Below are 57,671 nucleotides of genomic sequence, written 5' to 3'. Positions count from 1 at the left end.
CTGTTACTGAAAAGGTCGTAGAAAAACCGAAGCCAGTAGTACAAGAAGCGCCTAAAGCTCAACCTGCTCCAGACCCATCACCAAAACGAGTTTCAATTGGTGGTTCGGGGGTACAATGGAGTCGTTCACCACGTTTAACAGTTTCTCCAAAAGATTTACAAGGCGAAGCACGTTCTGTTGTTGTACTCATTGAAGCCGATGAAAAAGGCAAAATTATTAATGTACGAGTGACTAGAAGTAGTGGTATTTCAAGTCTAGACGACAAAGTTGTCCGTGCTGTTCGCGGTGCGAAATTTAAACCTTATATGGAAAACGGAGTTGCTTATCCAATTAGAGCAGAGCAACCCTTTGATTTAACCCCTTAAATGAATTTGAGTCCCAACGGCTAACCTTAATCAGGAGTTCAATATGAACTTTTCAATCTATTGGCAACATGCAGATGCAGTGAGTAAAACCCTGTATTTCATCTTATTGGCAATGTCGATTGCTACCTGGACAGTTTTCATCTTACGTTTGATGGGGACTCGCCAGCTAAAACAACAAGCTTATGCTCAACTCTCTCAGGCTATTACTTCGCTAAAAGCAAAGTTACAACCTTTGAGTTTTGAACAGCGTAAAGCGGTTGCAGAGCAGGCATTACTTCGTCAGATTTCTGCTGAAAAAGCCAATGCTGATAAAGGTATTTCGGTTTTAGGAACGATTGCTTCAATTGCACCATTCGTGGGTTTGTTTGGTACAGTATGGGGTATTTTCCATGCACTTGTTGCGGTAGGTAAAAGCGGACAAGCAGGTTTGGCTCAAGTGGCTACACCAGTAGGTGAAGCCCTTATTATGACGGGTCTTGGTCTAGCAGTTGCGATTCCAGCGGTATTGGCCTATAACATTTGTGTACGTGCAAACCGTGGTCTTGCTCATGACTTACAAGATCAAGCGCATAGCTTGTTAATTGACACGATGTTGCAGCAAGATTCAACTGTAAAGTCTGATGTTAAAACTGCACAGCAAAGTTATGTTGGAGGTCAAGCTTAATGGCTTTTCAATTGGGTGAAGACCACGATAGTGGCATGAATGAGATGAACCTCATTCCGCTAATCGACATTATGTTGGTGTTAATGATCATCTTTTTGGTCACAGCAACAGTTGCCAACCCATCGATTCCATTAACGCTTCCTAAAACAACTGCTGAAATTATTGATCCACCACCAAAAGCAATTACGATTAGTATCAATGCAAATGGTGAAGTGGCTTGGGATACTCAAGTAATTAGCCTAGATGAGCTTCAAAAACGTTTTCAAGAAGCAGGTCAAGGTGATGTTAAACCAACAGTTCAACTTCGTGCTGATAAAGAGTCGAAGTACGATACTGTTGCTCAGGTAATGTCTCGCGCCAGTGAAGCCGGACTGAGCGATATTGCCTTTGTAAGTGAAAACTAAAATTTAGTTTACTCAATAAAAAAGCAACCAAATTGGTTGCTTTTTTATTGCTCTGATTTATTGATCTTTCATCAGATGCTGGAATTTACTATATAGCTTAAGCAGCTTAGGTGGAATCGCAAAGTTGCAATAACCTTGTGAAGGATTCTTTGCATAGTAGTTCTGATGATATTCTTCGGCCGGATAGAACGTCGGAACAGGAGAAAGCTCAGTCACAATATCAAGATCGTCATTTTTTAGAGTCTGAATCGTGTGTTCCGCTGCCTGCTTTTGCTCTTCATTATAATAGTAAATAACAGAGCGGTATTGTGTACCGATATCATTACCTTGGCGATTTAAAGTCGTTGGATCGTGAGTCGCAAAGAACACGTCGAGTAACTGGGAGTAAGTTACTTGCTCTTCATCAAAGTCGACTAAGATCACCTCAGCGTGCTGGGTGTCTCCTTGACATACTTGCTCGTAAGTAGGGTTAATCGTGTGCCCACCTGCATAACCACTAGTTACTTTTTCTACACCACGTATTTGTAAAAATACAGCTTCGACGCACCAAAAACAGCCGCCGCCAAATAATGCCTGTTGCATTGTTTTTCCCTCTATTTCCTGCCTATTACAATAGGGTTTATGTATTTAAAATACAAAGTAAAGCATGTATAAAAAAGTAAAGAAAAGTGCATTACTTATTTCATTTAGCTTTAGGTAAACCTTGTCGAACGATTTGAGAGAAGTGTTGACTACTCTGATCTGAAAGCTGTTCAAAATTTTCAGTTCTTGGGTTGATATGCGCAATTTGATACCACTGTTTTAAACTGATATTTTGATTAAGTGCTTTAAGGTCATATAAATAATTAGGTAAGTAACCTGAAGCGATTAAACGATAATCTTTAGGAAGTTCATAGGGGTTAATCGCTTGAACCATATCAAAAATTAAAGTTGTACAGTTACTCGTAAGGGTGTTGTACCACTTCGGTTCTGCACGTAGCTCATCCGATTTCTTAAGATATTCTAAAAATAGCGCTTTTTGCTCGCTACGTGGCATATTGACTGGGAAATTATAAACCTGCTCTTTACGGATGTTGCTACGCGTATAGACAATATCTTTTTCATCAGAAGCAATTAAGCTAAGTTCATATTTTCTAAAAAAGCCACCAATGGCTGAAAACTCTTCAGTTTTTTCTTTGCGAATCTCGATTGAGAAGACTAAAGGTTGCTGATTCTTAAATTCGAAGCTTACCAGTGTATGAGCAATTTGTGGTCCCATCCAGTAAGAGGCAATGATGTTTATGCCATTTAATTGCTTAAGATCAAATGTTCGGGTTTCCCATCGCACATCATAAGTTCCATCAGGATGCCAGTTGAAGTTACGAACATTGTGTAAAATGATTACATCGCCGTGCTTTTCATAGCTCAGCATATTGGCAACTTCTGGATTCCAGTCGCGATCTTGACGTGCAGTAATGGAAAAATACCAAACAAGAGAGCAGGCAAATGCTAAAAGATAAATCAGGAGATCGGTACGGCGGCTAATAATATGACCTTCAACATATAAGCCCGCCATACTCAGTGCAAAAGCAATCCAGATACCGATGAGTATGCGGCTGCCTAACCATCCAAAAGGTTGTTGAACCCAGAGTGCTACACATATCCAAATACTAGAGAACACAATAAACAGCGTGAATAGACTATGTAGGAGCCCAAAAAGTAGAGCAATAATAAATTCACGTGTTCCGATATTGTGCATAGGCATCCATAAAATTATTTTTTATAAGTTGCAAACTCGAATGAAGTTCCTGATTTTTCATCAACTTGTTGTTCACTCGCAGTTTTATGAAATTCACTCTGTATTGTTGGATAATGTGCATCACCTTGCACATCTAAGTCAACATGAGTGAGTTCAAGGCGGTCTGCAATTGACAAGGTTTGCTTAAATATCTCACCGCCACCAATGATGAACAATGCTTGTTTTTCGGTATTTTTTACATCTTCTAAAGCTGCGTTTAAAGCATCTTCAATTGAATATGCAACTTTAACACCGTCAAATTGCCAGTTAATGTCACGGGTAATTACCCAGTTCACACGGTTTGGTAGAGCACGGCCCATAGACTCAAGTGTTTTACGGCCCATTACGACCACACCGCCTTGGGTGATTTCTTTAAAGTGTTTTAAGTCGGCAGAAATATGCCATGGCAACGCATTGCCTTTACCAATACAGTGATTCTTGTCCATTGCCACAACGTGGACAACTTCTACATTTTGCCATGCCATAATCTTTATTCTCTAAACCGTAACCTAATGAAATTTAAGCCTTTGTTATACTGCAACTGGTGCTTTAATTGCAGGATGTGATTCATAACCTACAATTTCAATATCTTCAAATTTGAAATCAAACAAATCAGTTATTTCTGGGTTTAGTTTCAATTGGCACAGCGGTAAAGGCTCACGGGTCAATTGAAGTTTAGCTTGTTCAAAATGGTTGGCATAAAGATGTGTATCACCACCAGTCCAGACAAAATCACCGACACCTAAACCACATACTTGAGCAATCATATGGGTGAGTAGAGCATAACTCGCGATGTTAAAAGGTACGCCTAAGAACACATCAGCACTACGTTGATAAAGCTGGCATGACAACTTGTTGTCTTGTACAAAAAATTGGAAGAGCGTATGGCAAGGTGGTAATGCAACTTGTCCAGCTTCATTTGGGTTCCAGCCAGAAACAATTAAACGGCGTGAATTTGGGTTGGTTTTAATTTCATTAATTAACCATTTAATCTGGTCAAAACCATCTTGGTTATAAGTACCATCTGCCTTTTTTGTTGCACCGAAATTACGCCATTGATGGCCATAAACTGGTCCAAGTTCATGCTCTGGACGGCCAAAACGAGCAGTTTGTTCTGCTGTTGCCCATTCGTCCCAAATTGAAACTTTATTGTCTTTTAGATATTGGACGTTGGTGTCGCCTTTTAAAAACCAAAGTAATTCAATCACGATAGAACGGAAATGAACTTTTTTTGTGGTGAGTAAAGGAAAACCTTTAGAGAGATCAAAACGCATTTGATGACCAAATACAGAACGGGTTCCTGTGCCTGTACGGTCGCCTTTGTCACCGCCATTATCAAGGATATGTTGTAGAAGGTCTAAATATGCACGCATAACACTCTCGAGTTCGGATTAATTCCATTAAATAAAAGGGGGAGATAGCTCAATGATACTCAAATACTCAAATACTCAAATACTCAAATACTCAAATACTCAAATATTCAAAGATGATACCCTTTGTAGCTCAAGATGAAAATCTAAAAATGGTTCTATAACATTTCGATGGACGCAATTACTCAAAACGTTTAGCACGATTTTGATAAATCGAGACAAGGAAAAAGCCAATCAGTACAAAGCCTAAAGCTTGTATTGTTGCAGTCCAATTGTGTTGAGGTGGTTGCACCCACATCACAATAGCAACAATAATGAGAGGATAAATTTTAAGTAGAAACTGAAAGTTAGATTTATGTGAGCTACGAACTGAAATTTTTGTTTTTAAATATTGTCCGAAGTGAAGTCCAAAACCTAACACAAGACTAAGAATAGTGTAGGTCGGCGATAAGGGCTGAACTTGATTAGCAGCATAAACTGCAACACAAACAACAATAATGAAGATAAGTTTGATATGACGTGGTGCGTTGTACCAATAAGCCAGCATGAAAACTAAACCTATTTATTAAAAAGTGATTGAGGTGAAAAGATAAAAGCTGCAAGTGCCATAAAAGCGATTCCTTGAACACCCCAGACCAGCAAGTTTGGCATTGTTTTAACAAAAATAAGTGCAGATAACAGTGCGATAGGTATCCAAGTCAGCAGGCGGTAAAGTAGGCCAGTTGGATTTTTCTGAGCAAAATGTAATTTAAAATAGCGGCAGATTAAAAAAATAACCCCAGTTCCAGTAAACATGAGAATCGTATCTAAGGGCAAAGGCTGGTATTGATATAGCCCAACACAAAGAGCCAAAGTAATAATTAAAATCACTAATTTTTTAAATGTCGGGACTTGTGTGTCAAACCAGAATTCCAGCATGGCATATCTTCATTTTTGGGAGAGTAAAACTGTAGCATAAAAAAGAAAAGAGGAGCCGAAACTCCTCTGATTTATCATATTAACTATTCTTTTGTGGACCCCAGTCATAAATTTTCTTTTGATAGGCATACCACATCATCCAAAGGCCAATCAGCAACATTGGAACGGTGAGGATTTGTCCTTTAGTCATCCAGCCAAATAGAATAAAACCTTGGTCGGCATCTGGTTGACGGAAGAATTCCATCACAAAGCGTGCAACGCCATAACCCATTAAGAATAGAGCAGAAACTGCCATACGTGGACGTGGTTTTGAACTAAACCACCACAAGATAATAAATAGGATTAAGCCTTCACAAATTGCTTGATAAATTTGTGATGGATGGCGTACCAGTTGTAATGGATCAGTTGGGAAGATCATACCAAATGGATAGTTTGGGTCGGTTACCGCACGACCGTATAACTCTCCGCCAATGAAGTTACCAAAGCGCCCAAACATTAAGCCAGTCGGTACACATGGGGCGATAAAGTCGAGGGTTTGGAACCATGTTTTTTGGTATTTTTTACACCAAAATAGCATAGCTACCATAACACCAAGAAAGCCGCCGTGAAAACTCATGCCACCTGTCCAGACTTGGAATAACCAAATCGGATTTTCAAGGAATTTATCAAACTCATAGAAAAGGACATAGCCGACACGACCGCCCAGAACGACACCTAGGGCACCGTAAAACACCAGATCGGAAACCATTTCTGATGTCCAGCCATCACGTTGTTTGGCACGGTAGGACGCAAGCCCCCAAGCACATAAAAATGCCAATAAATACATGAGTCCATACCAATGGACTTGAAGAGGTCCTAGATGTATTGCGACCGGATCGATATTAGGATAGGTCAGCATTGCTGCTCCTTGATCTTACGTTTTGACAGATTGTAGCGGAATGATGTGAAAAATGTTGTACATTCAATGTGTAAAGATAGGGAATAAGAAAAGATGTGTATTGTGGCTTTAGCATGGCATGTTCTTGATGATGTGCCCTTATGTCTTATGTCAAATCGGGATGAGTTCTATCATCGACCAACAGCATTGTTACATCAGTGGCAACATACACCGATTATTGCTGGGCAAGATTTACAGTCGGGTGGGACTTGGATGGGCGTTACACCTCAAGGCCGATGGGCTGTCTTGACCAATTTTCGTGATGGACGAGATCAGAAATCATATGAAACCTCTCGGGGGCACTTAGTTCAGGCTTTTTTAGAGTCTGATTTATTGCCGATTCGATTTGCTCAACAATTAGAACAGCAGCAACAGAACTTTGCTGGCTTTAACTTGTTTATGGGAAATGCGGATCAAGCGGTTTATATGAGTAACCGTGGTGAAGCGCCGCAAGTCTTGGCTAACGGTGTTTACGTGGTTTCGAATGGCTTGATGTCTGAACATTGGGAGAAAACTAAACATTTACGAACACGCTTTACGCAAGAGTTTTTGCCTATGCTTCAGCACCAAACGGAAGAGTTAACTTTACAGCACGCGGCGTGGGATATTCTTGAAGATGAGCGTAAAGTTACGACCGCATTACTACCCAATACAGGCATCCAGCCAGAAATGGAAGAGTTATTGTCCTCAACTTTTATTCAAAGTCCTGTGTATGGCACACGTTGCTCAAACTTTCTAAGAATGACCAATAACGAATGGCTTTGGTTGGAAAAGACTCAACAAGGCGAACATAGTGAGCAAATTGTTCAGCAGCAGATCCTTTTAAATCGATGATAATAAAAATGCCGATCAATGAATCGGCATTTTAAATCATCTAAGACTTAACCCGCGATCACACCGCCATCTTTACGGGTAATCACAACAGTTGCTGAACGTGGACGTGCAGTTTTATTGCTTGGATCTTTTTGAGTTGCAGGCCAATTACTATCTGGTGTCGAGTAACTTTTCGAGTCTTCACCAGGGTGTTGAACATTAATGAAAATTGCTTTGTAGTCAGGTGTCATCGCAATACCTGTAATTTCACATTGCTTTGGTCCAACCAAGAAACGGCGTAATGTTGAGTCTGTCACTTTAGCGCCGACTAGCGTTTGTTGGCCGTTTGAAGTAGTGGCGGCAGCGCCGTCACCAATTTGGCCTGGTAACGCAGCAAGCATCATACAGTTAGTCACATCGGTATAGGCGCCATCATCTGTCTGAATCCAAAGTACACCACGTGGGTCGAACCACATCCCGTCAGGAGATGACAAATCATTGTTGTCTGTCAAACCAGATAAATTGATGTTTGAAGCCATAGATGCTTCTGCACCAAATAGGTAGATATCCCACTTGAAGGTTTCAGCAGTTGTTTTGTCATCGGTTTCTTTAAAACGGATGATATGACCGTTCACATTACCCTTTTGAGTGGTTTTTCCATCTTTAAGGTCAGTATAGTTACGCGGGTTCGCAGCATCGGTCGCGTAATCTTTACCACGATTTGAGTTGTTGGTTAGGGTGACATAAACTTCACCGTTCACTGGGTTGATTGTACACCATTCTGGGCGGTCCATTTTTGTCGCACCGACGGCGTCACCCGCTAAACGTGCAAATGTCACAACATCTGCTTGAGATTTAAATGGATAAGTGGTGTTGCTTTCATTTAAGCCATTTTTGCCATAAGCAAGTTCAATCCATTGACCTGAACCATCGTTATTAAATTTGGCAACATACAATTTACCTGCGTTCATGTATTTGTCGCCAACTGCATAACCGCCATTTATATCTTTAGCATCCCACACTGCGGTAGAGACGAATTTATAGATGTACTCACCGCGAGAATCATCGCCCATATAAAATGCTAATGGTTGACCTACAACGGCACGGCAAGCACTGTCTTCATGTGCAAAACGACCGAGTGAAGTACGTTTAACTGGGTTTTGACGTCTATCAAATGGATCAATCTCGACCATCCAGCCGAATGTATTTGGACCGTTGCGGTAGTCTTGGGTAGCTTGTGCAGCTTTTACGTCGGCATTCCAGCGGTCATATAAGTCTTGTGACTCTACTTGACCAATCGCAGTTTCCCAACCGTAACGAGAACTTGCACCTAAATAAATTTGTCGCCCTTGTTCATCAACGTTAGGGATTAACTCACCATTTTTATCTTTTTCATAAATGATTTTGCCCTCGGTATCTTTTTTAGGGGCACCTTTCTCATCTTTCTCATAACGATAGAGCTCATCTTTTTTAACACCTAACCCATAACGCTTTAATGCAATTTTTTCTGCATCTGTACGTGCATATTCATCGCTACCTGAACGTTGGAAATAACCAATAAAGTTTTCTTCCGTGGTTAAGTATGTGCCCCAAGGTGTATAACCATTACCGCAGTTATTATGGGTACCGCGTGTTTGACGTCCTGCAGGTGAGAAGCGAGTTGCGAGCAGGCTTGAACCCGCTGCAGCACCTTCAAAATCCATCTCTGTTGATGCTGTAATACGACGGTTAAAAGCAGAACTTTTATCAATTGTTACTTGTTGAGTTGTTGGGTCTTTTTTAATGTGAACAATAGAAACGCCATGCGCATTGGTTTCACGAATAACTTCATCTTCAGGACGACGTCCATCAACTCTTGTTGGACCTTTTGGGTGAAGGAAGGTCTGGTTGATATATTCGTGATTCATGACTAACAAACCTTCAGCTGAAACACTTTCGTCAAAGCGGTTTGTTGAAGTATTTAAGCCAAAATAATGCATACCATCATGGCAGTCGCCAGAGCGAAACTGGAAGCTTGGACCAGATGGAATATTATTGTCGTCCCAATCTCCAACTTTTGGATTGATTGAGTCACCTAAAGCATAAATGACATTCGCTTCATAACCTTCAGGTACAGTCACAATATCGTTATGGTTTTTCGCAACTGCGGTAAAAGTTAATTTTTCTGGTTTTTTATTTGGATCTACAGGTGTGGTTCCACCGTTGTTTGAACCTGAGTCATCATCACTATCATTACAACCTGTTAAGGTAGAGGCTAAAGTTAACGCTACTGCACCACTTGCTGCTTTAGTAATTAAACTACGACGACTAATGTGTTGTTCTAAAATGTCGCGGAAGTGGATATTGTCAGAAGTATTATTATCCAATTCTTGGTCTTCATGATATGGCGTCAGCTCTGTCATGGGAAATTCCTAAGTAAATAAAGAGATTGTTCTAAAATTCTTCATGAGCTTAGTTTGTGAATGTGACGAGGCGTTGACGTTTTGATGATAAGTTAATGAAAAGTCCTGTAATTTTTCATTTAATTTTCATAAAAAGTAAAAACTGAATGTAAAAATATTAAAGCTGACCTTAGCCAGCTTTAATATTTAGAGCAGTTATGAAAAATTATTTAGTTGTGACTGAAGGGGCAATTGGGTCTGCTGTAATATAGCCGACGTTAGCACTATAACCATTGTTGTAATTTTGGTTAATTAATGCCTTAACATCCTCAGGTACACTGCTGCTATCGCCTGGGTGCTGGAAGTTGCTCATGATGTAAGTCCAACCATTAATTGAATCTACTGCATGTAAGCCTGTTGACTCTGCACCTGCTGGTGTAGAAAGCAGTCGTGTTAACTCTTTAGTATCTACATTGTATGCCCACAAGAAATTGTTTACGTGGTTACCCGAGTCTTCACCAATAAATAATGTACGTAAAGTTTCAGAGAACTTCAGATTGTCTGGGCTAGCAACTTTGTCTGGGTGAGCTGTATTACCTAAGCTATCTTTCTCAGGAAGATCTTCACCCATTAACAACATATATGAGTAAAGAGGAACCCACTCACTATTGATTGCGCTGCCTTCATTATCTGTAAAGCTATTACCTAATTTGTGTGCAAGAACGCCACCAGCAGTAATCTTTTTAGAGAACCCTACATTATGTTCCGCAACATAACCTTTACCACCAACAACCATTGAATCTTGAATATTAGCTAAAGCAGAGTACGCAATTTTATCTTTAATATTTACGTTAGTACCTTCCATCTTGGTGAACGCCATACTTGCGCCTTTTAGCGCTGCATAACGATGTGTTTCCAAGAAAGCGGCCGCTTTTTCCATGCCTGGTTTAAGTTTTACCCAAAGCTGTTTCTTTGCCAAAGTGATTTCAGTGTAACTAGCATCATTTGGATTGGTTGTTAAACTTTCCATGATGTCAGTTGATTTAATTCCACCAGCAACTAAATCTTCAATTTCTTTACTGGTCGCGTGTCCAAGTTTGATCCATTGAATGCTGGCTTGTGATGTTTCAGTTAGCGTATTGATGTATTTAGCAACATAGAGCGTACCTGCCGATAAATCTTTTTCTTTATCAGCAACGAACATGAAGAAACCACCATTTGTATAGTCATCACCCATGAGCGCTGTACGGTTGTCTGGCATAACATGAATAAGTTCATGAGAAATACGGCCTAAACAATAATGCTTTTTAATACTACCAGTACCATCTAGGTTAACCGTTACTTCTGGCAAATGACCGTAGTTATAAGGGTTTGCTTTAGTTTCATCACCAAAGAAGTATTTACCAAGATATTTTGGATCTGTACCACCAATGCCTTGATTGAATGCATCAGGCTCATATTCTTCACTGGATAAGTGAGTGTTCCAAGGCGATAAGCTCGCACCACAAGTGATCCATAAGCCATGAACAGGAGCAGTATCAACATTGAAGTATTTTTTAAGCTCTAAGTGACCTGTTTTCGGGTCTTGATCTAAAGTCAAAATTGCGATTGGAGAAGGTAGTTGACCGTAAGTATCGCCGCCTGCTTGGTCTTTAGAGTTATATTCAAATTGAACAACGTGGAACACAGGGTTTGCTACGCCTTCAACTTTCGCACCTTCTAATTGAATTAGAGATGAACCATCTGGACAGTCTGAAAAGAATTGACGTTCTTTACCAGCAACTGACTTATCCATAATTGGATTGCCATTAACATCAAAATAACCACCCGCGATAATAGTTCCACCACCGTGCTTTGGTACGCTATCGCCTGTTTTAAAGAAAGGTTTATAAGCAAGTTGATATTCAGTACTGGTTGAGTTTTCCCAGTCAATTTTTAATTTAGAATTCACTAAAGTTGTTGCGCGATCTGCTGCAGTCGTAGGCGCAGACATTGCTGTGAATTTTGCGTTTTTTAATTTGCTTGGCTGTGGTGTTGGCGTGACTACAGAACTATCATCACTATCATTACAACCTGCTAACGTTGCTGCCGTAGCCATCGCACCTAATGGAAGGAAAGGAATCCCCGAAAACCATTTTAAAATTTCACGACGTGTTGGGTGGTTAGAAGCAGTTGTCATAATAAATCCGTAAATTTTGTGGGTATATTTGTTGAGTTGATTTTATGGACTGTAAATGACACTTTTCTTACATTTTTAAGTCACTTTGAAGACAGTTTATTGCTTTGTAGATTAAAAAGTGTTCTACATAAAAAAGCCTGAACTTCGAGGTTCAGGCTTTTTCTTAAAACTATTTTATTCAGCAGAATGGACTTTTCTTTTCTCAAGAATTTTACCAAAGAGTAGACCAAGTTCGAAAAGTAACCACATCGGGATGGCTAACATCACCATTGAAATTGCATCTGGTGGGGTAATAAACATCGCTACAAAAAAGCATCCAACAATAATAAAACGTCGCTTTTCAGCAAGACTTTTTGTATTTACGACACCAATTAAAATAAGTAAGAGAGTCGCGATTGGAATCTCAAAAGTCAGTCCAAACACTAAAAATAGCTTTAAGCAAAAGCTTAGATAGCTATTAATATCGGTCATCGGTGCAACGGTTTCAGGCGATACACTAATAAAGAAATGCAAAATTGCCGGAAGGGTAATGTAATATGCAAAAGCAACGCCCGCATAAAACAAGACAATACTACCGATGAGTAATGGCAGGGCTAAATGGCGTTCTTTTTGATATAGCGCCGGACGAACAAATGACCATATTTCATAAAGAATAAATGGCATTGCTAGTACAAGCGCGACAAATAAATTGAGTTTAAAAGGTGCCATAAATGTTGCAGTGACATCGGTTGCAATCATTGAGGAGGAGGTCGGGAGTTGCAGCCTCAAAGGTTCGGATAATAATTGGTAAGTATTATTTCTAAAGGGTAATAAGCAAAAGAATAAAAATAAGGTTACCCCGACAATTCTAAATAAATGGCGTCTTAAAACAACCAAATGGCTCATGATTGGCATTTGGTCTAAATTTTCCTGACTATTTACAGTGGTTGAAGGCAGTTGGTTCATACGGCAATCTTCAATTTAACAGGTGATGTCTCTGAAATATCAGTTGATGATGTGAAAGGCACAAATTTTTCCACATATGGAACTTTATAATGGCCCGATATAGGAAGACATATCCGAATAGGTTGAGGCACAGATTTGGTTGCCTCAGTCTTATCTATATTTTCAGAAATATTTTGTTTTTGGATTTCTTCAAGTTGTTGTTGAAATTTTCGTTCTAGTGCTTCAATGCGGTTGAGCTCTTCTTGCATTTCTTTTCGAAACTCAGAAAGACGCAACTCTTGATCAATCTCATTTTGCAAATTGGTAATATAACGTTTGAGGCGAACATACCATCGGCCAGCAAAACGTGCAGCTTCCGGTAGTTTATCTGGACCTAAAACTAAAATTGCAATAATTGCAAAGCAGAGTAGCTCTGTCATTCCTACATCAAGCATGGTCGAAAACCTTTAGCTTTTTACTGATGTGCTGTCAGGAGTTTTGACTTGGGCATCAATTGTACGTGGCGTATTAAGAGCAGTAGTCTCATCTTCTTCACGAACTGATTTTTTAAAGTCTTTTACTGCACCGCCTACGTCTTTACCGATATTTTTTAATTTAGATGTACCGAATAATAAAATAACGACAATCGCAAAAATAACGACATGCCAAATAGATAAACCAGCCATGATCTTATACCTCTTTTCAGTTTGCTTTATATCAACAGGTTGCCATGACAGGAATGTGACACTTATGTGTCATTTTTAAGACAGTGAATAAGGGTTAAAGTCTAAAAATTTAATTTTCATAGAAATAGTATCTAATTTTTTTAATTTATAAGTAGGCTGATATCGGGCGCTTAAATTACTTGAAATGGAAAGTACATTTCACTTTGAAAAGGTGTAGCATAACAAGCTGTTTTTAATGAGCAAGAGGTGAGAGCGTGGCGCTACTACTGCCTGTATTGGCATTTATCACAGGACTTTTACTTGCTCAGACTTCCCTTGCAGAAACTATAAAACCTATTCTTTCAGCTTGGCTTGCTCGCTTACTGATTCCTGTTGTGATTATTTACAACATGGTATTTTATCAGTCAGGTAGTTTGAGTTTAATGCTGTTTAGCTTTGGTTCAGCATTTCTTATTTTCTTTGCCTATTTAGCTCTATTTAAAGACAGATTATTAGCGCTATGCGTAAGTTATACCAACATGGGCTGGCTAGGCTTTCCTTTTGCCATGGCCTTATTTGGTCCTGATGCTACGGCTCCAATTGTTGCGCTATATATTGGAATGTCTCTTTTTGGAAATGCTTGGGCTGTCACGGCAGTCACCACCGCACCACAAAGTAAACTCAGCATATTAAAAAAGGTTCTGTCATCTCCACCGTGTATTTCAATATTTTGTGCACTTTTGCTCAGGTTATTAGGGGCTCAACATCTCGAGCATCCCGCCATACATTGGGTATATGAGGTTGCCAAGTTTGCAATGACTTTTGCTGGCATGTGTGTATTGGGAATGTGGTTGCGTCGTACTCGAGTACATTTAAAAGACTTAATTTATAGTACGAAAGCTCAAGCATTTAAAGTTGCCTGTGGGGTTGTACTTTGCGGCTTAACTTATAGATTTTTACCGATTCCAAATATTTCTCAGCAAATTGGAGTGATGTTTTTAATGTTCTGTCTGCCACCAGCAGCCAATATTGTAGCGCTAGAAACACATTATCAAGGAACGGGAAGATCTGCGGCTTATATCGCTTCAGGGACGATTGTGAGTTGTGTGTGTATTGCGATTTATGCAGTGTTTTTACACATGTTCGTCTAATTAATTATTTAATTCTAACCCTACACTTGCTTGTGCGAAGGCGGCATGGATGCCTCCAGTTAGACTGTGGCACAAGGAAGTGCCATCAGTCTAACAAAAGATTTTTGCTTACTTTTCATCTTTGAAAAGTAAGGGTTGCCTATACAAAGTTTAATATATTCTAACGCTGCATATTGTGGCCATGTGATCAGCTTACTTCTGTAAGCTCTCTTTAAATAACTGCATCGCTTGCCCACGATGACTAATCTTATTCTTTTCTTCTTTAGACAACTCAGCGCTAGAAACTTGTAGCTCAGGCAACCAGAACAGTGGGTCATAGCCAAAGCCATTTTCGCCACGTGGCGCTTCTAAAATTTCGCCGTGCCAGATGCCTTGGAAAATTTGTGGTAAAGGATCTTCAGCATGCGTCACTAAAGCAAGTACACATACAAACATACCTTCAATCACTTCACCATTTTTACGGTAGGGCAAAAGGTCATTTAATAATTTTGCATTATTCGCTGCATCGTCACCATGTTCTCCAGCATAGCGTGCTGAATAAATGCCAGGTGCGCCGCCTAAGACTGGTACACAAATGCCTGAGTCATCAGCCATAGCAGGTTTACCTGAAATTTTAGAAGCATGACGCGCTTTAATAATGGCATTTTCAATAAAGCTTAAACCATCTTCATTTGCATCAGGAATATTAAGGCGACCTTGAGGAATAATTTCTACTGGTAACTTAAGCTGTTCAAAAAGTTTTTCAAACTCAGCGACTTTACCTTTGTTATTGCTGGCAAGAACTAAACTGCCCTGATCAAACCAATGTGGGGTAGACATAATAAAACCAAACTTTATAGCTAATATCGAACATCAGTTATGTTACGTGTTTTTTGGAAGGGGATATAGAGGGAAGCAAATAGAATATAAATGAGAATATCCTAATAAACTAAAACCACCTTGTAGAGCATACAAAGTGGTTTTAGTCGAGTAAGGTTTTTTTACGGATGAATCGTTATTATTGTGCCTGAATCCATTTGTCCGCACGGTCACGTGCTGTACGGATTTGTTCTTGAGTCAAGTTCGCTGCAAGAGCAGTTTTCTTACCTTCAGATAGGCTAATCACTTTATTGTCGAGCATGCCATCACGAGTTGAAAGCTCATACCACTGGTAAGCACCCACGTAGTTTTTCTTTTGCTCTTCCATCATCGCGAGGTTATAGCTTGCACGGTTATCGCCATTGCTTGCTGCTTTTTCAAAGTATTTACGAGCCATAGACTCATCTTTTTTAACACCAATACCGTCGGCATACATACGGCCCACGTTGAGTTGTGCTGGTGATAAACCTTGGTCAGCTGCTGCTTTAAACCATGCGAAAGCTTGCTTCTCGTCTTTTGCTACATCTTTACCATATTGGTAGTGTGTACCAAGGTAAAATTGAGCGCCTGCTTGACCCGCTTTTGCTGCTTTTTGAAGATCATTAATCCCCATTGTTGAAAAACGTGCAGCCTGACTCGCAACCGATTGTGGCTGGGCGATATAATCTGCATGAGCCTGCATACTTAGCAGTCCTGCAAATAGTGTGCTAAATAATGTCTTTTTCATAGTGCACTCACTCGATAAATAGCGACTTCACCAAACAAATTCGGAACATGTTTGCTTAACAGGCTTCCCTGCTGATTTCCATTGACGGCGAGTCGATTAATAATTTGTATCTGATTTTCAGCACATAGTGCTTCAAAATCTTTAAATGTACATAAATGAATGTTGGGGGTGTTATACCACATATATGGTAGAGCATCCGATACAGGCATCATTCCTTTTAATGCAAGAAAAGAGCGAGTCTTCCAATGCGCAAAGTTTGGAAAAGTAATAATTGCCTGTTTACCCACACGCACCATGTCTCTTAATAAAACATCGGGTGCATCTACGGCTTGCAAAGCTTGTGCCATAACCACATAGTCAAATGACTGGTCAGCAAAGCGGCTTAAGCCGAGATTCAAATCTTGTTGAATAATATTTAACCCGCGACTGACGGCAATTGCAATCTTTTCTTGATCAATTTCTAAACCATAAGCACGAATTTGATGCTTTTGGCTCATATGAGCGAGTAATTCACCGTCACCACACCCTAAATCGAGTACGCTTGAGCCGGGTTTAATCCACTTTTCTGCCAGTTGTTGATCAATACGCATTAGCTTGCCTCCAGTGATGTCGATTTTAAGTGTTCTTCACCGCCTAAGAAAGCGCGCATGGTTTTGACATACAGTGGAATAGGGAATAAGAACGAGTCATGACCTTGTTCAGCATCAATGTCGAGATAGCTTACAGGCTTATGATTGGTAATAAGCGCATCTACAATTTCTTGTGAACGACTTGGTGCAAAACGCCAGTCAGTTGTAAACGACACAATCAGGAACTGACATTTAGTTTTCCCCATTGCTTCAGTTAATGAGTGACCGTACTCACGTGATGGATCAAAATAATCTAAAGCTTTAGTCATGATGAGATAAGTATTGGCATCAAAGTTACGGCTGAACTGTTCACCTTGATAACGTAGATAGCTTTCGACCTGAAACTCGACATCAAAACCGTACATAAATTTGCCAGATTTTAAATCACGGCCAAATTTTTGTTTCATGGCTTCTTCTGAAAGATAGGTGATATGACCTACCATGCGAGCCAAAATTAGTCCGCGTTTCGGGTAACTATCATTTTCTAAATAACGGCCATGATGGAAATCTGGATCAGACAAGATTGACTGACGAGCAACCTCATTGAATGCAATATTCTGTGCTGAAAGCTTTGGTGCACTGGCAATAATCACACATTTTTGTAGGCGGTCAGGGTAGTCTACGGACCATTGTAGTGCTTGCATGCCTCCTAATGATCCACCGACTACTGCATACCAGACATCTACACCCAAACGGTCAGAAAGCATGGCCTGAGTTTTAACCCAGTCGCGTACTGTTACTAATGGAAAATCAGGCCCATAAGGGCGATTGTCATTTTCAGGGTTTGGTGAAGTCGGGCCAGTTGAGCCATTACAGCCACCAATATTATTTAGCGAAACTACAAAAAACTTATTCGTATCAATTGCTTTACCCGGGCCAATACAACTATCCCACCATCCAGCTTTTTTATCATCTTCGTGGTGATAACCCGCTGCATGATGATGTCCGGAAAGAGCATGACAGATTAAAATTGCATTTGATTTATCAGCATTTAAAGTGCCGTAAGTTTCGACCATTAGTTCAAAACGTGGCAAAACACGATCACATTCAAGGTGTAATGGTTCTTCAAATTGGAACTTTTGCGGAGTGACTAACCCCACTGAATCAGCTGGAAAAGACACGGGAACATTTCGCCTTTTAAATCTTTCAGGAATAAAAAGAAAGGATACCAAGCTAGGTATCCTTTCCAAAGTCTTTTTTTTAATTAAACAGCGGCGGCAACCACCTGATCTGTACTTAAAACACCTTGATCAATCAAACGGTTGGTACAAGCGATAATTGCTTCAATGGATGAGGTGACTGTATTGTCATGAACACCGGCACCAAATGAACCTTTACCTGTACCTTTTACTTGAAGCTCAATTAAGGTTAATGCTTTCGCATTTGCACCTGAACTAATACTACGTTCTTCATAGTTCAATACGTCAATTGGTAATTGAAGTGCATTTAAGAACGCAGAGATTGGGCCGTTACCTTCACCACGAAGTTGTTGTGTTTCACCTTCGACATCCACATCAAGTTCGATAATCTGAGTACCGTTAATATCAGATAACTTGTAGTGTTTAACTGTGTAATGATGGTTTTTCACATCAACATAAGTGTCTTTAAATAATGTCCAGATTTCTTTGGCATTAATTTCAGTACCGTTCTCATCAGCATATTGTTGAACAACTTGGCTGAATTCGATTTGTAAACGACGCGGCAACACAACGTTGTAGTTCGATTCTAATAAGTATGCAATACCACCTTTACCAGATTGGCTGTTTACACGAATTACAGCATCATAGTCGCGGCCCAAATCTTTCGGGTCGATTGGTAAGTAAGGCATATCCCAGACTTCTTCGTTTTTCTGATACTCGAAGCCTTTTTTGATTGCATCCTGATGTGAACCAGAGAATGCAGTAAATACCAAGTCACCTGCATATGGATGACGAGGGTGTACCGGTAAGCCAGTACATTCTTCAACCGTTGCAATCACTTCATTAATATTAGAAAAATCTAACTCAGGCGCTACACCTTGGGTGTACATGTTCAATGCAATTGCTGCAACGTCAACGTTACCTGTACGTTCACCATTACCAAACACACAACCTTCAACACGGTCAGCACCTGCCATAATGGCAAGTTCTGAGGCAGCAATACCACAGCCGCGGTCATTGTGGCAGTGAACAGAAATGATCACACCATCACGACGTGCCAAATTACGATGCATCCATTCAATTTGGTCTGCATAAACATTTGGTGTAGAAACTTCTACAGTCGCAGGTAAGTTTAAAATCACTTTATGGTCAGGACGTGCATCCCAAATTTCTGTGACGGCATCACAGACATCTTTAGCGACTTCTAATTCAGTTGCAGAGAAACACTCTGGGCTGTACTGGAAAATCCAGTCAGTTTGAGGATACTGTGCAGCATACTCTTTAACTTTTTGAGCAGCATTAATTGCTAATTGTTTTGCACCATTAACATCTACGTTCAACACCTTTTGACGGAAGGTTGGAGAGTTAGAGTTATAAATATGCACAATTGCGCGTTTAGCACCTGCCAAAGATTCAAAAGTACGTTCAATTAAATGGTCACGTGCTTGAACCAAAACTTCAATGTATACGTCATCAGGAATATGATTTTCTTCGATCAACATACGAGTAAAATCGAAGTCAATTTGTGATGCAGAAGGGAAACCGATTTCAATATGTTTAAAACCGATTTTCACAAGCATTTTGAACATTTTGAATTTTTGTTCCATATTCATCGGTTCAAAAATTGCTTGGTTACCGTCACGTAAATCGGTACTCATCCAGATTGGCGCTTTTGTAATTTCTTTATTCGGCCATTGGCGATCTGGTAAATCCACACGTTGGTACATACGGCGGTATTTTTTGCTAGGGTCAGCCAACATCATGAGAAAACTCCTTGTCTCGTAGCGCGGTTGCTCTGGATATATTTAAAAGGCAACGTCTCTACTTAATATATATGGTATCTAATTCAGAAAAATTAAAGGTAATTTTGAAGTGCTGCTTTAAAAAGCAGACAAAATTTTTATACGCGCGCTTGGCGCAGCATCAGGAGTTGCAGATGATGTCTTGCTTGAGTAGGCTGGGCAAACAAGTAATTCGTTTTCATCTCTAGACCGTGAAATAATAAGTTTGATGGTTTGCGGGGGTAATCTTGATATTTAGATATATCACATCTAAACAATGATTACACCTTGTGCAAAATTCTTATCATAATTTTAGTTAAATAATTTAGAAAATAATTTTCTAATTTTGCGCTGTTTTATTTTTTATGGAAAATTATTTTCATATTCTTGCCTTTTTAAGGAAAAAAGTTTGTTAAGAATTAAAAAGGCAAAAATAAATAGTGTTACAGTTCTGACCACATACGAATTAAATTATGATAAATGTTGGTGAGCTTCATGACTTCTGGGTAGTTATCACCGTGTGATTTGCGTAGTTCTCGAATGCTCTCATCAAGATTAAATAAGAGATGGCGTTTACTATCGTCTCGAACCAGACTTTGTACCCAGAAAAAAGAAGCAAAACGAGTACCAGAGGTAATACTGCTGACTTCATGTAGGCTGGTAGAAGGGTAGAGTACCACATCACCTGCGGGCAATTTGACTTCGTGATAACCATAAGTGTCTTCAATAACGAGGTCACCACCTTCATATTCATCAGGTTCACTTAAAAATAAGGTACATGATAAATCGGTGCGTAGCTGTTCAGAAGTTCCACGAATAAGACGAATTGAGTTATCTACATGGAAACCAAAGCTTTCATGTTCATCATAACGATTAAAAAGCGGTGGAATAATTTTATGAGGTAAGGCTGCGGCCTGAAACACAGGATTTTGCCAAATTGCTTTGATGACAATCTCACTTAAATGGTGGGTAAGCGGATCTTGTTCTGAAAGTTGCTGATTTCTTTTAACAGAAGCAGACAAGGTGCCGGCAGTCACTTTCCCACCTACCCAATTGGCGTCTTCCATGAGCTTACGAAACTCGGCAACTTGCTCTTTGCTTAAAACATTGGGGATATGATGAATCACGGCAAACACCTTTTTAATAGATACTTCATTTGTAAAAATAGCCTCATGACGAGGCTATTTTATATGAACTTCAATTAATTCCATAAATAAATTATGGAATTTAAACTTAGTATTTAAAGTTAATCGCTAAGACAGCATTACGACCATTGCCTTCAAATGCGTAGTGAGCTGCATGTGCACTAGTGAAATAACGCTTATCAGAGATATTGTTGATGTTAAGCTGTAAATTTACGTTCTTGTTTACGTCGTATTTAGCCATAGCATTGTAAATAGTGTAGGTTGGCAAGTATTTCGGAGCAGTTGTGTTTACAAAAACTTGATCGCGATATTCAACACCAGCACCTAGAGTCAATTGAGGCATTACTCGGTAAGTAGACCATAGGGTGGCGCTGTTCTTCGCTACAAATGGTAATGGTTTACCTTCTTGAGCAACTAAATTATATGCTGCTTCGGTAATTTCACTATCTAAATAGCTATAGCCTGTAGAAACATCCCATTTGTCGGTAATTTTCCCATTCAAACTAACTTCAAATCCATCGACTTTACTTTTACCTGCATTGGCAGTCGTAGTAGGGTCGATTTGGATACGTGTATTTTGCTTTTCAGTACGGAAAACTGCCGCTGTTAAGTTCGCACGGTTATTAAACAGGTCCCATTTTGTTCCTACTTCAAAAGTACGAGCTTTTTCTGGTTTAAGTGCATTAATAACATCAGTAGTACCGAGAGCATTATCGCTATTATCACCTTCAGCAAGTACACCAACAGGGTTAGCAGAAGTTGCAAAGCTTGCATAAATACTGCCATTTTCAGTTGGTTTATAGACTAGACCAGCTTGATATGAAAAATAGTCGGAATCACTTTCATACTTTGTACCTTCTGGAGTAGCAACTTTTGAATAGTCATAAGCACCTTTGTTAGTTGCATAAACATCCTTATTATATTTTTTCTCAGTTTCAAATTTATCCCAACGCACACCTAAGTTAAGTAACCATTGTGGATTAAATTCAATACTGTCTAAAGCATAAATGCTTACATTGTGACTACGAGTGGTCGATTGTGCTGTGATAGATCCACGCTTATCTGTGAAGGCACCATTTCCAGGATTATTTAAACTCGTACACCAGCCATTTGCCACAGCAGCAGCTGAAGTACAGTTGTTAATATTATCTTGTAAAATTGTAGAAGTCGTTTTCCCTTCCGCATTAGTAAAAGTATACATACCTTGGTCGGTTTCCTGGAAGCTCCATTCAGTGCCGACATTAAAAGAATGCTTTAGGCTACCTGTGTTGAATTTACCTCTTAAAGAAAGCTGATCGCTATAAGCATCGCTATCTAAAATACGGCTTAACGCACGGCGAGCGATTGTGCCTCTGTAAATATTACCTTTAGAGTCATCAGCATTCGTATAAACATAATCAGATTTAGATTTGTTGTAAGTCGCTACATTCGACAAGGTAAGATTTTCATTAAAGTCGTGCTCCAACTTAAATGTACCAATGTGGTTTTCGCGTTTATCAAAATCACGTGCTTTCCAACCATAGTAAGTTCCTGCTTTTACATTAACAGGTTTACCATCCCCCTTTTCAGCACCAGCTGGCGCATAATCTGGAATATTTGGATTGTTGAACGGAATACCTGCATCAGGTTCATCATTACTACGTAAATAGTAGTAGCTCAGTGTTCCGCGAGTTGCCGTATCTAAACCAAATGCAAGACTTGAGGCAATACCAGCACGGGCATATTCTGCACCGTTACTTTGGCCAGCTTTTTCATTTTCGTGACCCATGATAACTACACGACCAGCAACTCCGTTACCAAAGTCTTTGTTGGCATCAAGTTGGATATGACGATAGTTGTCAGTACCACCTTGAACGCTACCTTGGTAAACGTCACCTTCATGAGCAACTTTAGGGATTAAGTTAATACTTCCGCCAACGCTACCACCACCACCAAGAGCAGAAGAAGAGCCTTTAATGACTTCAACTTGTTCGATAGCAAACATATCGCGGCTTTGTGAAGTTGTATTACGAACACCATCAACATAAATAGAAGATTGACCGCTATAACCACGAATGTAAGGCATGTCGGTAAACGGTGTGCCGCCTTCACCAGCACCTAAAGTAATGCCTGGCTCATAGCGTAAAGCTTCGAGAAGGGTATTAGAGTTTGTATCTTTAATTAATTTTTGAGAAAGAATAGAGACTGATTTTGGTGTGTCTTTGAGAGGAGCTACGAATTTAGAGTTTGCAGACTGATCTACTTTTAATGATTCTTCTTGAGTCGCTTGAGTATGAATCGTTGGTAATTGTGAAACTGCTTCTTGTGCCATAGCTGTTGTTGCAATCATTGATAGCGATGAGGCTATTGCAGATGAAACAATTTTTTTACGTGTTCTAATCAAAGACATGACTTCAGGACTCTAAAGCTAAAAGGTTATGCGAATAATAATAATTCTTATTTATATGTACAGTTTGTGTTAATTGGATTTGCCAATTGAATTATGAAGTAAAAATGAATAATTAAATGGTGAATTGTACTTTTATGTAGCTAATCTACTGATTATTAGTCATTGTTTATTAAAACGATTAAAATCAAAATTTAATTGTAATTTTAGATTTATAAAGAATAGCTAAAAAATTAGTTTTACTTAAGGCTTTATGAAAAATATTTAAAGAATCATAAAATTACTGTGAAATTTCTTGGAAAAATAGCATTCACTTATAGGAACTGATCGGTTAATTTTGTATATCTGGAAAGTTGTCATATAATACAGCACTTTTTTAAAAACTGTTCCTACTAACTAATTTTTATCGAGGAAGCCATGCAAGTAACGACTGAAGCGGTTTCGGGCGTTGCCCGTCGTTTAAATGTGTCTGTACCGACGAGCCGTATTAACGAGCAATTTGAAGCTCGTTTGAAGCGCACTGCCAAAACTGTGAAGATCAACGGCTTCCGTCCAGGTAAAGTACCTGAAAACGTTGTTCGTCGCGAATACGGTGCAAGCATTTATCAAGAAGTTGTGAATGACATCATTCGTGATAGCGTTTTTGAAGCAATTCAACAAGAAAAAATCAATGCGGTAGGTATGCCGAACATTGAGAAAGTTGAACATAAAGAAGACGCTTTAGTTTTTGAAGCAACTGTAGAAGTTTATCCAGAAGTTGCTGTACAAGCATTCGATACTTTAGAAGTTGAACGTAAATCAGCTGAAATCAAAGACGCTGACGTTGACGCTATGATCGAAAACTTGCAAAAACAACGTCAAACTTGGGCTGTAACCAAGGGTATGGCGAAAAAAGACATGCAAGTGACTTTTGACTTTGAAGGCACTATCGATGGTGAGAAGTTTGAAGGCGGTTCTGCTGAAGACTTTAAACTTGTGTTAGGTTCAGGTCGTATGATCCCTGGCTTCGAAGATGGCATCATTGGCATGAAAGCTGGTGAAGAGAAAGTAATTGACGTTACTTTCCCTGAAGACTACCAAGCTGAAAACTTGGCGGGTAAAGCAGCTCAGTTCAAAATCACTGTGAAGCAAGTTGAGAAATCAAAACTTCCAGAAATTGATGCTGAATTCTTAAAAATCTTCGGTGTAACTGAAGAAGAAGGCATTGAGAAGTTAAAAGCTGACGTTCGTAAGAATATGGAACGTGAAGTTCGCAATGGTTTACGTAACCAAGTTAAACAAGCTGCTTTTGATGCTCTTGTTGCTGCGAACGAAGTTGAAGTTCCAAGTGCAATGGTTGCTCAAGAAATTGACCGTCAACGTCAACAAATGGTTCAACAGTTCACTCAACAATTTGGTGGTGCAGGCGCGCAATCTTTCGACAAGAGCATGCTTCCTGACGAATTGTTCAAAGAACAAGCAGAGCGTTCTGTTAAGCTTGGCGTGTTGGTAAGCAAAGTTTTAGCTGATGCTAAACTTGAAGTTGACCAAGCTCGCGTTGATGCTTACATTGACGACATGGCTTCTTCTTACGAAGATCCAACTGAAGTGATTGAATACTTCAAAAATGATGCTCAACAACGTGCTCAAATCGAAGCAGTTGTATTAGAAGATCAAGTTGTTGATCACATCTTAGCTGGTGCTAAAGTGACTGACAAAGCTGTATCTTACGACGACTTATTGAAAGAACAACAAGCTCGCCGTATGGGCTAATCTTTTAAGAAGTCAGAAAAAGGCGCCTCGGGCGCCTTTTTTGTTTTTCTTTATGTGGTCAATTTGAGTGCGACATTAAGTATTTAGGTATAAATAATATAATATTTCAGTGCGAACCTTTTGCAATTTGAGAAATTATCCCGCATATTGTTGCCATAGGTTAAGTCACAAAAAATTTAGGAATAAATAACGTATGTATGTTCCAACAATTGAAAATGCTTTAGTTCCTGTTGTGGTTGAACAATCTTCTCGCGGCGAACGTTCTTTTGATATTTATTCACGACTTTTACGTGAGCGCGTCATTTTTCTGACAGGTGAAGTTGAAGATAACATGGCAAATTTGATCGTTGCCCAAATGTTGTTTTTAGAAGCTGAAAATCCTGATAAAGATATCCACCTTTATATCAACTCTCCAGGTGGTTCAGTGACAGCAGGCATGGCTATTTATGACACGATGCAGTTTATTAAACCTGATGTCGTGACATATTGTATGGGGCAAGCTGCTTCAATGGGTGCATTCTTATTAAATGCGGGTGCTAAAGGCAAACGCTATTGTTTAGAAAATGCCCGTGTCATGATTCATCAACCATTGGGTGGTTTCCGTGGTCAAGCATCGGATATTGAAATCCATGCGCGTGAAATTCTCTTTATTAAAGAGCGCTTGAACCGCTTAATGGCAGAGCACAGTGGTCAAGACTATGAAACCGTAGCTCGTGATACTGACCGTGATAACTTTATGACAGCTCAAGCTGCTAAAGAATATGGTCTGGTTGATCAGGTGTTAAGTAAGCGTCCATAAGGACCTTCTTATATAAATAACTTGAGATGTTGAAAAAGATCTCCATTTAGTTATTTATGCAGTGCATCTTGCCCTAATATTTAAGATTCTATTTGTGGAGTGAATATGTCCGAACATCCTCAAGGACAAAAACATTGTTCATTTTGCGGTAAAACGCAGTCTGAAGTCGGGAAACTGATTGCGGGTGAGGACGCATATATTTGTAATGAATGTGTGGATGTCTGCTTAGACCTCGTACAAACCAGCCAGCAGGTTGAAGCAGGTGACTGGGCGAGTAAGGCATTGCCAAAACCACATGAAATACGTGCTGCGCTTGATCAATATGTGATTGGTCAAGATCTTGCCAAAAAGACACTCTCTGTTGCGGTTTATAACCATTATAAACGCTTGAAAGTGGGTCATAATGGCCATGTGTCTAAAGAAGTAGAAATTGCTAAAAGTAACATTCTACTGATTGGACCTACAGGTTCGGGTAAAACTTTACTTGCGCAAACCTTGGCTCGCCTTTTAGATGTTCCATTTGCGATGGCAGATGCAACAACATTAACCGAAGCTGGTTATGTGGGTGAGGATGTTGAAAATATTGTGCAAAAGCTTTTGCAAAAAGCAGACTACGATGTAGAGAAGGCTCAGAAGGGCATTATCTATATTGACGAGATTGACAAGATTACTCGTAAATCTGAAAATCCATCAATTACGCGTGATGTGTCTGGTGAAGGTGTACAACAAGCATTATTAAAAATGATTGAAGGTACAGTTGCTTCGATTCCGCCTCAAGGTGGTCGTAAGCATCCGCAGCAAGAGTTTATCCAAATTGACACCTCAAATATCTTATTTATTTGTGGCGGTGCATTTTCTGGTTTGGAAAAAATTGTACAACAGCGTCAAGAGAAAGGCGGTATTGGTTTTACAGCTGACGTTAAAAACAAAGATGAAACCAAAAAGCTTGCTGAATTGTTCCGTCAGGTTGAGCCAACTGACTTAGTGAAATTTGGTTTAATTCCAGAATTCATTGGTCGTTTACCAGTGATTGCTACACTTGAAGAGCTAGACGAAGAAGCTTTAATGCAAATTTTGACTGAGCCAAAAAATGCATTAACACGCCAGTATCAATATCTTTTCACTATGGAAAATGTTGATCTGATCTTTGAAGATTCTGCATTGCGTGCTGTTGCTAAAAAAGCGCTTGAACGTAATACGGGCGCGCGTGGTCTACGTTCTATTATGGAAAACGTACTGCTTGAAACTATGTATGATTTACCAAGTCGTACAGATGTTGGAACAGTCATTATTAATGAAGCAGTCATTAATGGTGAAGCAGAACCTGTTTATCAGGCTGAGCGCCAACCTAAAGAAGCTGCAACGCATGAAAGTGTTGCTAAGGCAGATTTAAAGGTTATTGATTCGAAGTCTGCATAGATTTCATTCATCTAAAAAGCATGAATCGCGTTAGTGATTCATGCTTTTTTTGTTTTCAATTTATATGGGTAGTGTTAATCTTAAAAATACAAAATACGCATAGTTTTGCGGTGTAAAAAATAAATCAAAAACAAAACGCTTTGAGGGATGCCATGCGTTATTTAATCGTATCTTTGTGCTGTGCCGGACTATTTGTGGGCTGTCAAAGTTCATCTCATTTAGAAAAAAATCCGAGTGAATTGACTGCGACTCTACCTAAAGTTGATGTTGAAAAAGAACCAGGTTTATTAGATCAATATCATTTAGGCGGTTTTACTGTGGGAGGGTGGGTCAACCAAAAATTGGGTCAGACTTTTGCTCCAATCAAACCACAAAATGAACAGGCTGCTGTAGTTTATCTATATCGACCCGACACGAAATGGAATCGTCAGGAAATTGCAGCGATTAATCTTTTTGTGAATGGTAAGCGTATCCCGAGTCTATTACATAATCATTATTACTGGATTGAGTTACCAGCAGGAACGTATCGCCTTTCTGCGAGTCGCCCTTTACTTGGTATCCATTTTCAAGAACCAAAATATATTGATATCACTGTTGAGGCGGGAACGTCTTATTATTTGAAATATGATGAAGAAAATAAAATGGACCGAAGTGAACATACTGGTCCATTTATGTTAATGCAAGACAATATTGGGCGTAGAGAGATAGCATTTACCGAGCTTAAATCTTCTAGCTACAACTTTGTGGCTGAAGATGCTTCAGGAAAGATCCGTCATAAACCACAAGAATTAAAGCCAGCTAAATATGATGAAAAATCAGATGTACATCTGATTAAACCATTTAAATTATGGAATCCTTTAACTTGGTAATGATCTGCAAAAGATAAAGAAAAGTTAAGACTTTTCTTTATCTTTCATCAACGGTGCAAGAATTTTAAGCATCTCTTCTTGCATATGATCTCGTGCTTTAGGGTCATTAAATGTTTGCTGTCCCAACTCCATCATATATTCTGAAATTTGTCCCATAATCTGTACGTTCTTGCGCGTAATTGATTGGCCTTCTGGGGTTTTTAAAAATTTCAGATTAGCCTGAATTTCCTCTTCAGTATAAGTCTTAAGATAAATATCCTGTAAGGCTTGAGCTGTTTTAGGGTTGCTAATTAGCTGATTGCTCGAATCTTTTAGGAGAGAACCTAACTTCTTCGCGGCCTCTTTTTCTTTTGGACCTAAAGTTTTGATACCCGTGATATTACTAACGATCTGTTCTGCCTGTTGATCATAGTAAGGCGTTAATTCATTAATTGATTCTTTAAGCAGATAATCAATTTGGCTCATTTGCATGAGTTCTTTAACTGAACTTAATTTGGCAGGAGAGGCAAACAAGCTTGTGGTAATACAGCTTAGGCAGAGGCTGATTGAGAGATTTTTAAGAATAGGGCGAATAGTCATGAAATGACCTATATTCAATATTTGGCGAGAGGGTGCTTTCATTAATAGCACAGATTAACGAAGTAATTGTTACAATTCTTTTCAGATTTTAAAATAAAAAAAGAATGTATAAAAAAAGCACCGAATTCGGTGCTTTTCTTGATTAGCCAGCTGCTGCATCGACTACTGGAATTTTTCCAATTTTCGCTTGCCAGATTTTTGGAGCTACTGCGTGAATTGAAGTACCGTTTACATCAACTGCAACAGAAACTGGCATATCTTCAACTACGAATTTGTAGATTGCTTCCATACCTAAGTCTGCAAACGCAACAACTTCAGCTTCACGAACAGCTTTAGATACGAGGTAAGCCGCACCACCAACTGCCATTAAGTAAGTTGCTTTGTTGTCTTTGATTGCTTCAATTGCTGTAGGACCACGGTCAGCTTTACCGATCATACCGAATAGGCCAGTATGTTCTAATACTTTACGTGTGAATTTATCCATACGTGTTGCAGTTGTAGGGCCAGCAGGACCAACGACTTCATCACCCACTGGATCAACAGGGCCAACGTAGTAAATAAACTTACCTTTAAGATCAACTGGTAATTCTTCACCATTGTCGATCATTTCAACCATACGTTTGTGCGCAGCATCACGACCTGTGTACATTGTTCCGCTAAGGAGTAATGTGTCACCTGGTTTCCAAGAGTCCATTTCTTCTTGAGTAATGGTATCAAGGTTTACACGTTTAGACTGTGAAGAGTCCCAAGTTACAGAAGGGTAGTCTTCAAGTTTTGGTGCTTGGATATGAGCTACACCTGTACCATCAAGCTGGAAGTGAGCATGACGAGTAGCAGCACAGTTAGGAATCATACCTACTGGTTTACCAGCAGCGTGACATGGGTAATCTTTAATTTTAATATCAAGAACAGTCGTTAAACCGCCAAGACCTTGTGCGCCAATACCAAGTGCGTTTACTTTTTCAAAGATTTCGATACGAAGTTCTTCGATTTTGTTCTCTGGCCCACGGCGAAGTAATTTGTCCATGTTGATTTCTTCCATGAGTGCTTCTTTAGCAAGCATCATGGCTTTTTCAGCAGTACCACCAATACCAATACCGAGCATACCAGGAGGACACCAGCCTGCACCCATTGTTGGAACAGTTTTAAGTACCCAATCAACAATCGAGTCAGATGGGTTAAGCATCGCAAGTTTAGATTTGTTTTCTGAACCGCCACCTTTAGCAGCAACAGTAATATCTACTTTATTACCCGGAACGAGTTTGTAGTGAATTACAGCAGGGGTATTATCTTTTGTATTTTTACGACCAAATGCAGGGTCGGCAAGTACAGATGCACGAAGAACGTTGCTGTTTTCAAGGTAACCTTGGCGAACACCTTCGTTTACCGCATCGTCTAAACTCATTGTTAAATCAAATTTAACATCTAAGCCCACTTCAAGGAAAACGTTAACAATACCAGTATCTTGGCAAATTGGACGATGACCTTCCGCACACATGCGAGAGTTAATTAGAATCTGTGCAATTGCATCCTTTGCGGCTTTGTTTTCTTCGCGATCATAAGCACGGCTCATCGCTTGGATAAAGTCTTGCGGGTGATAGTACGAAATAAACTGTAGGGCGTCCTTGATCGATGTAATCAAGTCATCTTGTTTGATAATCGTTGTCATACCAGAAAATCTCTTGAGCGGGCTGTTAGCTAGCGGGCTAAATTATATGACAAAAAGACAGTGTTGTGGGAGATTGGTTGATCTTTTGACCGAAAGTCGCATAAGAACATATTGATGTGATTTAAAAGAGAGAAATCGGAAAATTATTTATTTTTGAATGACTAAAATAAAAAAAGCCATTTGAGCGGATATCAAATGGCGAGAGGTAGTAAAGGTGAATTTATTAATTATTTGGCAGCGGCTTGCTGTTCTGCCTGAATTGCTGTTAATGCAATGGTAAAGACGATGTCATCTACCAATGCTCCACGAGATAAGTCATTGACTGGTTTGTTGAGGCCTTGCAGCATTGGTCCAACGCTCACAACATTTGCAGCACGCTGTACTGCTTTATAGGTCGTATTACCTGTATTTAAGTCTGGGAAAATAAATACATTGGCACGGCCAGCAACGCGTGAGTCTGGTGCCTTTTGACGTCCCACACTTTCAACTGAAGCTGCGTCGTATTGAAGTGGACCATCAATGAGTAAATCAGGACGACGCTGCTGAGCAATTTGAGTTGCTTGCTGTACTTTTTCAACATCTGCACCTGTCCCAGAAGTACCAGTTGAGTAACTGATCATGGCAATACGTGGGTCAATTCCAAATGCTTTCGCTGAGTCAGCAGACTGAATTGCAATTTCAGCAAGTTGTTCTGCTGTCGGGTCTGGGTTAATCGCACAGTCGCCATAGACATAAACTTCATCTGGTAAAAGCATAAAGAAGATTGATGAAACTAGTGAATAATCAGGGGCTGTTTTGATGAGCTGAAATGCTGGGCGAACCGTATTTGCAGTGGTGTGTACCGCACCAGAAACTAAACCGTCGACTTGATCTAAGGCTAACATCATGGTGCCAAGCACTACGGTATCTTGAAGCTGTTCTTTCGCTTGCAGCTCGTTGAGTTTACCTTTACGTAGCTCAACCATTGGTGCAACGTATTGATCACGAATACTATCGGGGTCGACAATTGCCAATTCGGCAGGTAATTCAATACCACGTGCTTTGGCAACATCGTGCACAGCATCTGGTTTAGCTAACAAAATACAGTCGGCAATGCCACGTGCCTGACAAATTGCCGCAGCTTGAATGGTGCGCGGTTCATCACCTTCAGGTAGCACAATCCGTTTTTTCGCTGCAATTGATTTTTGCACCAGTTCATGACGGAAAGCCGATGGCGACAGGCGAGGGGTAGCAGCATTGTTGCTGTGCTGCTTAAGCCATTCAACATCAATATGACTTGAAACAAATCGAGTCACTTGCTCTGCACGTTCAGTATCGTCAGTTGGAATCTCATTGCCAAAATTAGATAAACGCTGTGCAGTTTCAAGTGTGTTTAAACGGGTATGTAAAATCGGTAACCCTTGTTTAATTGCACTTTGGCAAAACTCTAAAAGCTCTGGTGCTGGTGCTTCTCTTTCGGTAAGTACCAAACCTGCAAGAGGAATACCATTGCTGGTTGCCAAACTACTTGCAAGTAAAACGTCGGTACGCTCAGATGCGCTAATAATCAATTCGCCTGCAATGAATTTATTTAGTTCATATTCAATGCTTGAAGCAATTAAACTCGAATGCAAAATTCGACGTGTTTTAGCTTCACCTTGATGTACCCATTGTCCATCAATGACATTTGCAATATCGAGTGTTCTAGGTACGCTTAGCGTGTTACTAAATGGAACCAGCCCAATAATCGGTAAATCACTAGAACCAAAATAACGATTATATTTTTGCAGTTCAGTCGTAAATTTTGCGATTTCTTCAGTCGGTCGTAACGATGGATCAAACGCAACAGGAATTTGAGCTGTTTCTTCGGTTAATCCACGGGTACGCATAAACAGTACGCCAGCAGTACGATTTGATGTTGCACCGCCAAACTGACGTAAATGAGCATCTACTTTTTCTGCTGCTTTTTTCGGGTTTTGAATATCTGCTGTGCTGACCAGCACGACTTCTGCATCAAGCGCTTGTGCAAGACTTGCGTTAAGTTCACTGGCGAAGTGGTCTTGTCCGTTAGGTAATAAGCCTTCCACAATAATGACATCATGGTCTGCTGCAACACTACGATGAAGGCTAACAGCTACTTCAAGTAATTCATCTACTTCCCCAGCGGCAATAAGCTGAGTTAATTTTTCATGCGAAATAGATTGAACAGTTTTATTTTGAAATAAATGACCAAATAATGAAGTGGTTCGGTCAAGATGCTCTTGGTCTTCTTGAGAAAATGGTTTTAAAAAGCCTGCTTTAATCCCGTTACAATCAAGTGCGTAAATCATGCCTAAGCAGGCAGAGGTTAAGCCAACCCCTTCACCTGTAGGAATCAATAAAATTGTATTCATATAAACCTATAAATAAACGAATATCGAGTTTTCGCTAAGCTCTAATTAAGCAAGGCTTGCTACAGATGCTGTATTTTCTGCTGCTTCAACAACTTGACGAGTTTCTTTGGCAATACGGCCTTCTTCATCTGTAGGAATGACCCAAATTTGAGGTCCTGTTCCATTGTCGATTCGGCCTTCAGTGCCACGTTTTAGGTTGTTGTTTTGATCTTTATCAAGCTGCAAACCAAAATGAGGTAAATAAGCTAAGGTTTTTTCACGAATATAAGCTGAGTTCTCACCAATACCGCCTGTGAAGATTAAACCGTCCAAAGTCGGTAAGCCACAGCTTAATGCAGCCAGTGATTTTGCAAGGCGATAACTAAACACTTCAATTGCAAGACTAGCATCTTCGTTGCCATTTTCAGCTGCTTCAATCACTGTACGCATGTCGTTAGACAGTTGAGATAAGCCTAGTAAGCCACTTTCGTTATTTAAAACTTTATCAATTTTTGCTAAGTCCCAACCGAGGTTTTTCGCAAGGAAGCTATGTAAGCTTGGATCAACGTCACCACTACGCGTTCCCATCACTACGCCTTCAAGTGGAGTGAGACCCATAGAGGTATCAACACTTTGTCCATTCCACACTGCGCAAGTTGAACTGCCATTTCCTAGATGCGCTGTTAACCATCCACCTTTTTTCAGGTTACCTGCCAGTTCACTCGCTTTATCAGACACATAAGCATGGCTTGTACCATGGAAGCCATAACGGCGGACGTTATGGTCAGTATATAAAAACTTAGGAATTGCATAACGGTATGCATGCGGTGGCATGGTTTGGTGGAATGCAGTGTCGAATACGGCAACTTGAGGTAATTCAGGAAATAAACGTACGGTTGCGTCAATACCAATTAAATGAGCTGGGTTATGAAGTGGGGCTAAAGGTGTCGCAGCACGAATACGTTCAATAATTTCAGGAGTGAGTAATTCTGCTTTGGTTAAACTACCACCGTGTACAACACGATGTCCAATTGCTTGCGGTTTGTAGTTGGCAAGACGTGCAAGTAAAGTTTCTAAAGCTTTGGCATGGTCAGCATAAGGGATTGAAAGTTCAAGTGGTTCACCACCTACAGTAATTCCCTTAATACGAGCATCAGCTGCCCCCAAGTTTTCTGCTAAACCGTAAATACGATCTTCACGACGCTCTGAAACCAGTGCGTATTTAATAGATGAAGAGCCGCAATTGATAACTAATACTGATGTAGCCACGTTGAAATACCCAAGTCCTGATTTAAAATAGTTTTCCTAACTTCCTGTTCAAGATGTATTATTTTTCGATACAGATTGAACGGGTTGTCATGTTTTAACATGTGTTGTTTTTCTGTCCAAGATAGACTTTAGCCCATTAGACTTAAGCACTATCGACCATCAAATTATTTGTAACTAACATTTGTCCAGTATAAAGCTTAACCACTGTATTCCTTGTTTTTTTATACGTGTAGAAACGAGTTTTTTGTATATATTTATGAAAGGTAAATTTCTATTTAATGTATTTTTCAAATATTTGGTATAAATTTTTTAAGAAAAAAGAAGTGCTGTTATTTTAATCAAACTATAGGGGAGTATTACAAATAATATACGTAAATGAAATTAAATTTTAATCGTTTATATATAGGTTAAAATATATAAATCATAAACATTTTTAATATAAAACTTAGTATAAAAAAGCTGGTAGCAATACATTTATAAGAATATTTTATTGCTTTGATATTATGAGAATTTTCTCATAGTTATTAGGGGCTAATATACCAGTTAATATAGTCAAAAATAAAACCAGCTTCTTGTTTAAAACTTAAACATAATTTGTATTTAATAACCATGCTCGGGTATTACCGTAAAATTGACTAGGGCTTGCATGTCGCTTTTTGCCTTAATAATATTGTTCCTTCCCCTTATCAAATGATGATGAAATATATCATTTGGTCTATTTTTATGTTCCGGCTTATCCGGTTGTACAGGAGCGTCCAGCATGGACTTGCCGAATCCAGTATTGGCAAAAGTGACCGAGCGTGTAATCGCACGTAGTCAAAAAACTCGTTCTGCATATTTACAACGTATTGAACATGCACAAGGCAAATTTCCTGCTCGTGGAGCACTTTCATGTGCCAATCTGGCTCATGGTTTTGCCAGTATGGACGATAATGAAAAATTAATTATTAAAGTAGGCCGTGAACCAAATATTGGCATCGTATCTTCATACAACGAAATGCTGTCGGCTCACGCACCGTATAAAACATTTCCAGATTTAATTAAAACAGCCGCTCGTGAGAATGGCGGCGTGGCACAGTTTGCAGGTGGTGTGCCTGCGATGTGTGACGGTATTACCCAAGGTAATGCTGGCATGGAACTGTCATTGTTCTCTCGTGAAACCATTGCGATGAGTACAGCGATTGCATTGTCTCATAACATGTTTGACGCAGCTTTATGTCTTGGTGTTTGCGACAAGATTGTGCCGGGCTTGCTCATTGGTGCTTTGCAGTTTGGCTATTTACCTACTATTTTTGTGCCAGCTGGCCCAATGACCAGTGGTTTATCTAACGATGAGAAAGCCAAAATTCGTCAGCAATTTGCAACGGGTCAGGTTGGCCGAGATGCTTTGCTAGAAGCTGAGTCAGCTGCCTATCATGGACAAGGGACTTGTACTTTTTACGGTACAGCCAACAGTAACCAGATGCTGATGGAAGTTATGGGCTTACATTTGCCAAGTGCCGCATTTGTTCATCCCCACACACCATTACGTGATGCACTTACTGCAGAAGCTGCGATTCGTGTACTGGATTTAACAGTTGAGCGTGGAAACTACACGCCGATTGGTCATGTTGTCGATGAAAAAGCAATTATAAACGGCATTGTGGCGTTACTTGCTACAGGTGGTTCAACCAACCATACTTTGCATTTGATTGCGATTGCTCGTGCCGCTGGTATCTTGATTGACTGGGATGACTTCGATGAGTTGTCAGCTGTTGTTCCATTACTCGCAAAAATCTATCCAAATGGTAAAGCTGATGTAAACCATTTCCAAGCTGCGGGTGGGGTTGCTTTCCTCATTCGTAACTTACTTGAAGCTGGCTTGTTGCATAACGATGTAACGACTGTAGCTGGTAAAGGTTTACAGCACTACACCAAAGAACCGAAACTGATTGATGGCAAGCTCACTTGGGTTGACGGTGTGGTTCAAAGCCTTGATGACAAAGTTCTACGTAGCATTGATGCGCCGTTTCAACCAGATGGTGGCTTGCGTTTAATGCAAGGTCGCCTTGGCCGTGGCGTGATCAAGATTTCTGCTGTTGCGCCAGAACATCGTAAAGTTAAAGCACCCGCAATTGTGTTTGATTCTCAAGAAGCGGTGCAAGCTGCGTTTGATCGTGGTGAGTTACACCGAGACTTTATTGCAGTTGTTCGTTTCCAAGGTGCGCGTGCTAACGGTATGCCTGAATTGCATCGTTTGACGCCTGTGTTGGGTGTTTTACAAGATCAAGGTTTCCACGTTGCTTTAGTCACTGATGGGCGTATGTCTGGTGCTTCAGGTAAAGTTCCTGCGGTGATTCATTTATCTCCAGAAGCCTTACTAAATGGGCCGATTGCTAAAGTTCAAACAGGCGATATGTTAATCATTGATGCCGAAGCTGGCGTACTCGATGTCGAAATAGATGACGATGTATGGCAGTCGCGCCCTGTTGCACAGCCAGAACATCAGGCTGAAAATGAAGTTGGCTTTGGCCGTGAATTATTTGGTGTTTTCCGTGCTGCTGCTGCGCCAGCTGAACATGGAGCATCTGTATTTGGTGCATTGGTTGGTGAAACTTCACCAGAGCAGATTTGAGTCAAAGGAACTGAAAAATAATGATTAAAATTGAAGATATCGTCAAATTAGGCCCAGTTATCCCTGTATTGGCATTTGATTCTGCTGAGCAAGGTGAGGATGTATCACGTGCTTTACATGCAGGTGGCGTGAAAGTTCTTGAGATTACATTGCGTACCGCTGCTGGTCTTGCTGCTATTGAGCGTGCTAGCCAATTAGCTGATGACATTGTGGTGGGTGTAGGTACGATTACTAAGCCAGAACACTGTGCTCAAGCTAAAAAAGCAGGTGCTCAATTTGGGGTATCTCCTGGTTTGACTAAAGACCTACATTTGGCTGCGCAAGATGCTGGTTTACCTCTATTGCCTGGTGTGATGACACCAAGTGACCTGATTCAAGCGATTGAATTAGGTTATGACATTGTGAAGTTCTTCCCAGCTCAACAAGCAGGTGGCGTTGAGATGCTAAAAGCATTTTATGGTCCATTTCCAAACTTACGCTTTTGTCCGACTGGTGGAATTACTGCAGAGTCAGCACCGGATTTCTTAAAGCAACCTAACGTGGTTTGTGTAGGTGGTTCATGGTTAACACCTAAAGCTACTGTAGCTGCACAAGACTGGGCTGAAATTACTCGCTTGGCACAAATTGCGAGTCAGTTGAGAGCACCGTAGATGTAGTCGATATTTATAAAAAATGAAGTGCATTTTATGTGCTTTAAAGGCTGTATTGATGTGACCAGTTTGTGCTGGTCACACCTAAATATAAAAATTTAATGTCTTAACAGTAGGAATTACTGTGGTTGAAGACCTTTATTTAGGCTGTGTGCCTAAATAATTATTCCAAGGAGAAGTGTCCCATGGAGACGGTTCAGGGTGGCATGTTACTGATCTACACTGTAATCGCGATTATTGCTTTAGTGGTCATGATCGCGAAGTTTAGAATTTATCCATTTCTGGTTCTTATTATTGTTTCACTTGGTTTAGCTTTAGCTGTTGGCATGCCAATGGGCGATATTGTTAAGTCATATGAAGCTGGTACTGGTAAAACCCTAGGCCACCTTGCGATTGTAATCGCATTAGGAACAATGCTCGGCAAAATGATGGCTGAGTCGGGTGGCGCAGAGCGAATAGCGATTACCCTAATTAAATGGTTTGGTGAGAAAAATATTCACTGGGCCATGATGTTTATTGCCCTTATTGTTGGGCTTCCCGTATTTTTCGAAGTAGGTTTCGTTCTACTCATTCCAATTGCATTCAACATTGCCAAGCGAACAGGCAAATCCTTACTGGTTGTGGGCTTGCCAATGGTTGCAGGTTTGTCGGTTGTGCATGGCTTAATTCCACCACATCCAGCAGCACTGTTGGCAGTACAGGCTTATCATGCTGATATTGGTAAAACGATTGCTTATAGTCTGATTGTTGGTGTGCCAACGGCAATTGTTGCTGGACCATTGTATGCACTTTGGATCAATAAATACGTCAAATTGCCTGAAAATAATCCTTTAGCAAAGCAGTTTGTTGAAGCAGATGCTAGTAAGACACGTGAATTACCAAGTTTTGGTATTACCTTATTTACGATCATGTTGCCGGTTGTATTGATGTTGATCGGTAGCTGGGCAGATCTTTTCTTTGCACCTCAGACTTTCGCAAACGACTTACTGCGTTTCATCGGTACTTCTGATATCGCATTGCTCATCGCAGTATTGGTTAGCTTTATTACTTTCGGTACGATGCAGGGCTTTAACCGTGAACAAATTGAAAAATTCTGTGGCGGATGTTTAGCTTCTATTGCTGGGATTATGTTGATTGTAGGTGCCGGTGGTGGTTTTGGCGGCATTTTGCGTGACACCGGTATTTCTAATGAGATTGTTTCTACAGCTTTGAAGGCAAATTTATCGCCGTTATTGTTGGGCTGGTTTGTTGCAGCATTAATTCGTTTGGCAACAGGATCGGCAACGGTTGCCATGGCTACAGCGTGTAGCATTGTGGCTCCAATTGCAGCAACAGCAGGTGTTGCAGTTAGGCCGGAACTTTTAGTACTTGCCACAGGTTCGGGTTCATTAGTTTTCTCACATGTAAATGACGCAGGATTCTGGTTAATCAAAGAATATTTCGGTATGACAGTAGGACAGACACTCAAGACTTGGTCAGTATTGGAAACGATCATTTCAGTGTTGGGTTTATCTTTCACGCTACTGCTTAGCACTATTTTATAATTAAAGGTGAGTAATCCATGATTGTGATTGCAATGGGTGTCTGTGGAACAGGTAAAACCCTAATTGGTGAATTGTTATCAGAGCGTTTGGCTTGTGAGTTCCTTGATGGCGATACGCTTCATTCAGCTGCAAATAAAAGTAAGATGAGTCAAGGCATTCCCTTAACTGATGAAGACCGCTTGCCATGGTTACAAGCAATTCGTCAGGCCATTGAAACCAAACAAAGAGACGGTGAAACAGCTGTATTTACATGTTCATCTTTAAAACGCATGTATCGCGATATTTTAAGAGGGCAGGACCAAAATGTTAAGTTTGTCTACTTAAAAGGTTCTTATGAGTTATTACAGCAACGACTTGCAGAAAGATCAGGTCATTTTTTTGATCCAGCGTTGCTACAAACACAGCTAGACACATTAGAGGAACCTGATGTGAATGAAGCAATTGCTATTGATATTGCTCTCACACCAGAACAGATCATTGAACAAGTCATCCAGAAGCTAGGGGTGACTGATAGTGTGTGTCGGGGGTAAATTCATCTAGAAAGATTACCAACGCTTTAAGATATTCACCTTGTGGTTTACGGTTCAAGCAAGGTGAGTACGGATAATAATAGTGATATTGACCCGAATAAAACCTGATTACAGTGACGAGTTCGGGAATATATAAAAGACATACGAATAATAAGGTATTAAGAAGAATGAATCAGTTAAATAATCTACAGCTTAAATTCCCAGTAGTGGACAGTATTCCTGAAAGTGTGCGTCTGCCCTCCCAAATTCATCAGCGTGTCTCACTCGTGGATGGTGAGTTGAAGCTATGGGCTGGTGCAACCAAGAAAACATTATCTCCAATCTGGATTCAGCAGCCTGACGGTAGCCTAGAGCAAGTTGAACTTGGTAGTTATCCGGTCATGGGCGAAAAAGAAAGCGATGAAGCACTAGAGGCAGCGGTAAGGGCTTACAACAATGGTCGTGGCGAATGGCCCATGATGAAGGTTAGTGAGCGCATTGCCTGTATGCAAAAATTTATTCAGCGCATGGTGGAACAGCGAGATCTAATTATTAAGCTGATCATGTGGGAAATTGGCAAAAGCTTGGCGGATTCAGAGAAAGAATTTGACCGTACGATTACCTACATGCGTCAAACGATTGACGCTCTGAAAGATTTAGATAATGCCAACTCCCGCTTTGTCATGGCTGAAGGTACGATTGGTCAAATTCGTCGTACTCCACTAGGTGTCGTGTTGTGTATGGGACCATACAACTACCCGCTGAACGAAACCTTTGCGACTCTGATCCCAGCCATGCTGATGGGGAATACGATCATCTTCAAACCACCTCAATTTGGGACATTGTTGTTTGAACCGTTACTAGAAGCGTTCCGTGATTCATTTCCAAAAGGTGTGATCAATACCATTTATGCACCAGGTTCTCTAGTAGTACCCCATCTACTGGCATCTGGGCAAATTAATGTACTGGCACTGATTGGTTCTAGTAAAGTAGCTGATCACTTGAAGAAGCAACATCCTAAATCTCATCGTCTGCGTGCGATTTTGGGGCTGGATGCGAAGAATGCCGCTATTATTCTGCCAGATGCCGACTTGGATCTAACAGTGAAAGAGTGTCTGCTGGGTGCATTGTCGTTTAATGGTCAGCGTTGTACCGCACTCAAAATGTTGATGGTACATCGTTCAATAGTAGATGAATTTGTTAACCGCTTAACGGCTGAGCTGGGCAAACTTAAAGTGGGGATGCCTTGGGAAAAAGGTGTGTTTATTACTCCGTTACCAGGTATGCACCGTACAGCCTACATGACTGAAGTCATTGAAGATGCTGTGGCTAAAGGGGCAAAAGTAGTTAATCCGGAAGGCGGTGAATTCTGCAAAACGATGTTCTATCCAGCCGTAGTTTATCCAGTGACTGAAGGTATGAGACTGTATCGTGAAGAACAGTTCGGTCCAGTGATACCAGTCTCTGTTTACGATGACATTGAAACTGTACTGGAATATGTCACTACTTCTGATCATGGTCAGCAGGTGAGTATTTTTGGTAGTGACCCTGAGCAAATTGGTCATTTAGTTGATCCGCTGGTCCATCAGGTCTGTCGTGTAAATATCAACTGTCAATGTCAGCGCGGCCCTGATGTATTCCCGTTCGGTGGTCGTAAAGATTCTGCGGAAGGTACACTGTCTGTGCATGATGCTCTGCGAGCATTCTCAATCCGTTCAATGATTGCTGCTAAACAGACAGATGACAGTAAGGGCATGTTGGCCTCTATGGTGTCTGAGCACTATTCTAAATTTGTGAATACGGACTTTATTTTCTAATAAATATATGAATAAAAAAACCAGCCTGCGGGCTGGTTTTTTTATAGTGACTTATAACTTGAATAATAAAAAAACGCCTGAAATTGATCAGGTGTTTTTATTTGAACTCATAGATTTAATTATTGGCGAATTTGTCCGTCACCTAACACAATCCATTTTTGAGAAGTTAAGCCTTCTAAGCCAACAGGACCGCGGGCATGGATTTTATCGGTGGAGATACCAATTTCAGCGCCTAAGCCATATTCGAAACCATCAGCAAAACGAGTTGATGCATTAATTACGACTGAGCTTGAATCTACACGAGCCAAGAACTGACGAGCTAAAGTGTAGTTTTCAGTCACAATTGCATCAGTGTGATGTGAACCATATTTGTTGATATGGTCAATTGCTTCATCAATCCCGCTCACCACTTTAACTGCAAGAATTGGCCCTAAATATTCGGTGTACCAATCTTCTTCTGTTGCAGGTTTTACAGAGGCACCCAAAATACGGCGTGTTTCTGGACAGCCACGTAACTCAACTTGTTTTTCAGCATAAAGTTCAGCAATGTGCGGTAAGAAAACGTCGGCAATTTTTTCATCAACGAGCAAAGTTTCCATCGCATTACAAACGCCATAACGATGTGTTTTGGCATTTAAAGTAATTGGTAATGCTTTTTGCAAGTCTGCCTGTGCTTCAACAAATACATGGCAGTTACCATCAAGATGTTTAATGACAGGAATACGAGCTTCATTGGTTACGCGCTCAATTAAGCTTTTACCACCACGTGGAACAATAACATCAACATATTCAGCCATGGTAATAAGATGACCAACAGCTGCACGGTCAGTGGTTTCAATGACTTGCACGGAATGTTCAGGTAAACCAGCAACTTTTAAGCCATGCTTAATAGCTTCAGCGATTGCTTTATTTGACTCTAATGCTTCTGAACCACCACGTAAAATAATGGCATTACCAGATTTAATCGCTAAAGATGCCGCTTCAAGGGTAACGTTTGGACGTGATTCGTAAATCATACCAACGACACCTAAAGGCACACGCATTTTTCCAATTTGAATGCCTGTGGGGCGGTATGCAAGATCAGTAATTTCCCCAATAGGATCGACAAGTGCAATCACGTCTTTTAAACCTTGCAACATGCCTTTAATACGTGCAGGTGTAAGCTCAAGACGATCAAGCAGGGCGCTGTCGAGCTGGTTGCTACGACCTTTATCCATGTCGATTTGATTCGCTGCCAAAATAGCTGCCTGATTATTTTCTAAAGCAGTATAAATAGCAGAGAGCGCATGATTTTTTAGTGAGGTAGAAGCACTTGTGAGGACACGAGAAGCCTCGCGTGCTTGTTGCCCAACTTTTTGCATATATTGTTCAATTGAATCTTGCATAGCATTTTTTAATCATTTACCAATGACTACGATAGTAGCAGCCAAATGCGGAACAATGAATGGCTTTTTTTCAAAAATGTGACCGCTATAAAAAAACATTTAAATATTTTGCAAACTATTAGCGGCTTAAACAGGATGAGCGGTCAATTCAGCGATTGCGTATATTTCAGACAATTGTTTAGAATGTTATTGTGCAATACAAACAAATACAAATTTTAAAGATTTGTGCATAAAAGATTACGTGTTCAAGAAGGAACTCTTGCAGCATAAAAAAATTACAGCAAGGAGGAAGCAAGGATATGAATTCCATTATTCAAATGGATTCGGAGATCAACCAAGCTTATGCCGGTTTTGGCTTTTTCGATATCTACCATAGAGATAGTTTTAAACAACCTGCTCGTACAACATGGATCGACGGCTGGAAAATTGAATATATGGCAATTGCCGATCCAAAAACGATTCACAATACGCCAATTGTGATTGTGGGCGGTGCTTTCCAGAATTTTAATTCTTATAAATATTGTGTTGAACAATTGTTTGAAAGCGGTCCGGTCATTTTAATCGATTTACCTTCGATGGGCGCAAATCAGCAAATTACCAATCGAGATACAGGAATATCTGCGGGTACTTTAGAACTGCCTGATTTATCTGAAATGTTAGGACGTTGGTTAGATATCGTTGGAATACAAAAAGTTTCTGTCATGGGAATGTCCTTGGGGTCAGTCATTGCCTCTTGTTTTGCTCATCACCGCCCAGATTTGATGGATCGTATGATCTTAATGGGTGTTATGCAAAAGACTCGTAAAAGTTGGCGAATGATTTTGGAAGAGTCACTCAAACTCATGCAAGAAAACCGAATGGAAGAGTTTGGGCAAGCGGTAATTTTATATTTGGTGAATCATGCCAAATTAGATAAAACACGTATGTCACCAACCGCTAAAAAATTATTTTTTAGACAAATGGCCGAATTTACGGGTACTGAGCGAGAACGTTATGAAATTAACTGTAATCGTCTTTTGCGTTTAACAGATGTACCTATTCCAGAGTGCAAAACATTGGTTGCAGCAGGGCAATACGACAGTTTTACTTTGCCTCATGAAAATGCGAACTTTGCGTTGCAATGTCCTGATATGGAATTCGCACTTATTGCAAACGCTGATCATGTACCGCAGCTCCAGCGTCGTAAAGAAACTATGAGTTTGTTCACTTCATTCTTGAAGGGTGAATCTATCCAAAATTTGGATGGCATTATTCCTATGACACGTGAACAAATGCAAAACATGGAACGCCGTGGTGAAGAGCGAGTTCGGGTCTTGCAACCGAATACTCAACTGAGCCACCGTGAATGTAAAACAGAAGTGCCAGTGACGATTGTTGACGTGACTTTCTTTGGGATGTATTTAAAAATGGATGATGTTTCACAGCTTGATTTTGTGAATGATCATCCACGTGATTTAGCCCTGCATTTAGAAGATGAAGAAGGCCCTTTCTCGATTGAATGTTTAATATTTGAAGCTACTGAACACGGAATCCGTGCTTTATTTAAACATGGTAGTTTTGAGCTTGCTGATCGGTTAAGCCGTTTTATTGCCCGTCAAAAACAAGCAGCTTAATAATATAGTTATAGATGGAAGCTCGTTTATATCGAGCTTCCATTTTTTTATATTTATTATTTTATTTGAGAATGAATAATCCAGACTAAATCGCCTAAATGCTCTTCATGGTTATCTTGAGAAACTTGCCCAAAGAATATTTGTGGCTGTTCAATAGTAACCTGCTCAAATTCTGTATCTTTAAAAAAGTCTTTAACTTCTTGTGGACTTTTGAAATGAAAACTAAATGAACTGCGAGACATGAGTTTAAGTAACTTACTACTATTCCAGATAATACTAGCAAGCTTGTTTTTAACTGGTTCAGGGTAGAGGTCAGTTAAATAATGAAAATTTTTAAAAGACGAACCATAGTGCGCAATTGATTGAATCAGCTGTTTTAATAAACCTTTATCAAAATAGTTAATTAAGCCTTCACTGATTACAACTAGTGGGCGGTTTGGGTCAAATACTTCAAATGCTTGTGCAAAAGCTTCTGTAAATAAATCAACTGATAAAATTTCGGGCGCATTTTTTTCAATTTGTTGTAATGCATTTTGTTTGGTTTGTGCCATGTCGGGTAAATCAAGCTCCCGATAGGTAATAGAAGGGTAACGTTGTCTAAACCACCAGCCACGTGGAGACAGGCCACATGCTATTTCTAGAACTTGTAAATCAGGATTTTCTTGAATGAGTTGTTCTAAATGATGATCAAGCATAGTATGGCGTTGTTTGAGCGTGGTACGCATGCTACCGCCCACATATTTCTCAGCCCAAGATTCTATAGGATGAACCAAATACGCTAGTGATTTGCCTTTGGTTGTCGCAAGTGCTTCATGAGAAATCCCCATTTGATACCAGATATAACCCGTATAGTGGGCTGTAAAAGAGATATGGCGGTGTTTTGAAAGTTGCTGTGTCATTCGTCCTGAACTCGGTTTATTGTTTTTGTGTGTTCTTCATTATTAATAACAATGAAGAGGTTCTAATGCATTGATGGTGAATGAACCTGCATGACGGAGTCCTGTCAATTAGGTTGGCATTCTGGGATGAACTTTCAGTTGGAGTTACTTTTCTTTCGGGAAAAGTAACCAAAACCATTGTCATACGCAAAACCTGTTCACTTTCTGCATCTATCAAATATATTGAAGTAATCAATATCCTTCAGCAGATGAGCAGGTTGCGTATGACTTAACCGCGTATCAGATAGTGAATAGGTTTTTGTAGCCAATTAAAATTTTTACTAACTTAAATCGAATTTTTAAACTCTTCAATGGCTGTTTTGACAGCTTGCCACTCGTCGCCAAGCGATAAGGTTTCACCAATCTGAATTTGTGGAATTTGACCACGCATACGTTCAAGGCGTTCTTGATTTGGTAGTTCTAAGTTCGTAATACCTTCAAGTGCTGTACATGCTGCACTACGGTCATTACATACAAGCCCCATGTCGCAACCAGCTGATAGAGCTGCTTGAATACGTGCATCTGCGCCACCTGCTACACATGCAGCTTGCATGCTTAAGTCATCAGAGAAAAGCACGCCATTAAACTTTAGGCGATTACGGAGAACTTCTTGAATCCAGAAAGGTGAAAAACCTGCTGGATTTGGATCAACTTGATCATAAATCACATGTGCAGGCATGAGCGCATCTAGCTGAGGCATAAGCTTAATGAAGCTCTGCATATCATGGTTGTAAATTTCGTCATAGCTACGACTGTCGATTGCGGCCGCAACATGCGAGTCAGCTTTTACTGAACCGTGACCCGGGAAGTGCTTGCCTGTATTTGCCATGCCGGCTTTTTTCATACCTTGCATAAATGCGCCAGCAAGTGGGGCAATATCATCAATATTTTTAGAGAAGCCACGGTCGCCAATCACATCACTAATTGCATTAAGATCTAAAACTGGTGCAAAACTAAAATCGATGCCGACAGCAAGCACTTCGGTTGCCATGAGCCAACCGCATTGCTCAGCCAGCTCAAGTGCTTTTTGAGGTTGAGTTAAATATAACTCCCCAAAACGACCCATGGCTGGTAATAGGGTAAAACCTGATCTTAGGCGCTGAACTCGACCACCTTCTTGATCGACAGCAATCAAAATATCTGGACGAATTTGACGCATATGGTCGGTTAAAGCACGCACTTGTTGTGGAGATTCAATATTTCGTGCAAATAAAATCATGCCACCGACTTGCGGAGCGCGTAATAGTTCAATATCTTCTTGAGTAAGTTCTGTGCCGGCAATGTCCAGCATCAATGCGCCAATCATATTGGTTCCATTTGAATTTTGATTGAAAAAACAATAAGCGAATTTTGCAATGTTTTGCTACATTTTGTCAGTACAGAATATGATAAAACTACACGGTATAAACAATTTAGTTGGTTAAGATTTTGAATCTGCTTAGTTCATATCGAAAACAGAGCGTGTAAGATAGGAACACCCAAGGAAGTATTAAAAATTTATGAAACTTCAAACTATAGCTTGTGCAGTAGCGATCGCGACTGGCGGTTTATTCTTCTCTCATACGATGAATGAAGCGAGAGCAGCAACCAATACTGCTGTGGTTTCTCAATCAATCCAGCCAACGCAAGAACAAGCTTTGGTAGCTCGCCAGCTGGCAACTTTAGTTGATCGCCAACATTATTTAAATATGCGTCTGGATGCGACGACATCAAATCGTATTCTTGATATGTATTTAGATAGTCTTGATCCAGATCACTCACTATTTTTAGACGCTGAAGTTCAAAATTATAAAAAACTCTATGGTTCAAATTTTGGTGCTTCATTAAAAGCGGGGAATTTGACTGGACCGTTTGCAATTCATCAGCAATATCGTGAACGTTTAAAACAGTTTTATGAGTTCATGTTAGCTGAGTTAAAACAACAGCAAAATTTAAAGCAGCCTAATAGCTATATTGAAGTTGATCGTGAAAAAGCACCGTATTTTAAAACGACTGCTGAGCAACAAAATCATTGGCGCAAAATGTTGGTTTCACAGTTAATCAACTTAACCATTAGCCGTGAAGAAGAGCAGGCGAAACAAAAAGCGCTTAAAGAGAATCCTTCACTTGCTGATGGTCAAGACTTAACTGGCCCAGAGGATTTAACGCCAGCTCAAACGTTAACTAAACGTTATACGCGTCAGCTTGAAAGAATTAGTCGTGTGAAAAGCGATGACGTTTTGGACAAAACATTAAATGCAATGTTGGCGACTTATGATCCACATAGTAACTATTACCCGCCAATTGATGCGATCGAACTTAATCGCCAAACCACTTTGCAACTCGAAGGTATTGGTGTGTCGATTCGTCCAGAACGTGGCAACGAAGATTACACCAAGATTGAAACCATTGTAGAAGGTGGTCCTGCAAGTAAGTCTGGCCAAGTGAAATCAGGAGATCGAATCATTGGTGTCGCCCAAGAAGGCGAGAAAATGGTTGATGTAATTGGTTGGACAAGTTCTGAAATTGTTGGGCTTATTCGTGGTAAACGCGGAACAAAAGTCACATTAAAACTTCTTGGTGCTGGTGCATCAATGAGTCAGGCACGTAATGTGACCCTAGTACGTGATGTGATTCAAGAAGAAGATGCTGGTGTTCGTTCACGCACAGTTGAAGTGACACGTGATGGTAAAAAGCATGTGTTGGGTGTAATTGAAATTCCTTCATTCTATTTTGACTATCGTTCACGTCGTGCGGGTCAACAATACCGTTCAGTTTCTGAAGATACTGCAAATGCTTTCGAAGCACTAAAAGCGAAGAAAGTAGAAGGTATTATTATTGACTTACGTAATGACCCAGGTGGCTCATTAGAAGAAGTTGCACGTATGTTGGGGCAGGTGATTAAGTCTGGTCCGGTTGTACAAATTCGTGATGGCAATGGCAACGTAAGCGTGTTTGAAGATAACGATGGCGGTCAGCAAATTTATACAGGTCCACTCGCGGTATTGGTGAACTTGGCGTCGGCTTCAGCAAGTGAGATTTACTCTGCTGCAATTCAAGATTATGAGCGCGGTATTATTATTGGTAGTACAACGACTGGTAAGGGTACAGCTCAGGTACAACTTGATACTCTTGCATATGGTCAAGCGACTTTAACTCAGCGTAAGTTCTATCGTATTACGGGTGGTAGTACACAAAATAAAGGTGTAGTGCCAGATATTAAACTCGTCGATATCTATAACGAAGAGTTTGGTGAGCGTAAATCGAAGAATGCGTTGAAGTGGGACACAATTCCTACTGCACCATTTAAGCGAGAAGGTTCTGTTCAACCTTATGTGACAAAGTTGTCTCAATTCTCTGAACAACGTGTTGGCAATGACGCTCAGTTTAAATATCTAAATAAGCGTACTGCGATTGCTAAGGTAACGAGTGATCAGAAACAAGTGGTACTTGATATTGATAAGCGCCGTGCTGAATTACTTGGTTTAGAGAAACAAACTTTAGATGCAGAGAATGAACGCCGTGCTGCAACGGGTCAAAAGCCTTTTGCAAACTGGGAAAGCTATCAAGCTTCATTGGATGCTTTAGCTGAATCTCGCGCCAAAATGAAAGCATCACAACGTCCTGCATTACCAGAAGAAGAAACTTTTGTGACTGAAGCTGCTAATGTACTCATGGATTATGCAAAATTGCAAAATCGCTAAGAGTTACTAGGATTTAAGAAAAAAGCATGCTGTTATCAGTGTGCTTTTTTTATTTTTCATGTCAGTAAACTGTCATGCATTTATCATCAAATTGTCAAAAAAACTGCTTAATCTTTAAGCATGAAAATAAATACATTGATGGATGGCGCTATGCAAAGCTCATACGCGACAGCACTATTAAAACAACAGCAACTTCCTGAAAGCTTCCAATTCTTTTTTAAACAAAAGCAACTATCTAATACGCATTCACTGCATGATTTAGTGCGTCCACGTTTAAAAATTGCAATTGTTACCGAAACTTGGCCACCTGAAATCAATGGTGTGGCACTTTCATTATTGCAATTATGCCAAGGTTTACAGAAACAGGGGCATAAGATTTTACTGATTCGTCCAGAACAAAAAGCAAAATGCCATGACTTTACGCCAGAGCAAGAATGTCTGGTGATGTCGCAGGCGATTCCAAAATATCCGACTTTACAGTTTGGTTGGCCACAATATTTAAAAGTATCGAAAGCTTTTGAAAAGTTTGTACCTGATGTCGTTCATATTGTGACTGAAGGACCGTTAGGCTTAACTGCTATGCAAGCCGCTAAGGCAAAGGCTATTCCGATTTCGAGTGGTTTTCATTCACCATTCCAAGATTTTAGTCGATTCTTCGATTTGGCTTTTTTAGTCAAGCCAATTCAAAAATATCTGTGCTGGTTTCATAATAATACGCAAGTAACGTGTGTGCCGAGTAAAGATACTCAAGAAGCATTACGCGGTTTTGGTATTACTTGTCCACTGGTTGTGGTTGGGCGCGGCGTAGATACAATAAGATTTTCACCTAAGCATCGCTCTGAAAATTTGCGAAAACAATGGGATGCTGATGAGAATACTCGCGTTATGCTTTATGTGGGGCGTTTGTCTCCCGAAAAAGAAGTACAAGTTCTCATTGAAAGTTATGCGAACCTGCAAACCATTCAGCCACATAAAACTAAATTAGTAATTGTAGGAGATGGCCCAGATTTTGCTCGTTTAAAGTCACTACCTGAAGCGAAGGGTGTTATCTTTACCGGAAGTCTGAGAGGTCAAGATTTGGCAGCCGCCTATGCGAGTGCAGATGTATTCGTTTTTGCCAGCCAAGTTGAAACGTTTGGTAACGTAGTTTTAGAGGCGATGGCAAGCGGTTTACCAGTTATCGCGTATGATTATGCATGTGCACATCAATATTTAGCCCATGGTGTGAATGGCTGGTTAAGCCCACTTGGACAAATAAACCACTTTATACAACAAATTTATCAGCTTCCTTCAGTACAACAACTTAGAGAAATGGGCGTACAAGCCTGTCATAAAGTACAGCAAAGCGGTTGGCAACTTCCGGTTCAGCAATTGGAGCAGGCATTTTATCAGGTAGTGAAGGAGCCCTCGTTGGACTTCACCTAAGTATCCTAAGATAGGAGAATGACCATGAAATTTAAGAATGCAAAAATAAAAATACTCGATTTAGATTTGAGAGGCTGTTTATATCTGAACAATTTCTCTCACTCACAGCGTGTTGCCCTTTTTTTCAAAATTATCAGTCGTGTTGGTGATGGTCCGTTTTGGTATCTAATGCTGGCAATCGTGTGGGGCATGCAAGGCATCACCTATAGTCTTCAAATCATCTACTTGTTATTAGGTGGTTCGGTCGGAACAGCAATCTATAAATTTTTAAAACATAAAACAACGCGACCGCGTCCTTATCAGGTGCATCAGGTGATTGTGCTCGGTGAAAGACCACTTGATCACTTTAGCTTCCCATCGGGTCATACGCTTCATGCGGTCATGGTGACGATTGTGTTGGGTTATATCCAGCCAGTTCTACTTGCAGCAATGTTCCCATTTATGGTGCTTGTCGCTTTGTCTCGGATGGTACTGGGCCTTCATTATCCAAGTGATGTAATCGTAGGTGCCCTAATTGGTGCAGCAGTCGCTGCGATGATTATTTTTGTAGCGCCATTATTGAACATCGCTTTATAAGCATCGGTAATTTTTATCAGCTTAAGCTATCGATTAGGTTTGTGGATTTGCTAAAGTACACAGTTCGTGATTTAGCAGATTAAACAGATAGGAGCCGCTATGGGCTTACGTTGGACAGATACGATTGATATTGCCATTGAATTGTCAGAAGCACATCCAGAAGTTGATCCGCAATGGATTCGTTTTACCGATTTACATGCATGGGTGTGCGCATTACCAGACTTCAGTGATGACCCAAATAAATCGACGGAAGGATTGCTAGAAGGCATTCAGATGGCCTGGATAGACGAAGTTCGCTAAAAACAGTAGAAAAAATCGCAACTTTTACACATTCAAAGCTGATTATTGCCTATGACATCGGTATAATGCGGCAAATTTTTTAAAGTTTAAATCTTAAAATAAAGGAGCCACTCATGGCTATTGAACGTACTTTGTCTATCGTAAAACCTGATGCAGTGTCTAAAAACCACATCGGTGATATTTTTGCTCGTTTTGAAAAAGCGGGTTTAAAAATTGTTGCGACTAAAATGAAACACCTTTCTCAAGCTGATGCTGAAGGTTTCTATGCTGAGCATAAAGAACGTGGTTTCTTTGGTGACTTAGTTGCATTCATGACTTCTGGTCCAGTTGTAGTATCTGTTCTTGAAGGCGAAAATGCAGTTCTTGCACACCGTGAAATCTTAGGCGCTACAAACCCTAAAGAAGCTGCTCCTGGTACGATTCGTGCTGACTTTGCTGTAAGCATCGACGAAAACGCTGCTCACGGTTCTGACTCAGTTGCTTCTGCAGAGCGTGAAATTGCTTACTTCTTTGCTGACAACGAGATCTGCCCACGCACTCGTTAATCGAAAGCATTCAAACCAGATAAGTGGTATACTACTTATCTGGTTTTTTTATTCTCTTAAGAGAATATTGTTTGATTCTTGAACAATATCTTCAGTTTTTTGACATGGTTTAGGTAAATACACATGAGTTCTGCAGTGGTCGTTTCATCTGAAAATCTTGATGGACAGCAGCAATCTTCGTCCACGCCGGTAATCCCTGCTGCCGAGAATAAAGTGAATTTACTCGGCATGTCTCGTCCTGAGTTAGAAAAATTCTTTGAAGATATCGGTGAGAAGAAGTTTCGTGCCGGACAGGTCATGAAATGGATACATCAATACTTTGTTACTGACTTTGCTGAAATGACCAATATTTCAGGCAAACTACGTGCGAAGCTTGAACAGATTTGTGAAATTAAAGCCCCTGAAGTGGTTCACCGTCATTATTCAAAAGATGGTACACGTAAGTGGGTGTTTCGCGTAGGTGAGGGTGCAGGTTCTTTAGTTGAAACTGTATTAATTCCTGCCGAAGATAAAACTGGGTTACGTAAAACGCTTTGTATTTCCTCTCAAGTGGGCTGCGCATTAGACTGCTCATTTTGTTCAACAGGTAAACAAGGTTTCCAACGTGATTTAACGCCAGATGAAATTATTGGGCAACTCTGGATGGCAAACTATTCTTATATGGAAGAAGTGCCTGTTGCCGAGCGCGAACGTTCAGTGACCAATGTTGTGATGATGGGCATGGGTGAGCCATTGCTCAACTATGATGCTGTATTAAGCTCAATGCAGATTATGCTTGATGACTTTGCTTATGGCATGTCAAAACGTCGTGTGACTTTATCGACATCAGGTGTTGTACCAAAAATTGATCAGCTTGCAAAAGACATTGATGTTGCTCTGGCGATTTCCTTGCATGCGCCCAATGATGAATTACGTAATGAGCTTGTGCCAATTAATAAAAAATATCCATTGGTTCAGTTAATTGCAGCATGTCAGCGCTATATTGCCAAAGATGGTAATGAAAGTACGCGTAAACATGTGACCATCGAATATGTGATGTTAGAGGGCGTAAATGATCAGCCTGAACATGCACAGCAAATGATTAAATTATTAAAAAATTTACCAAGTAAAATTAACTTGATCCCATTTAACCCATTCCCGCATGCGCCATATGGTCGCTCAAGCCGAAATCGTATTATCTCGTTCCAAAAAACTTTGTCTGATGCGGGATTTGTGTGTACGATTCGTCAAACACGTGGTGATGATATTGATGCTGCATGTGGACAGCTAGTGGGTCAGGTGGCTGATAGAACCCGCCGTGCTGAACAGTGGCAGAAAAAAGTAACACAGCGTCAAGAGATTTTGCGTACACAAGGATAAATTGAGGGCAGGCTTTGAGTATTCCAAAGTTGAAAACGGTCTTATGTATGGGGATTGCAGTTGCATTTCTGGCAAGTGGTTGCCAGACAACGCATACGCAAAAAAAAGACCCAGAAAAAGCAGTAAAAGTTCGTACACAACTTGCTGCTGAACATATCCGTTCTGGTGACTTGGACTCAGCAAAGCGAGCTCTTGATCAAGCTTTAAGTGTGGATAGCCGCGATGCAACGGCAAACATGATGATGGGGATTTTGCTACAGCAAGAAGGTAGCAAAACCAACTTAGAAAAAGCAGAACATTATTTTAAACGAGCAATTTCGTCTGAACCGGATAATGCTCAAGCACATAATAATTATGGTACTTATTTATACCAAATGGAGCGTTATAATGAGGCGATTGAGCAATTCCGTATTGCTGGAGCAACATTAGGTTATAACCAACGCTATCAGGCATTAGAAAATCTGGGGCGTATTTATTTAAAATTGGGTGATGTTGTGAATGCTGAAAAAACATTCAAACAAGCACTCCTTGCTAACCGCGACTCTTATATTTCAATGTTAGAGTTAGCGGAAATTTTTTATTTGCAGCAGCAGATTCCGGCTGCTACACAAATGTATGAGCAATATGTTCATACAGTGGGGCAGAAAAATCAGGGTGCAAGAGCACTTTGGATTGGTGTAAGAGTGGCTCGAGCCAATGCGGATAAAATGGGAACGCAAGCGTTAGTAAACCAATTACGTGCCTTGTTCCCGGAAAGTCCAGAATATCAACGTTATTTGCAATTACAGTATAGTACTGAGGCCGTATGGAAATAAATCCTAATTCACAGCAGCCAACTGGCTCAAGCTTACCGACTTCTGCTTTAGGAAATATTCAACGTCCTGGTGAGTATTTACGTCAAATTCGAGTTGCTCAGAATAAAGAGTTAGGGCAAGTTTCTTCAGATTTAAATATGCCGGTTAAGACTCTGACCGCTTTAGAGCAAGATGATTATAAGTCATTGCCAGAAGCGACTTTTATTAAGGGTTATTACCGTTCATATGCGAAGTATTTAAATACAGATGCGACGGCGATTATTCAGCGCTTCGATGAGATTTATGCAAATGATACGGGCCTTTTACCAAATCATGCTTTAAATAACTCGCCAATTAAAATCATGGGCAAACTCCCAGGTTCTAATAGCGATCGTAATAAGAAATGGTTAAAGCGTGCTCTGCTTGCTGTTGTAATTCTTGCTGTTGTGTCATTGCTTGTTATGGGTATTCAAAAATGGACTTCAAAGAAAGACGATGCAGATTTACCTAAAGTAAATCAATCGAATGTTGAAGTTTTACCTATGCAGGGAAGTACCACCTCAACAGTGGGTGACCAATTGGTGTTAAACTTTAACCGACCAACTTCTGTTCATATTGTTGATGCAACAGGTAAAGTTTTGGCGACAGGTCGTCAGTCATCAACTTTAAGCTTAAATGGTGAGTCTCCATTCCAGATTCGTCTTGATGATGCAACAGCTGTGTCATTAAGTTTAAACCAAGAACAGATTTCATTGTCTCCATATACGGTAAACGGTAAAGCTGAATTCCGTTTATCCCGCTAATACCATGAGTTGAGCGATACAATGATAGAGAACCCAATTAAACGTCGACCAACACGTAAAATTCGTGTTGGGTCGGTGTATGTCGGTGGCGATGCACCTATTAGTGTGCAAAGTATGACAAACACTGAAACCTGCGATGTTGATGCAACCGTGGCTCAAATTGAGCGTTGTGTTGATGCAGGTGCTGATATTATGCGTGTTTCGGTCCCATCTATGGAGGCTGCTGAAGCATTTGGTGCAATTCGCAAGCGCGTTTCCGTACCTTTGGTTGCAGATATTCACTTTGACCATAGAATTGCCTTAGCTGTTGCAGATTATGGTGCAGACTGTTTACGTATTAACCCTGGTAATATCGGCTCAGATCAGAAAGTACGTGAAGTCGTTGCTGCGGCGCGTCATCATGGCATTTCTATGCGTATTGGGGTCAATGCGGGTTCACTAGAAAAAGATTTACAAAAGAAATATGGCGAGCCTACTGGGCAAGCACTCCTTGAATCAGCTTTACGTCATATTGATATTTTAGATCGTCTTGATTTCCATGAGTTTAAAGTTAGTGTAAAGGCCTCAAATGTGTTTTTAACCATGGATGCTTACCGCTTGCTTTCTCAGCAAATTGATAATCCATTACATTTAGGCGTAACTGAAGCTGGTATTTACCGTACAGGTACGGTGAAATCAGCGATTGCCCTTGGTGGATTGTTGATGGAAGGTATTGGCGATACGATGCGTATTTCGCTTGCTGCCGAACCGGAAGATGAAATCAAGATTGGTTTTGATATTTTAAAATCACTTGGGCTTCGTTCTAACGGAATTAACTTTATTGCTTGCCCGAGTTGTTCACGCCAAGAATTTAACGTTATTCAGGTGATGCAAGCGTTGGAAGAACGTTTAGAAGATATTCGTACTCCAATGGATGTGTCGGTAATTGGCTGTAAGGTAAACGGTCCGGGTGAAGCAAAAGAAGCTGATATCGGGGTTGTTGGGGCTGCGCCTCGTTCATTGGTTTATCGCAATGGTGAAAAAAGCCATCTAATCGATACCGATCAATTGGTTGATGAAATCGAAACAATGGTTCGTCAACGTGTCCAAGAGCTTGAAGAAGCTAAATCTAAAGAAATTATTCGTAGTTCATCATGAGTTCAATCGTCGCAATCAAAGGTTTTAATGACATCTTGCCAACGCAAACAGTAGCGTGGAGACGTCTCGAGCAACATTTAGCATCTTTAATGGATGCTTATGGATATCAACAAATTCGTTTGCCGATCGTTGAACAAACGGGTTTGTTTAAACGTGCTATTGGTGATGCTACCGATATTGTTGAAAAAGAAATGTATACCTTTTTCGATAAAGGCAATCCACCAGAGTCATTAACCTTACGTCCGGAAGGTACGGCAGGCTGTGTTCGTGCCTTGGTTGAACATAATTTGTTGCGCGGTGCTACGCCACGCGTGTGGTATATGGGACCTATGTTCCGTTATGAAAAACCACAAAAAGGACGTTATCGTCAGTTCCACCAGTTTGGCGTGGAAACTTTCGGTGTTGCAACTCCTGATATTGATGCTGAATTGATTATGTTGTCTGCTCGTTTATGGAAACGTATGGGCGTTGCAGATAAAGTTCAGCTTGAATTAAATACTTTGGGCGAAACTGATGAGCGTACAGAGTACCGTAATGCATTGGTTGCGTTTTTAAACGAACATAAAGATGCGTTGGATGAAGACTCACAGCGTCGCTTAACAACAAATCCATTACGTATTTTAGATTCTAAAATTGAATCTACCCAGAAAATTTTAGAAAATGCGCCAAAATTACATGACTTCTTAAAAGAAGAGAGTTTGGATCATTTTAAGCAGTTACAAGATTATTTGACTGCTGCGGGTATCCAATTTGTCATTAATCAAAAATTGGTGCGTGGTCTAGATTATTACAATAAGACTGTTTTTGAATGGACAACTACTGCTTTAGGTTCGCAAGGTACTGTATGTGCTGGCGGGCGCTACGATGGTTTAGTTGGTCAGCTAAAAGGTAAGCCAGATCAATCTGTACCTGCTGTTGGTTTTGCGATGGGCATGGAGCGTTTATTGCTTCTACTTGAGCAAGTTGAACAGGCTCAAGTTATTCGTGATTGCGAAGTTTTCTTGGTTGCAGAACCTGCTTATCAAACCAAGGCTTTGATTTTAGCGGAACAATTGCGTGACCAGTTAGAAGCTGCAAATAGCAGTATTCGAATCAAAACAGGTTCACAAGGCAGCATGAAGAGTCAGATGAAAAAAGCTGATCAGGCCGGGGCTGTTTACGCCATGATTTTGGGTGAGCGTGAATGGGAAGCGCAGCAGCTTGCTATCAAAGAGTTAGCAACAGCTGAGCAGTCTCAAGTTGCGCTGGCTGAGCTTGTACCATTCTTAATCGAAAAATTTACAAAATAAACTGAAACATCTGGAAAAGGACAATCACATGAGTGTAAGTGATGAAGAACAATTCGACAGCTTAAAGTCGTTCGCAAAAAAATATGGTTCTGCCATGATTAGCGGGATTCTCATTGCATTGATTGCCTTTTTTGGGTGGGAATATTGGCAAAAAAGAAATCTTGCAAGCAGCCAAGTAGAAACTGCAAAAGTACAGCAGTTAATGGATGAGGCAAATGCGAGTGCTGATAATCCTAATGCTTTAACTTCGGTAACTGCATCGGCAGATAAGATCGTAAAAGATGATATCGATTCTGTTCAGGCGATACAGACTCAGTTTGTATTAGCAAAATTAGCCTATGAAAAACAGGACTATGCAGCTGCTGAAAAAGCGTTGAAGAAAGTTGAAAATTCAAAAGTCAAAGATGAAGGTTTGATTCAGGTTGTAAAATTGCGTTTAGCAGATGCACAATTGGCGCAAAACAAATATGATGAAGCACTAAAAACCTTGTCTGGCAACGTCGATCCTGCGTTTAAAGCAACAGTAGAAGAGTTACGTGGTGATATCTTTGTTGCCAAGAAAGATATTGATTCTGCTAAAAAAGCGTATCAGGCGGCATGGGATTCGTTACTGGAACGTAAACAAGAACGACAAATTTTACAAATTAAACTCGAAAGTGTTGGCGTTTTAGTTGAAGATCCACAGATTGAGCGCCCAATTTTGGAAACACAGGTGGAAGAGTCTTAATGAATCAGAAATTCAAACTGCCTTTGGCAATTGCAATCGCATC

The 57,671-nt window shown here is 40.3% G+C and carries 54 protein-coding genes (2 of these 54 cut by a window edge); 27 read left to right on the top strand and 27 right to left on the bottom strand.

The genetic code is table 11. The features are described 5' to 3' along the window. The 3 genes in view from SOI76_RS16260 to SOI76_RS16250 are tightly spaced (at most 43 nt apart) and all read left to right on the top strand, a layout consistent with a single transcriptional unit that may run on beyond the window. Positions 1–365: the end of an energy transducer TonB gene (locus tag SOI76_RS16260; protein ID WP_032054359.1), read on the top strand. Its footprint begins 391 nt before the window's first position; only the last 365 of its 756 coding nucleotides appear in the window; its start codon lies beyond the left edge, outside the window; the stop codon is at positions 363–365. Positions 366–408: 43 nt separating this feature from the next. Then, positions 409–1,029, top strand: a complete 621-nt coding sequence (exbB, locus tag SOI76_RS16255; RefSeq protein WP_001011664.1) for a MotA/TolQ/ExbB proton channel family protein — start codon at positions 409–411, stop codon at positions 1,027–1,029. Beyond that, positions 1,029–1,433 carry an ExbD/TolR family protein gene (locus SOI76_RS16250; protein WP_000885432.1) on the top strand — a complete coding sequence of 135 codons (405 nt, stop codon included), beginning with the start codon at positions 1,029–1,031 and terminating at the stop codon, positions 1,431–1,433. The genes exbB and SOI76_RS16250 overlap by 1 nt, the downstream gene beginning before the upstream one ends. Before the next feature lie 57 nt (positions 1,434–1,490). Here the strand turns inward: SOI76_RS16250 and msrA are convergent, their stop codons facing one another. The 7 genes from msrA to lgt form a co-directional block, all read right to left on the bottom strand. Beyond that, positions 1,491–2,015: a peptide-methionine (S)-S-oxide reductase MsrA gene (gene msrA, locus SOI76_RS16245; RefSeq protein WP_104080328.1), complete on the bottom strand. Its 525-nt coding sequence runs from the start codon at positions 2,013–2,015 to the stop codon at positions 1,491–1,493. A gap of 100 nt (positions 2,016–2,115) precedes the next feature. Then, a complete protein-coding gene (locus SOI76_RS16240; protein WP_104080329.1) occupies positions 2,116–3,171 on the bottom strand; it encodes a DUF4105 domain-containing protein in 1,056 nt (351 codons plus the stop codon). Positions 3,172–3,185: 14 nt separating this feature from the next. Next, positions 3,186–3,695, bottom strand: coding sequence for a dihydrofolate reductase (gene folA, locus SOI76_RS16235; RefSeq protein ID WP_104080330.1), 510 nt, complete (start codon positions 3,693–3,695; stop codon positions 3,186–3,188). A 45-nt stretch (positions 3,696–3,740) separates the two neighbouring features. Further along, entirely contained in the window at positions 3,741–4,583 is an 843-nt protein-coding gene (gene thyA / locus SOI76_RS16230; protein ID WP_016142275.1) for a thymidylate synthase, read from the bottom strand. Between the two features lie 178 nt (positions 4,584–4,761). Continuing rightward, positions 4,762–5,127, bottom strand: coding sequence for a hypothetical protein (locus SOI76_RS16225; RefSeq protein ID WP_104080331.1), 366 nt, complete (start codon positions 5,125–5,127; stop codon positions 4,762–4,764). A gap of 11 nt (positions 5,128–5,138) precedes the next feature. Beyond that, positions 5,139–5,498: a hypothetical protein gene (locus SOI76_RS16220; RefSeq protein WP_104080332.1), complete on the bottom strand. Its 360-nt coding sequence runs from the start codon at positions 5,496–5,498 to the stop codon at positions 5,139–5,141. 79 nt (positions 5,499–5,577) lie between these two features. Next, complete coding sequence (gene lgt, locus SOI76_RS16215; protein WP_104080333.1) at positions 5,578–6,396, bottom strand: prolipoprotein diacylglyceryl transferase; 819 nt, start codon at positions 6,394–6,396, stop codon at positions 5,578–5,580. 93 nt (positions 6,397–6,489) lie between these two features. On the opposite strand from lgt, the gene SOI76_RS16210 reads away from it, so the two are divergent. Then, positions 6,490–7,269, top strand: a complete 780-nt coding sequence (locus SOI76_RS16210) for an NRDE family protein (protein WP_205668462.1) — start codon at positions 6,490–6,492, stop codon at positions 7,267–7,269. A gap of 47 nt (positions 7,270–7,316) precedes the next feature. Here SOI76_RS16210 and SOI76_RS16205 read toward each other — a convergent pair whose 3' ends face one another. The 5 genes from SOI76_RS16205 to tatA form a co-directional block, all read right to left on the bottom strand. Beyond that, the gene (locus SOI76_RS16205) at positions 7,317–9,650 is read right to left on the bottom strand and encodes a PhoX family protein (protein WP_104080334.1); all 2,334 of its coding nucleotides are present in this window, start codon (positions 9,648–9,650) and stop codon (positions 7,317–7,319) included. A 205-nt stretch (positions 9,651–9,855) separates the two neighbouring features. Further along, positions 9,856–11,808 (bottom strand): PhoX family protein, encoded by a 1,953-nt coding sequence (locus SOI76_RS16200; protein ID WP_104080335.1) that lies wholly within the window; start codon positions 11,806–11,808, stop codon positions 9,856–9,858. Positions 11,809–11,982: 174 nt separating this feature from the next. Beyond that, positions 11,983–12,753 (bottom strand): twin-arginine translocase subunit TatC, encoded by a 771-nt coding sequence (tatC, locus tag SOI76_RS16195; RefSeq protein WP_104080336.1) that lies wholly within the window; start codon positions 12,751–12,753, stop codon positions 11,983–11,985. After that, positions 12,750–13,187, bottom strand: coding sequence for a Sec-independent protein translocase protein TatB (tatB, locus tag SOI76_RS16190; RefSeq protein WP_104080337.1), 438 nt, complete (start codon positions 13,185–13,187; stop codon positions 12,750–12,752). The genes tatC and tatB overlap by 4 nt, the downstream gene beginning before the upstream one ends. A 12-nt stretch (positions 13,188–13,199) precedes the next feature. Beyond that, entirely contained in the window at positions 13,200–13,418 is a 219-nt protein-coding gene (gene tatA / locus SOI76_RS16185) for a Sec-independent protein translocase subunit TatA (RefSeq protein ID WP_002114991.1), read from the bottom strand. Between the two features lie 254 nt (positions 13,419–13,672). On the opposite strand from tatA, the gene SOI76_RS16180 reads away from it, so the two are divergent. After that, positions 13,673–14,548, top strand: coding sequence for an AEC family transporter (locus tag SOI76_RS16180; protein ID WP_104080338.1), 876 nt, complete (start codon positions 13,673–13,675; stop codon positions 14,546–14,548). Positions 14,549–14,740: 192 nt separating this feature from the next. Here SOI76_RS16180 and rdgB read toward each other — a convergent pair whose 3' ends face one another. The 7 genes from rdgB to bfrD all read right to left on the bottom strand — a co-directional run bounded on the left by rdgB (position 14,741) and on the right by bfrD (position 23,216). Further along, on the bottom strand, positions 14,741–15,367 hold the full coding sequence (gene rdgB / locus SOI76_RS16175; RefSeq protein ID WP_104080339.1) for an RdgB/HAM1 family non-canonical purine NTP pyrophosphatase: 627 nt from the start codon (positions 15,365–15,367) through the stop codon (positions 14,741–14,743). 178 nt (positions 15,368–15,545) lie between these two features. Then, a complete protein-coding gene (locus SOI76_RS16170; protein WP_017385717.1) occupies positions 15,546–16,133 on the bottom strand; it encodes a tetratricopeptide repeat protein in 588 nt (195 codons plus the stop codon). Beyond that, positions 16,130–16,723, bottom strand: coding sequence for a methionine biosynthesis protein MetW (metW, locus tag SOI76_RS16165; protein WP_001217230.1), 594 nt, complete (start codon positions 16,721–16,723; stop codon positions 16,130–16,132). Before metW ends, SOI76_RS16170 begins: the two co-directional genes overlap by 4 nt. Beyond that, entirely contained in the window at positions 16,723–17,883 is a 1,161-nt protein-coding gene (gene metX / locus SOI76_RS16160; RefSeq protein ID WP_002114709.1) for a homoserine O-succinyltransferase MetX, read from the bottom strand. Before metX ends, metW begins: the two co-directional genes overlap by 1 nt. An 83-nt stretch (positions 17,884–17,966) precedes the next feature. After that, the gene (gene leuA, locus SOI76_RS16155; protein ID WP_016144279.1) at positions 17,967–19,664 is read right to left on the bottom strand and encodes a 2-isopropylmalate synthase; all 1,698 of its coding nucleotides are present in this window, start codon (positions 19,662–19,664) and stop codon (positions 17,967–17,969) included. A 461-nt stretch (positions 19,665–20,125) separates the two neighbouring features. Then, positions 20,126–20,809: a Fe2+-dependent dioxygenase gene (gene piuC, locus SOI76_RS16150; protein ID WP_205668463.1), complete on the bottom strand. Its 684-nt coding sequence runs from the start codon at positions 20,807–20,809 to the stop codon at positions 20,126–20,128. Between the two features lie 106 nt (positions 20,810–20,915). Continuing rightward, entirely contained in the window at positions 20,916–23,216 is a 2,301-nt protein-coding gene (bfrD, locus tag SOI76_RS16145) for a TonB-dependent receptor (protein WP_104080341.1), read from the bottom strand. 414 nt (positions 23,217–23,630) lie between these two features. Between bfrD and tig the strand changes: the two genes are divergently transcribed. The 4 genes from tig to SOI76_RS16125 all read left to right on the top strand — a co-directional run bounded on the left by tig (position 23,631) and on the right by SOI76_RS16125 (position 28,052). Next, entirely contained in the window at positions 23,631–24,965 is a 1,335-nt protein-coding gene (gene tig / locus SOI76_RS16140) for a trigger factor (protein ID WP_016142259.1), read from the top strand. 193 nt (positions 24,966–25,158) lie between these two features. Next, positions 25,159–25,764 (top strand): ATP-dependent Clp endopeptidase proteolytic subunit ClpP, encoded by a 606-nt coding sequence (gene clpP / locus SOI76_RS16135; RefSeq protein WP_002114870.1) that lies wholly within the window; start codon positions 25,159–25,161, stop codon positions 25,762–25,764. 105 nt (positions 25,765–25,869) lie between these two features. Beyond that, on the top strand, positions 25,870–27,183 hold the full coding sequence (gene clpX / locus SOI76_RS16130; protein WP_002114726.1) for an ATP-dependent Clp protease ATP-binding subunit ClpX: 1,314 nt from the start codon (positions 25,870–25,872) through the stop codon (positions 27,181–27,183). Between the two features lie 152 nt (positions 27,184–27,335). Further along, positions 27,336–28,052, top strand: a complete 717-nt coding sequence (locus tag SOI76_RS16125; RefSeq protein WP_002115030.1) for a DUF2846 domain-containing protein — start codon at positions 27,336–27,338, stop codon at positions 28,050–28,052. Positions 28,053–28,076: 24 nt separating this feature from the next. Here SOI76_RS16125 and SOI76_RS16120 read toward each other — a convergent pair whose 3' ends face one another. From SOI76_RS16120 to SOI76_RS16100, 5 genes are all read right to left on the bottom strand, one after another. After that, positions 28,077–28,631: a DUF2059 domain-containing protein gene (locus SOI76_RS16120; protein WP_002114716.1), complete on the bottom strand. Its 555-nt coding sequence runs from the start codon at positions 28,629–28,631 to the stop codon at positions 28,077–28,079. Between the two features lie 142 nt (positions 28,632–28,773). Further along, a complete protein-coding gene (gene fumA, locus SOI76_RS16115) occupies positions 28,774–30,300 on the bottom strand; it encodes a fumarate hydratase (protein WP_104080342.1) in 1,527 nt (508 codons plus the stop codon). A 227-nt stretch (positions 30,301–30,527) separates the two neighbouring features. After that, complete coding sequence (gene pta, locus SOI76_RS16110; protein ID WP_104080343.1) at positions 30,528–32,672, bottom strand: phosphate acetyltransferase; 2,145 nt, start codon at positions 32,670–32,672, stop codon at positions 30,528–30,530. Positions 32,673–32,717: 45 nt separating this feature from the next. Further along, positions 32,718–33,920 carry an acetate/propionate family kinase gene (ackA, locus tag SOI76_RS16105; protein WP_005066132.1) on the bottom strand — a complete coding sequence of 401 codons (1,203 nt, stop codon included), beginning with the start codon at positions 33,918–33,920 and terminating at the stop codon, positions 32,718–32,720. Next, entirely contained in the window at positions 33,902–34,021 is a 120-nt protein-coding gene (locus SOI76_RS16100) for a hypothetical protein (RefSeq protein WP_014208326.1), read from the bottom strand. Before SOI76_RS16100 ends, ackA begins: the two co-directional genes overlap by 19 nt. A 659-nt stretch (positions 34,022–34,680) precedes the next feature. On the opposite strand from SOI76_RS16100, the gene edd reads away from it, so the two are divergent. The 5 genes from edd (at position 34,681) to gapN (ending at position 41,054) form a co-directional block, all read left to right on the top strand. Then, positions 34,681–36,534 carry a phosphogluconate dehydratase gene (edd, locus tag SOI76_RS16095; RefSeq protein ID WP_104080344.1) on the top strand — a complete coding sequence of 618 codons (1,854 nt, stop codon included), beginning with the start codon at positions 34,681–34,683 and terminating at the stop codon, positions 36,532–36,534. 20 nt (positions 36,535–36,554) lie between these two features. After that, the gene (eda, locus tag SOI76_RS16090) at positions 36,555–37,184 is read left to right on the top strand and encodes a bifunctional 4-hydroxy-2-oxoglutarate aldolase/2-dehydro-3-deoxy-phosphogluconate aldolase (protein WP_016142253.1); all 630 of its coding nucleotides are present in this window, start codon (positions 36,555–36,557) and stop codon (positions 37,182–37,184) included. Positions 37,185–37,369: 185 nt separating this feature from the next. Then, a complete protein-coding gene (gene gntT / locus SOI76_RS16085; protein ID WP_016142252.1) occupies positions 37,370–38,728 on the top strand; it encodes a gluconate:H+ symporter in 1,359 nt (452 codons plus the stop codon). A 17-nt stretch (positions 38,729–38,745) separates the two neighbouring features. After that, positions 38,746–39,258, top strand: a complete 513-nt coding sequence (idnK, locus tag SOI76_RS16080) for a gluconokinase (protein ID WP_014208329.1) — start codon at positions 38,746–38,748, stop codon at positions 39,256–39,258. A gap of 167 nt (positions 39,259–39,425) precedes the next feature. Then, positions 39,426–41,054, top strand: coding sequence for an NADP-dependent glyceraldehyde-3-phosphate dehydrogenase (gene gapN / locus SOI76_RS16075; protein WP_104080345.1), 1,629 nt, complete (start codon positions 39,426–39,428; stop codon positions 41,052–41,054). Positions 41,055–41,173: 119 nt separating this feature from the next. On the opposite strand, the gene proA is transcribed toward gapN, so the two are convergent. Beyond that, positions 41,174–42,439, bottom strand: coding sequence for a glutamate-5-semialdehyde dehydrogenase (gene proA / locus SOI76_RS16070; protein ID WP_031947319.1), 1,266 nt, complete (start codon positions 42,437–42,439; stop codon positions 41,174–41,176). A 299-nt stretch (positions 42,440–42,738) separates the two neighbouring features. Between proA and SOI76_RS16065 the strand changes: the two genes are divergently transcribed. Then, entirely contained in the window at positions 42,739–44,052 is a 1,314-nt protein-coding gene (locus SOI76_RS16065; RefSeq protein WP_205668464.1) for an alpha/beta fold hydrolase, read from the top strand. Positions 44,053–44,108: 56 nt separating this feature from the next. Here the strand turns inward: SOI76_RS16065 and SOI76_RS16060 are convergent, their stop codons facing one another. Continuing rightward, positions 44,109–44,951, bottom strand: a complete 843-nt coding sequence (locus SOI76_RS16060) for a class I SAM-dependent methyltransferase (RefSeq protein WP_104080346.1) — start codon at positions 44,949–44,951, stop codon at positions 44,109–44,111. Between the two features lie 325 nt (positions 44,952–45,276). Continuing rightward, a complete protein-coding gene (gene nagZ, locus SOI76_RS16055; protein ID WP_104080347.1) occupies positions 45,277–46,296 on the bottom strand; it encodes a beta-N-acetylhexosaminidase in 1,020 nt (339 codons plus the stop codon). Between the two features lie 193 nt (positions 46,297–46,489). On the opposite strand from nagZ, the gene prc reads away from it, so the two are divergent. The 12 genes from prc to bamB all read left to right on the top strand — a co-directional run. Beyond that, positions 46,490–48,673 carry a carboxy terminal-processing peptidase gene (prc, locus tag SOI76_RS16050; protein WP_104080348.1) on the top strand — a complete coding sequence of 728 codons (2,184 nt, stop codon included), beginning with the start codon at positions 46,490–46,492 and terminating at the stop codon, positions 48,671–48,673. 138 nt (positions 48,674–48,811) lie between these two features. Next, the gene (locus tag SOI76_RS16045; RefSeq protein ID WP_104080349.1) at positions 48,812–50,098 is read left to right on the top strand and encodes a glycosyltransferase family 4 protein; all 1,287 of its coding nucleotides are present in this window, start codon (positions 48,812–48,814) and stop codon (positions 50,096–50,098) included. A 24-nt stretch (positions 50,099–50,122) separates the two neighbouring features. Then, positions 50,123–50,674 (top strand): phosphatase PAP2 family protein, encoded by a 552-nt coding sequence (locus SOI76_RS16040; RefSeq protein WP_032054389.1) that lies wholly within the window; start codon positions 50,123–50,125, stop codon positions 50,672–50,674. Positions 50,675–50,773: 99 nt separating this feature from the next. Next, on the top strand, positions 50,774–50,974 hold the full coding sequence (gene iscX / locus SOI76_RS16035; RefSeq protein ID WP_004698764.1) for a Fe-S cluster assembly protein IscX: 201 nt from the start codon (positions 50,774–50,776) through the stop codon (positions 50,972–50,974). A 113-nt stretch (positions 50,975–51,087) separates the two neighbouring features. Then, positions 51,088–51,519, top strand: a complete 432-nt coding sequence (gene ndk, locus SOI76_RS16030; RefSeq protein ID WP_003654870.1) for a nucleoside-diphosphate kinase — start codon at positions 51,088–51,090, stop codon at positions 51,517–51,519. A gap of 123 nt (positions 51,520–51,642) precedes the next feature. Beyond that, positions 51,643–52,878 carry a 23S rRNA (adenine(2503)-C(2))-methyltransferase RlmN gene (rlmN, locus tag SOI76_RS16025; protein ID WP_104080350.1) on the top strand — a complete coding sequence of 412 codons (1,236 nt, stop codon included), beginning with the start codon at positions 51,643–51,645 and terminating at the stop codon, positions 52,876–52,878. Positions 52,879–52,892: 14 nt separating this feature from the next. After that, positions 52,893–53,693, top strand: coding sequence for a type IV pilus biogenesis/stability protein PilW (pilW, locus tag SOI76_RS16020; protein ID WP_205668465.1), 801 nt, complete (start codon positions 52,893–52,895; stop codon positions 53,691–53,693). Beyond that, a complete protein-coding gene (locus tag SOI76_RS16015; RefSeq protein WP_016142242.1) occupies positions 53,684–54,475 on the top strand; it encodes a helix-turn-helix domain-containing protein in 792 nt (263 codons plus the stop codon). The genes pilW and SOI76_RS16015 overlap by 10 nt, the downstream gene beginning before the upstream one ends. A gap of 21 nt (positions 54,476–54,496) precedes the next feature. Beyond that, complete coding sequence (ispG, locus tag SOI76_RS16010; protein ID WP_004698760.1) at positions 54,497–55,612, top strand: flavodoxin-dependent (E)-4-hydroxy-3-methylbut-2-enyl-diphosphate synthase; 1,116 nt, start codon at positions 54,497–54,499, stop codon at positions 55,610–55,612. Further along, positions 55,609–56,901 carry a histidine--tRNA ligase gene (gene hisS, locus SOI76_RS16005; protein WP_104080352.1) on the top strand — a complete coding sequence of 431 codons (1,293 nt, stop codon included), beginning with the start codon at positions 55,609–55,611 and terminating at the stop codon, positions 56,899–56,901. The genes ispG and hisS overlap by 4 nt, the downstream gene beginning before the upstream one ends. Before the next feature lie 28 nt (positions 56,902–56,929). Next, positions 56,930–57,628, top strand: coding sequence for a YfgM family protein (locus tag SOI76_RS16000; RefSeq protein WP_104080353.1), 699 nt, complete (start codon positions 56,930–56,932; stop codon positions 57,626–57,628). Further along, positions 57,628–57,671: the 5' portion of an outer membrane protein assembly factor BamB gene (gene bamB / locus SOI76_RS15995; RefSeq protein WP_104080354.1), read on the top strand. 1,102 nt of this gene lie beyond the right edge of the window; only the first 44 of its 1,146 coding nucleotides appear in the window; the start codon lies at positions 57,628–57,630; its stop codon lies beyond the right edge, outside the window. The genes SOI76_RS16000 and bamB overlap by 1 nt, the downstream gene beginning before the upstream one ends.

Source organism: Acinetobacter pittii, assembly GCF_034064985.1.
GTDB lineage: Bacteria > Pseudomonadota > Gammaproteobacteria > Pseudomonadales > Moraxellaceae > Acinetobacter > Acinetobacter pittii_H.
This window is presented reverse-complemented; position numbering and strand designations above follow the sequence as displayed.

Excerpts from the sequence above, each read along its gene's own strand:
- pta (WP_104080343.1), bottom strand. The coding sequence starts at position 32,672 with ATGAATACAATTTTATTGATTCCTACAGGTGAAGGGGTTGGCTTAACC.
- SOI76_RS16100 (WP_014208326.1), bottom strand. The coding sequence starts at position 34,021 with ATGTTAAAACATGACAACCCGTTCAATCTGTATCGAAAAATAATACAT.
- tatB (WP_104080337.1), bottom strand. The coding sequence starts at position 13,187 with ATGCTTGATGTAGGAATGACAGAGCTACTCTGCTTTGCAATTATTGCA.
- bfrD (WP_104080341.1), bottom strand. The coding sequence starts at position 23,216 with ATGTCTTTGATTAGAACACGTAAAAAAATTGTTTCATCTGCAATAGCC.
- rlmN (WP_104080350.1), top strand. The coding sequence starts at position 51,643 with ATGAGTTCTGCAGTGGTCGTTTCATCTGAAAATCTTGATGGACAGCAG.
- SOI76_RS16060 (WP_104080346.1), bottom strand. The coding sequence starts at position 44,951 with ATGACACAGCAACTTTCAAAACACCGCCATATCTCTTTTACAGCCCAC.
- ispG (WP_004698760.1), top strand. The coding sequence starts at position 54,497 with ATGATAGAGAACCCAATTAAACGTCGACCAACACGTAAAATTCGTGTT.
- SOI76_RS16065 (WP_205668464.1), top strand. The coding sequence starts at position 42,739 with ATGAATTCCATTATTCAAATGGATTCGGAGATCAACCAAGCTTATGCC.
- ndk (WP_003654870.1), top strand. The coding sequence starts at position 51,088 with ATGGCTATTGAACGTACTTTGTCTATCGTAAAACCTGATGCAGTGTCT.
- SOI76_RS16170 (WP_017385717.1), bottom strand. The coding sequence starts at position 16,133 with ATGAAAAAGACATTATTTAGCACACTATTTGCAGGACTGCTAAGTATG.
- rdgB (WP_104080339.1), bottom strand. The coding sequence starts at position 15,367 with ATGTCTACCCCACATTGGTTTGATCAGGGCAGTTTAGTTCTTGCCAGC.
- iscX (WP_004698764.1), top strand. The coding sequence starts at position 50,774 with ATGGGCTTACGTTGGACAGATACGATTGATATTGCCATTGAATTGTCA.
- SOI76_RS16250 (WP_000885432.1), top strand. The coding sequence starts at position 1,029 with ATGGCTTTTCAATTGGGTGAAGACCACGATAGTGGCATGAATGAGATG.
- SOI76_RS16045 (WP_104080349.1), top strand. The coding sequence starts at position 48,812 with ATGGATGGCGCTATGCAAAGCTCATACGCGACAGCACTATTAAAACAA.
- eda (WP_016142253.1), top strand. The coding sequence starts at position 36,555 with ATGATTAAAATTGAAGATATCGTCAAATTAGGCCCAGTTATCCCTGTA.
- hisS (WP_104080352.1), top strand. The coding sequence starts at position 55,609 with ATGAGTTCAATCGTCGCAATCAAAGGTTTTAATGACATCTTGCCAACG.
- fumA (WP_104080342.1), bottom strand. The coding sequence starts at position 30,300 with ATGACAACGATTATCAAACAAGATGACTTGATTACATCGATCAAGGAC.
- thyA (WP_016142275.1), bottom strand. The coding sequence starts at position 4,583 with ATGCGTGCATATTTAGACCTTCTACAACATATCCTTGATAATGGCGGT.
- tatA (WP_002114991.1), bottom strand. The coding sequence starts at position 13,418 with ATGGCTGGTTTATCTATTTGGCATGTCGTTATTTTTGCGATTGTCGTT.
- leuA (WP_016144279.1), bottom strand. The coding sequence starts at position 19,664 with ATGATGTTGGCTGACCCTAGCAAAAAATACCGCCGTATGTACCAACGT.
- SOI76_RS16210 (WP_205668462.1), top strand. The coding sequence starts at position 6,490 with ATGTGTATTGTGGCTTTAGCATGGCATGTTCTTGATGATGTGCCCTTA.
- folA (WP_104080330.1), bottom strand. The coding sequence starts at position 3,695 with ATGGCATGGCAAAATGTAGAAGTTGTCCACGTTGTGGCAATGGACAAG.
- tatC (WP_104080336.1), bottom strand. The coding sequence starts at position 12,753 with ATGAACCAACTGCCTTCAACCACTGTAAATAGTCAGGAAAATTTAGAC.
- SOI76_RS16205 (WP_104080334.1), bottom strand. The coding sequence starts at position 9,650 with ATGACAGAGCTGACGCCATATCATGAAGACCAAGAATTGGATAATAAT.
- SOI76_RS16000 (WP_104080353.1), top strand. The coding sequence starts at position 56,930 with ATGAGTGTAAGTGATGAAGAACAATTCGACAGCTTAAAGTCGTTCGCA.
- SOI76_RS16015 (WP_016142242.1), top strand. The coding sequence starts at position 53,684 with ATGGAAATAAATCCTAATTCACAGCAGCCAACTGGCTCAAGCTTACCG.
- proA (WP_031947319.1), bottom strand. The coding sequence starts at position 42,439 with ATGCAAGATTCAATTGAACAATATATGCAAAAAGTTGGGCAACAAGCA.
- SOI76_RS16040 (WP_032054389.1), top strand. The coding sequence starts at position 50,123 with ATGAAATTTAAGAATGCAAAAATAAAAATACTCGATTTAGATTTGAGA.
- exbB (WP_001011664.1), top strand. The coding sequence starts at position 409 with ATGAACTTTTCAATCTATTGGCAACATGCAGATGCAGTGAGTAAAACC.
- clpP (WP_002114870.1), top strand. The coding sequence starts at position 25,159 with ATGTATGTTCCAACAATTGAAAATGCTTTAGTTCCTGTTGTGGTTGAA.
- lgt (WP_104080333.1), bottom strand. The coding sequence starts at position 6,396 with ATGCTGACCTATCCTAATATCGATCCGGTCGCAATACATCTAGGACCT.
- SOI76_RS16120 (WP_002114716.1), bottom strand. The coding sequence starts at position 28,631 with ATGACTATTCGCCCTATTCTTAAAAATCTCTCAATCAGCCTCTGCCTA.
- SOI76_RS16240 (WP_104080329.1), bottom strand. The coding sequence starts at position 3,171 with ATGCACAATATCGGAACACGTGAATTTATTATTGCTCTACTTTTTGGG.
- edd (WP_104080344.1), top strand. The coding sequence starts at position 34,681 with ATGGACTTGCCGAATCCAGTATTGGCAAAAGTGACCGAGCGTGTAATC.
- clpX (WP_002114726.1), top strand. The coding sequence starts at position 25,870 with ATGTCCGAACATCCTCAAGGACAAAAACATTGTTCATTTTGCGGTAAA.
- SOI76_RS16200 (WP_104080335.1), bottom strand. The coding sequence starts at position 11,808 with ATGACAACTGCTTCTAACCACCCAACACGTCGTGAAATTTTAAAATGG.
- msrA (WP_104080328.1), bottom strand. The coding sequence starts at position 2,015 with ATGCAACAGGCATTATTTGGCGGCGGCTGTTTTTGGTGCGTCGAAGCT.
- tig (WP_016142259.1), top strand. The coding sequence starts at position 23,631 with ATGCAAGTAACGACTGAAGCGGTTTCGGGCGTTGCCCGTCGTTTAAAT.
- metW (WP_001217230.1), bottom strand. The coding sequence starts at position 16,723 with ATGCGTATTGATCAACAACTGGCAGAAAAGTGGATTAAACCCGGCTCA.
- prc (WP_104080348.1), top strand. The coding sequence starts at position 46,490 with ATGAAACTTCAAACTATAGCTTGTGCAGTAGCGATCGCGACTGGCGGT.
- gapN (WP_104080345.1), top strand. The coding sequence starts at position 39,426 with ATGAATCAGTTAAATAATCTACAGCTTAAATTCCCAGTAGTGGACAGT.
- SOI76_RS16225 (WP_104080331.1), bottom strand. The coding sequence starts at position 5,127 with ATGCTGGCTTATTGGTACAACGCACCACGTCATATCAAACTTATCTTC.
- gntT (WP_016142252.1), top strand. The coding sequence starts at position 37,370 with ATGGAGACGGTTCAGGGTGGCATGTTACTGATCTACACTGTAATCGCG.
- SOI76_RS16125 (WP_002115030.1), top strand. The coding sequence starts at position 27,336 with ATGCGTTATTTAATCGTATCTTTGTGCTGTGCCGGACTATTTGTGGGC.
- nagZ (WP_104080347.1), bottom strand. The coding sequence starts at position 46,296 with ATGATTGGCGCATTGATGCTGGACATTGCCGGCACAGAACTTACTCAA.
- SOI76_RS16220 (WP_104080332.1), bottom strand. The coding sequence starts at position 5,498 with ATGCTGGAATTCTGGTTTGACACACAAGTCCCGACATTTAAAAAATTA.
- idnK (WP_014208329.1), top strand. The coding sequence starts at position 38,746 with ATGATTGTGATTGCAATGGGTGTCTGTGGAACAGGTAAAACCCTAATT.